Source organism: Streptomyces toyocaensis (genome assembly GCF_000725125.1).
GTDB classification, from domain to species: domain Bacteria; phylum Actinomycetota; class Actinomycetes; order Streptomycetales; family Streptomycetaceae; genus Streptomyces; species Streptomyces toyocaensis.
On record NZ_JFCB01000010.1, the window covers coordinates 1 to 57,671 of the forward strand.

51 protein-coding genes and 1 pseudogene (1 of these 52 running past the window's edge) are annotated in these 57,671 nt (G+C 72.1%); 42 read left to right on the forward strand and 10 right to left on the reverse strand.

What is annotated here, in order from left to right:
* Positions 1 to 247 (forward strand): annotated as a pseudogene (locus BU52_RS13230) (thioesterase family protein); the annotation flags it as partial.
* A 39-nt stretch (positions 248 to 286) separates the two neighbouring features.
* Here the strand turns inward: BU52_RS13230 and BU52_RS13235 are convergent.
* On the reverse strand, positions 287 to 925 hold the full coding sequence (locus BU52_RS13235; RefSeq protein ID WP_037933060.1) for a TetR family transcriptional regulator: 639 nt from the start codon (positions 923 to 925) through the stop codon (positions 287 to 289).
* A gap of 113 nt (positions 926 to 1,038) precedes the next feature.
* Here BU52_RS13235 and BU52_RS34725 point away from each other — a divergent pair, with 113 nt between their 5' ends.
* The 7 genes from BU52_RS34725 (at position 1,039) to BU52_RS13270 (ending at position 6,221) form a co-directional block, all read left to right on the forward strand.
* Positions 1,039 to 1,206, forward strand: a complete 168-nt coding sequence (locus tag BU52_RS34725) for a hypothetical protein (protein WP_037933061.1) — start codon at positions 1,039 to 1,041, stop codon at positions 1,204 to 1,206.
* Between the two features lie 60 nt (positions 1,207 to 1,266).
* Positions 1,267 to 1,533, forward strand: coding sequence for a hypothetical protein (locus tag BU52_RS13245; protein WP_037933062.1), 267 nt, complete (start codon positions 1,267 to 1,269; stop codon positions 1,531 to 1,533).
* A gap of 69 nt (positions 1,534 to 1,602) precedes the next feature.
* Positions 1,603 to 2,772, forward strand: a complete 1,170-nt coding sequence (locus tag BU52_RS13250) for a cysteine desulfurase family protein (protein ID WP_037933065.1) — start codon at positions 1,603 to 1,605, stop codon at positions 2,770 to 2,772.
* Between the two features lie 60 nt (positions 2,773 to 2,832).
* Positions 2,833 to 3,408, forward strand: coding sequence for a hypothetical protein (locus tag BU52_RS13255; protein WP_037933068.1), 576 nt, complete (start codon positions 2,833 to 2,835; stop codon positions 3,406 to 3,408).
* Between the two features lie 90 nt (positions 3,409 to 3,498).
* Entirely contained in the window at positions 3,499 to 4,674 is a 1,176-nt protein-coding gene (locus tag BU52_RS13260; protein ID WP_037933073.1) for a hypothetical protein, read from the forward strand.
* Positions 4,675 to 4,721: 47 nt separating this feature from the next.
* A complete protein-coding gene (locus BU52_RS13265; RefSeq protein ID WP_037933076.1) occupies positions 4,722 to 5,300 on the forward strand; it encodes a hypothetical protein in 579 nt (192 codons plus the stop codon).
* A gap of 78 nt (positions 5,301 to 5,378) precedes the next feature.
* Positions 5,379 to 6,221, forward strand: a complete 843-nt coding sequence (locus BU52_RS13270; protein ID WP_037933083.1) for a hypothetical protein — start codon at positions 5,379 to 5,381, stop codon at positions 6,219 to 6,221.
* Between the two features lie 27 nt (positions 6,222 to 6,248).
* Here the strand turns inward: BU52_RS13270 and BU52_RS13275 are convergent, their stop codons facing one another.
* Entirely contained in the window at positions 6,249 to 6,938 is a 690-nt protein-coding gene (locus BU52_RS13275; RefSeq protein WP_037933086.1) for an N-acetylmuramoyl-L-alanine amidase, read from the reverse strand.
* 60 nt (positions 6,939 to 6,998) lie between these two features.
* Between BU52_RS13275 and mnmA the strand changes: the two genes are divergently transcribed.
* A complete protein-coding gene (gene mnmA / locus BU52_RS13280) occupies positions 6,999 to 8,135 on the forward strand; it encodes a tRNA 2-thiouridine(34) synthase MnmA (protein WP_037933089.1) in 1,137 nt (378 codons plus the stop codon).
* A 209-nt stretch (positions 8,136 to 8,344) separates the two neighbouring features.
* On the opposite strand, the gene BU52_RS13285 is transcribed toward mnmA, so the two are convergent.
* Positions 8,345 to 9,124 (reverse strand): alpha/beta fold hydrolase, encoded by a 780-nt coding sequence (locus BU52_RS13285; protein ID WP_037933093.1) that lies wholly within the window; start codon positions 9,122 to 9,124, stop codon positions 8,345 to 8,347.
* 80 nt (positions 9,125 to 9,204) lie between these two features.
* Positions 9,205 to 9,528, reverse strand: coding sequence for a DUF427 domain-containing protein (locus BU52_RS13290; protein ID WP_037933095.1), 324 nt, complete (start codon positions 9,526 to 9,528; stop codon positions 9,205 to 9,207).
* Between the two features lie 73 nt (positions 9,529 to 9,601).
* Between BU52_RS13290 and BU52_RS13295 the strand changes: the two genes are divergently transcribed.
* The 10 genes from BU52_RS13295 (at position 9,602) to gatB (ending at position 21,338) form a co-directional block, all read left to right on the forward strand.
* Complete coding sequence (locus BU52_RS13295; RefSeq protein ID WP_037933097.1) at positions 9,602 to 10,405, forward strand: class I SAM-dependent methyltransferase; 804 nt, start codon at positions 9,602 to 9,604, stop codon at positions 10,403 to 10,405.
* Entirely contained in the window at positions 10,402 to 10,941 is a 540-nt protein-coding gene (locus BU52_RS13300) for an LOG family protein (RefSeq protein ID WP_037933100.1), read from the forward strand. Before BU52_RS13295 ends, BU52_RS13300 begins: the two co-directional genes overlap by 4 nt.
* 18 nt (positions 10,942 to 10,959) lie before the next feature.
* The gene (locus BU52_RS13305; RefSeq protein WP_037933103.1) at positions 10,960 to 11,658 is read left to right on the forward strand and encodes an SDR family oxidoreductase; all 699 of its coding nucleotides are present in this window, start codon (positions 10,960 to 10,962) and stop codon (positions 11,656 to 11,658) included.
* 151 nt (positions 11,659 to 11,809) lie between these two features.
* Complete coding sequence (locus BU52_RS13310) at positions 11,810 to 12,817, forward strand: methionine synthase (protein ID WP_037933106.1); 1,008 nt, start codon at positions 11,810 to 11,812, stop codon at positions 12,815 to 12,817.
* Between the two features lie 13 nt (positions 12,818 to 12,830).
* A complete protein-coding gene (gene ligA / locus BU52_RS13315) occupies positions 12,831 to 15,026 on the forward strand; it encodes an NAD-dependent DNA ligase LigA (protein WP_037933109.1) in 2,196 nt (731 codons plus the stop codon).
* Positions 15,027 to 15,285: 259 nt separating this feature from the next.
* A complete protein-coding gene (locus tag BU52_RS13320) occupies positions 15,286 to 17,607 on the forward strand; it encodes a putative bifunctional diguanylate cyclase/phosphodiesterase (RefSeq protein WP_037933112.1) in 2,322 nt (773 codons plus the stop codon).
* Positions 17,608 to 17,772: 165 nt separating this feature from the next.
* A complete protein-coding gene (gene gatC, locus BU52_RS13325) occupies positions 17,773 to 18,069 on the forward strand; it encodes an Asp-tRNA(Asn)/Glu-tRNA(Gln) amidotransferase subunit GatC (RefSeq protein WP_004925108.1) in 297 nt (98 codons plus the stop codon).
* 6 nt (positions 18,070 to 18,075) lie between these two features.
* On the forward strand, positions 18,076 to 19,572 hold the full coding sequence (gene gatA / locus BU52_RS13330) for an Asp-tRNA(Asn)/Glu-tRNA(Gln) amidotransferase subunit GatA (RefSeq protein ID WP_037933115.1): 1,497 nt from the start codon (positions 18,076 to 18,078) through the stop codon (positions 19,570 to 19,572).
* Positions 19,569 to 19,808, forward strand: a complete 240-nt coding sequence (locus BU52_RS13335; protein ID WP_004983148.1) for a hypothetical protein — start codon at positions 19,569 to 19,571, stop codon at positions 19,806 to 19,808. The genes gatA and BU52_RS13335 overlap by 4 nt, the downstream gene beginning before the upstream one ends.
* 15 nt (positions 19,809 to 19,823) lie before the next feature.
* On the forward strand, positions 19,824 to 21,338 hold the full coding sequence (gatB, locus tag BU52_RS13340; protein ID WP_037933118.1) for an Asp-tRNA(Asn)/Glu-tRNA(Gln) amidotransferase subunit GatB: 1,515 nt from the start codon (positions 19,824 to 19,826) through the stop codon (positions 21,336 to 21,338).
* 83 nt (positions 21,339 to 21,421) lie between these two features.
* On the opposite strand, the gene BU52_RS13345 is transcribed toward gatB, so the two are convergent.
* Positions 21,422 to 22,225: an SAM-dependent methyltransferase gene (locus BU52_RS13345; RefSeq protein WP_037933121.1), complete on the reverse strand. Its 804-nt coding sequence runs from the start codon at positions 22,223 to 22,225 to the stop codon at positions 21,422 to 21,424.
* A gap of 187 nt (positions 22,226 to 22,412) precedes the next feature.
* Between BU52_RS13345 and BU52_RS13350 the strand changes: the two genes are divergently transcribed.
* The 7 genes from BU52_RS13350 (at position 22,413) to BU52_RS13380 (ending at position 30,103) form a co-directional block, all read left to right on the forward strand.
* The gene (locus BU52_RS13350) at positions 22,413 to 22,757 is read left to right on the forward strand and encodes a hypothetical protein (protein ID WP_037933461.1); all 345 of its coding nucleotides are present in this window, start codon (positions 22,413 to 22,415) and stop codon (positions 22,755 to 22,757) included.
* 160 nt (positions 22,758 to 22,917) lie between these two features.
* A complete protein-coding gene (locus BU52_RS13355; protein ID WP_037933124.1) occupies positions 22,918 to 25,164 on the forward strand; it encodes an MMPL family transporter in 2,247 nt (748 codons plus the stop codon).
* Positions 25,142 to 25,714 (forward strand): GNAT family N-acetyltransferase, encoded by a 573-nt coding sequence (locus tag BU52_RS13360; RefSeq protein ID WP_037933126.1) that lies wholly within the window; start codon positions 25,142 to 25,144, stop codon positions 25,712 to 25,714. The genes BU52_RS13355 and BU52_RS13360 overlap by 23 nt, the downstream gene beginning before the upstream one ends.
* A 34-nt stretch (positions 25,715 to 25,748) precedes the next feature.
* Complete coding sequence (locus BU52_RS13365) at positions 25,749 to 26,273, forward strand: hypothetical protein (RefSeq protein ID WP_037933128.1); 525 nt, start codon at positions 25,749 to 25,751, stop codon at positions 26,271 to 26,273.
* A 245-nt stretch (positions 26,274 to 26,518) separates the two neighbouring features.
* Positions 26,519 to 26,704: a hypothetical protein gene (locus BU52_RS13370; RefSeq protein ID WP_037933130.1), complete on the forward strand. Its 186-nt coding sequence runs from the start codon at positions 26,519 to 26,521 to the stop codon at positions 26,702 to 26,704.
* Positions 26,705 to 26,814: 110 nt separating this feature from the next.
* Positions 26,815 to 29,877: a helix-turn-helix transcriptional regulator gene (locus BU52_RS13375; RefSeq protein ID WP_037933133.1), complete on the forward strand. Its 3,063-nt coding sequence runs from the start codon at positions 26,815 to 26,817 to the stop codon at positions 29,875 to 29,877.
* 37 nt (positions 29,878 to 29,914) lie between these two features.
* The gene (locus BU52_RS13380; protein WP_037933137.1) at positions 29,915 to 30,103 is read left to right on the forward strand and encodes a DUF6191 domain-containing protein; all 189 of its coding nucleotides are present in this window, start codon (positions 29,915 to 29,917) and stop codon (positions 30,101 to 30,103) included.
* 7 nt (positions 30,104 to 30,110) lie between these two features.
* On the opposite strand, the gene BU52_RS13385 is transcribed toward BU52_RS13380, so the two are convergent.
* Entirely contained in the window at positions 30,111 to 31,274 is a 1,164-nt protein-coding gene (locus tag BU52_RS13385) for a PQQ-dependent sugar dehydrogenase (RefSeq protein WP_235216326.1), read from the reverse strand.
* Positions 31,275 to 31,477: 203 nt separating this feature from the next.
* Positions 31,478 to 32,476, reverse strand: a complete 999-nt coding sequence (locus BU52_RS13390; protein WP_037933142.1) for an aldo/keto reductase — start codon at positions 32,474 to 32,476, stop codon at positions 31,478 to 31,480.
* A gap of 75 nt (positions 32,477 to 32,551) precedes the next feature.
* Here BU52_RS13390 and BU52_RS13395 point away from each other — a divergent pair, with 75 nt between their 5' ends.
* From BU52_RS13395 to BU52_RS13425, 7 genes are all read left to right on the forward strand, one after another.
* Positions 32,552 to 33,505 (forward strand): 2-hydroxyacid dehydrogenase, encoded by a 954-nt coding sequence (locus BU52_RS13395; RefSeq protein WP_037933144.1) that lies wholly within the window; start codon positions 32,552 to 32,554, stop codon positions 33,503 to 33,505.
* A gap of 412 nt (positions 33,506 to 33,917) precedes the next feature.
* Positions 33,918 to 36,911: a putative bifunctional diguanylate cyclase/phosphodiesterase gene (locus BU52_RS13400; RefSeq protein ID WP_037933146.1), complete on the forward strand. Its 2,994-nt coding sequence runs from the start codon at positions 33,918 to 33,920 to the stop codon at positions 36,909 to 36,911.
* A 230-nt stretch (positions 36,912 to 37,141) separates the two neighbouring features.
* The gene (locus BU52_RS13405) at positions 37,142 to 38,995 is read left to right on the forward strand and encodes an acetolactate synthase large subunit (protein WP_037933150.1); all 1,854 of its coding nucleotides are present in this window, start codon (positions 37,142 to 37,144) and stop codon (positions 38,993 to 38,995) included.
* Positions 38,996 to 39,017: 22 nt separating this feature from the next.
* Positions 39,018 to 39,542: an acetolactate synthase small subunit gene (gene ilvN / locus BU52_RS13410; protein WP_030216544.1), complete on the forward strand. Its 525-nt coding sequence runs from the start codon at positions 39,018 to 39,020 to the stop codon at positions 39,540 to 39,542.
* 118 nt (positions 39,543 to 39,660) lie between these two features.
* Positions 39,661 to 40,659 (forward strand): ketol-acid reductoisomerase, encoded by a 999-nt coding sequence (ilvC, locus tag BU52_RS13415; protein ID WP_037933153.1) that lies wholly within the window; start codon positions 39,661 to 39,663, stop codon positions 40,657 to 40,659.
* A 267-nt stretch (positions 40,660 to 40,926) separates the two neighbouring features.
* Positions 40,927 to 42,516, forward strand: coding sequence for a phosphoglycerate dehydrogenase (gene serA / locus BU52_RS13420; protein ID WP_037933156.1), 1,590 nt, complete (start codon positions 40,927 to 40,929; stop codon positions 42,514 to 42,516).
* Between the two features lie 121 nt (positions 42,517 to 42,637).
* Positions 42,638 to 43,165 carry a TetR/AcrR family transcriptional regulator gene (locus BU52_RS13425; protein WP_235216327.1) on the forward strand — a complete coding sequence of 176 codons (528 nt, stop codon included), beginning with the start codon at positions 42,638 to 42,640 and terminating at the stop codon, positions 43,163 to 43,165.
* On the opposite strand, the gene BU52_RS13430 is transcribed toward BU52_RS13425, so the two are convergent.
* Positions 43,110 to 44,384: a PucR family transcriptional regulator gene (locus tag BU52_RS13430; protein WP_051858164.1), complete on the reverse strand. Its 1,275-nt coding sequence runs from the start codon at positions 44,382 to 44,384 to the stop codon at positions 43,110 to 43,112. The genes BU52_RS13425 and BU52_RS13430 overlap by 56 nt on opposite strands.
* A 175-nt stretch (positions 44,385 to 44,559) precedes the next feature.
* Here BU52_RS13430 and BU52_RS13435 point away from each other — a divergent pair, with 175 nt between their 5' ends.
* Positions 44,560 to 45,486: a proline dehydrogenase family protein gene (locus tag BU52_RS13435; protein ID WP_037933159.1), complete on the forward strand. Its 927-nt coding sequence runs from the start codon at positions 44,560 to 44,562 to the stop codon at positions 45,484 to 45,486.
* Between the two features lie 35 nt (positions 45,487 to 45,521).
* Complete coding sequence (gene pruA, locus BU52_RS13440; protein WP_037933161.1) at positions 45,522 to 47,153, forward strand: L-glutamate gamma-semialdehyde dehydrogenase; 1,632 nt, start codon at positions 45,522 to 45,524, stop codon at positions 47,151 to 47,153.
* Between the two features lie 58 nt (positions 47,154 to 47,211).
* Here pruA and BU52_RS13445 read toward each other — a convergent pair whose 3' ends face one another.
* Positions 47,212 to 48,078, reverse strand: a complete 867-nt coding sequence (locus tag BU52_RS13445; RefSeq protein WP_037933163.1) for an alpha/beta fold hydrolase — start codon at positions 48,076 to 48,078, stop codon at positions 47,212 to 47,214.
* Between the two features lie 323 nt (positions 48,079 to 48,401).
* On the opposite strand from BU52_RS13445, the gene BU52_RS36820 reads away from it, so the two are divergent.
* The 6 genes from BU52_RS36820 to BU52_RS13470 all read left to right on the forward strand — a co-directional run bounded on the left by BU52_RS36820 (position 48,402) and on the right by BU52_RS13470 (position 55,704).
* On the forward strand, positions 48,402 to 48,533 hold the full coding sequence (locus tag BU52_RS36820; RefSeq protein ID WP_106979167.1) for a hypothetical protein: 132 nt from the start codon (positions 48,402 to 48,404) through the stop codon (positions 48,531 to 48,533).
* Between the two features lie 66 nt (positions 48,534 to 48,599).
* On the forward strand, positions 48,600 to 49,643 hold the full coding sequence (locus BU52_RS13450) for a 3-isopropylmalate dehydrogenase (protein WP_037933166.1): 1,044 nt from the start codon (positions 48,600 to 48,602) through the stop codon (positions 49,641 to 49,643).
* Between the two features lie 299 nt (positions 49,644 to 49,942).
* Positions 49,943 to 51,031 carry a branched-chain amino acid aminotransferase gene (locus BU52_RS13455; protein ID WP_037933168.1) on the forward strand — a complete coding sequence of 363 codons (1,089 nt, stop codon included), beginning with the start codon at positions 49,943 to 49,945 and terminating at the stop codon, positions 51,029 to 51,031.
* 154 nt (positions 51,032 to 51,185) lie between these two features.
* Positions 51,186 to 52,151, forward strand: a complete 966-nt coding sequence (locus BU52_RS13460) for a ferritin family protein (protein WP_235216328.1) — start codon at positions 51,186 to 51,188, stop codon at positions 52,149 to 52,151.
* A gap of 522 nt (positions 52,152 to 52,673) precedes the next feature.
* Positions 52,674 to 54,278, forward strand: a complete 1,605-nt coding sequence (gene cimA / locus BU52_RS13465; protein ID WP_037933172.1) for a citramalate synthase — start codon at positions 52,674 to 52,676, stop codon at positions 54,276 to 54,278.
* Positions 54,279 to 54,369: 91 nt separating this feature from the next.
* On the forward strand, positions 54,370 to 55,704 hold the full coding sequence (locus tag BU52_RS13470; protein ID WP_037933175.1) for a hypothetical protein: 1,335 nt from the start codon (positions 54,370 to 54,372) through the stop codon (positions 55,702 to 55,704).
* A 129-nt stretch (positions 55,705 to 55,833) separates the two neighbouring features.
* On the opposite strand, the gene BU52_RS13475 is transcribed toward BU52_RS13470, so the two are convergent.
* On the reverse strand, positions 55,834 to 56,442 hold the full coding sequence (locus tag BU52_RS13475) for a YceI family protein (protein ID WP_037933178.1): 609 nt from the start codon (positions 56,440 to 56,442) through the stop codon (positions 55,834 to 55,836).
* A gap of 136 nt (positions 56,443 to 56,578) precedes the next feature.
* Between BU52_RS13475 and BU52_RS13480 the strand changes: the two genes are divergently transcribed.
* Positions 56,579 to 57,671: the 5' portion of a glycosyltransferase gene (locus BU52_RS13480; protein WP_078903227.1), read on the forward strand. Its footprint extends 233 nt past the window's final position; only the first 1,093 of its 1,326 coding nucleotides appear in the window; the start codon lies at positions 56,579 to 56,581; its stop codon lies beyond the right edge, outside the window.

The window sequence follows — 57,671 nt, forward strand, 5'->3', positions numbered from 1 at the left end:
GTTCGCGCTGCTGCTCGCGGTGGACGCCCTTCCGCCGACCGCCTTCGAGATGGGCATCTCCGGCTGGGTGCCCACGGTGGAGCTGACCGTCCACGTCCGCTCCCGCCCGGCCCCGGGCCCCCTGCGCGTCTCGATCACCACCCGGAACCTCGCCGGCGGTTTCCTGGAGGAGGACGCCGAGGTCTGGGACGCGCAGGACCGCCTCGTCGCCCAGTCCCGCCAGCTGGCCCGCGTGCGCCGGGCCTGACGCGGGAGCGGGGGCGGGGCACCCGGCCCGCTCCCGCCCTCACGGGCTTCCGTCCGGCCGGTCGAGCCAGTGCGTCCGCCCGATGCCGATCAGCCGCATCTGCCGCGCCGCCGTCCGCGACACCCGCTCCCGCGCCCCGGGCCCCTCCGCCTCCAGGAGGAGCGACGCCGTGCCCAGCATCAGGTCCACGTAGAGCTGCGCCAGCATCAGTACGTCCTCCTCGCTCCACCCCGCGGACGCCGGATCCCCGGCCAGCGCCTCCCCGACCTCCGCCGTGAACAGTCCCAGCTGGCTGTGGATCGCCTCCCGCACCGGGCGGACCCCGCCGTGCCGCTCCCGGGCGATGAAACGCACGTGCGCGGGGTACGCGTCCACATGACGTGCTATCAACTCCAGAGCACGCGCGACGCGTTCCTCGCCGTCGCCGGCCGTGGACACCGTCGTCCGGATCATCGGGTGCAGACTGCCCAGCGCCTGCTCGACCAGTGCCACGCCCAGGTCCGCGATGGAGCGGAAGTGCCGGTAGAAGGCGGTCGGGGCGATGCCCACCGCACGGGTGACCTCACGCAGGCCCAGGCTGCTCAGGCTCTGCCCCTCGAGCAGCTCCAGCGCCGCGTCGAGCAGGGCCTGCCGGGTCTTCTGCTTCTGGGCCTGCCGGACCCCGGGAATGTGACTCATACCATGCAGTTAACAACTGTTCTCCGTAAGGGGGAAGTCATGAGTCGCGTTAGACTGGAAAGTCAGTGAACAACTGTAACCGTCCATGTTCACCGCACCTGGGGGATCCACTCATGCTGTTCCTCGTCGCCGCGCTTCTGCTGCTGGGCGTCGTGCTGGGGACCGTGGCCCATGCGCCGCTGTCCTTCTCGGTCGCCGCCGGTGCCGTCATCGCCCTCTGGCTCGGCGGGTTCGCCCTGCGCGAGCGCCACGGACGCCGACGCGGCACCTCGGCGCACTGACCTCGACACGACAGCAGTTCCGTCCGCACCGCACGCCCCCGACCGTGGGAGCCGATCACCATGCATCTCACCGCACCGGCCGGCCGCCGCACCGGAATCCGCGACACCGACGGGATGGCCGTCGCGTCCTTCGTCCTCGGCCTGCTCGGCCTGCTCGTCCTCAACGTCTTCCTCGGCCCGACCGCCATCGTGCTGGCGGCGGTGGCGCTGTGGCGGGGCACGCCCCGGCGCGGCCGCGCCCTCCTGGGCCTCGGGCTCGGCGTCGCCGACCTCCTTGTCCTCGTGGCGTTCATGCAGGCGGACGGCACGATCTCGTGGAACTTCTGAGCCGGCGCCGTCTCCCGGCCGACCGCGACCCGGGGCCGGTGCGCGGGGCCCCGTAGAATCGGCCCCACCATGGCTTACCTCGACCACGCCGCGACCACCCCGATGCTCCCGGAGGCAGTCGAGGCACTCACCGCGCACCTGGGCGTCACCGGCAACGCCTCCTCGCTGCACGCCGCCGGACGCCGCGCCCGGCGCACCGTCGAGGAGGCCCGGGAAACCCTCGCCGAAGCGCTCGGGGCCCGTCCCAGTGAGATCGTCCTCACCTCCGGCGGTACGGAGGCCGACAACCTCGCCGTGAAGGGCCTGTACTGGTCCCGCCGCGACGCCGACCCGGCCCGCACGCGGGTGCTCGCCAGCCCCGTCGAGCACCACGCCGTGCTCGACGCCGTCGACTGGCTCGGCGAGCACGAGGGCGCCACCGTCGAGTACCTGCCGGTCGACTCCCACGGCCGGGTCCACCCGGACGCCCTGCGCGAGGCCGTCGCCCGCAACCCCGACGACGTCGCCCTCGCCACGGTCATGTGGGCCAACAACGAGATCGGGACCATCCTGCCGGTCCGGGAACTCGCCGAGGTGGCCGCGGAGTTCGGCGTACCCCTGCACTCCGACGCGGTCCAGGCGTTCGGTCAGCTCCCGGTGGACTTCGCCGCGTCCGGGCTCGCCGCGATGACCGTGTCCGGCCACAAGATCGGCGGCCCGTACGGCATCGGCGCGCTGGTCCTGGGCCGCGAGCACACCCCCGTGCCCGTGCTGCACGGCGGGGGCCAGGAGCGCCACGTCCGCTCCGGCACCCTCGACGTCCCCGCCATCGCCTCCTTCGCGGTCGCCGGACGGCTCGCCGCCGAGCAGCAGGAGTGGTTCGCCCGCGAGATCGGGCAGTTGCGCGACGACCTGGTCGCCGCGGTCCGCGAGGCCGTCCCGGACGCCCTCCTCGGCGGCGACCCCGCCACGGGGGGGCGGCTTCCGGCCAACGCGCACTTCACGTTCCCCGGGTGCGAGGGCGACTCCCTGCTGCTGCTCCTCGACGCCCAGGGCATCGAGTGCTCCACCGGCTCCGCCTGCACCGCCGGCGTCGCCCAGCCCAGCCACGTCCTCCTGGCCACCGGCACGGACCCCGAGCTGGCCCGCGGCACCCTCCGCTTCTCCCTGGGACACACCTCCACGGAGGCCGACGTCGAGGCCCTGGCCAAGGCCATCGGCCCGGCGGTGGAACGGGCGAGGGCGGCGGGACTGACCTGAGCCGCCCGGTACGACCCGGGATCATGAAATCCTGACCGGTACGAGCTGAGGGGAGCGGGCGTGGAGGGTGCGAAGGGGTCCGGGGCGGCTGCGGAGACGGCCTCGTACGGGCGGGACGTGGTGTACCGGGAGAAGCTGCCGAGGCGCTGGACGGTCGCCACCGTCGCGGTGCTCGCCGCCTGGGTCGCCTACCAGGGCAGCATCCTGCTTCCCGAGGACAGCACGGTCTTCTTCGTCCTCCTCGGCGGCGCGGCGTTCTTCGCCCTCGTGCTCAACGCGGTGCCCCTCTCCAAGCGTGTCTACCACCGGATCCGCATCCGGGACGGACAGCTCACCGTGGGCCGGGAGACGATCCCGGTGGACTCGTTGACCGTCGCGTCGCTCCGGGAGGCGGCCCGGCAGCCCACGGACGCGGAGTTCGCCGCGGCTCTGGCCGCGCGCTCGCGTGAGGAACTCGCGGAGATGCGACGGAGGAGCGGTGTGGCCGAACCGCCCCGCATGGTGGGCGGGGGATGGTCGGTACCGCTGGGGATGGACGAGATCGTGGTCGAGAACGTGCGGGGCGAGCCGCTGCTGATCGCCACCCACGACCGCGCCGCCCTGCTCGACGCGCTGACGCGCGCCCGCACGGTCTAGGGGACCCCGCAGCGGCCTCGGTACCGTGTCCGCGCCAGCGGGGCTCCCTGTCGTGGCGGAGCCGACACACCGACCAGCCGGAGGAGCTTTGTGACAGGCAAGCCGAACAGAGTGGTGAACCCCCAGGACCTCGAGCAGCTGGCCAAGCTGCTCGACGGCCGGGGAGGGATGGGGGACAGACTCGGCGAGGCCTTCACCCGGGCCTCCGCGCTCGGGGTGTCGGACAAGCTGAGCACGCTGCGGCCCATGCGTCCCTGGATATCGGAGACCGCGCCCGTACTCCGCAAGAAGGCGGCCTACGCCCGCCTGGAGGACGGCGATCCGCTGGCCGGGCTGCTGCTGGCCGGGTTCACCCCCGAGCAGCTCAAGAACAAGGACCTGCCCCCGGACATCCTGCTGGTCGCCAACGCGGCCGCGGCCGACGACGGAGTCGACGACGGCTGGCTCAAGAAGAAGGACGGCGAGACCCTCGACGACTGGCTCGTACGGATCCAGGGTGACGCCGTCACCCAGCTCACCGGCAACGAGAAGCTGGGCAAGGCGGTCTCGACGTACATCGAGGGCGCGGCCAACCTGTCGGCGTTCTTCACCTCGTCGACCACGGCACTGCTGGGCGGCAAGTCGCTCATCTCGTACTTCAGGTCCTCCAAGGTGCTCAACGCGCCGGGCACCTTCACCGCCCGCATGATCAACGGCCACTGGGACAAGCTGTCCAGGATCCCCAAGGCCGGAAGCTGGCTGACCCGGGTGCCGACCGCCGCGCTCGCCGGCTCCGACGAGGCGGCGATGCTCGCCGGATACATGCGCAAGGGCGCCTTCTACCTGCCCACCTCCACCGAGGCCAACCTGCTCCGCGTCGCCCAGCGCGGTGGTCTCGCCAACGCGGCCAAGGCCGCCGGATGGATGCGCGGCCTCGGCATCGTGGGCTCCGCCGGCGCCACCGCCTGGGGCGTCGCCAACCTGGCGACCATGGACCACGGCAAGGCGTGGAAGGAGGACAAGGCCAAGTACCTCTCCAACTGGACCGGTACGGCCTTCAACGCCTCGCTCACCGCCGCCATGATCGCCCCCAACCCGGTCACCGTCGGCCTGGCCGTCGGCACCGGGCTCGCCTACGCCGGAACCCTGGTCTGGGACAACTGGGACAGCATCAGCAAGGGCGCGGAGGAGGCCGCCGACTGGGTCGGCGACAAGGCCGAGAAGGCCGGCGAGGCCATCTCCGACGGCGCCAAGGCGCTCGGCAGCGCACTCAACCCGTTCGACTGATGCGGGCCACGGCAGATCCGCGCCGCGCGGCGCGAGGGGAAGGAACGATGCAGCGACACACGTACACCCTCGACCACTGGGAGGACCGTTCGGGTCATCGGACGACCTGGAAGTTCGGGTACCGGGGCTCCCTGGGGGAGTTCGGGCGGGTCGAGGTGGTCTACCCGGTGAGCCGGCACGGCGACCGCCATGTCACCGCGGTCAGCGGGGACACCCTCCCCGCGACCTCCTTCAGCGGCTGGGCCTACGGACGCAAGCCCTCGCTGCACCTGGGACAGCTCAGCGTCGGCGGGGCCGGGATCCGCCTCCAGCGCAACCGCTGGGCGCAGACCAGAGCCGGACGTGCCCTGCGGATGCGGGTCGCCGGCCGGGAGTACCGCTACCTGGCGACCGGCTCCAGGCACCGCGACCGCGCCCTCGTCCGGGACGGCGTGGAGATCCGGACCGGCCGGCACGGCAGGGGCGCCCGGAAGAAGGCCACGCTGACCGTCCTGGGCCCGGCCGACGCCACCGATCTCGCCCTGGCCTCCGTGATGTGCGGCGTCAACACCCGCAACCTCACCCGGGGCGGGGCCGTCCGCGCCTTCTTCAACAGGTCGCTGAACTGGCTGGAGGTCTTCCAGTGAGCCCCACGGACCGCCCGAGCCCCCGCCCGGCCTCCCCGGGCCCCCGCCCGATCCTTCCGCCGACGAAAGCGACACACCATGCCCTCGTATGACAGCACGCGGGGCCGGTTCCGGCTCGCCGAGAGCCACCTGGCCGTCCTCGGTCACCGCACCGGAGGGGAGGAGGTGCCCCCCGAGCTGGCCGAGGCCGACCGCGAGCTGCGCGAGGCCGGCCTCATCGGCCCGGAGGGCGACCTCGACCTCCTGCTGAGCCCGCTGGTCAGCACCCTGCGGGCGCCCGCCGTCGTCCTCCACGTCGAGGCGCTCGGCGAGCACGGCACCCTTCACCACGGCGTCACCATCGGCGACGGCTACGTCTACTCCCACGAGTCCTGGCCGGGCTCGGCGGAGTCGGAGTACGTCCGTCTGGAGCCGGCCATGCTCGTCTGGGCGCTGGCGCGGATGGTCAACCTCCAGGCGGAGGACACCGTGGATGTGCCCACACCCGTGGTCGAGACGACCATGGCCGTCCTCGACGCGGGACTCGACACCCTGGACGGTCTGCCCGGACTGACCGCCGAGGAGGGCATCGAGCGGGTGACCGAGGCGCTGAGGGGCGCCGGGCTCACCCGGAAGTCGCAGCTCGGCACCCTCGCCCGGCTGATCGCCGGGATGCGGTCGAGCTGGCGGATGACCGCCGCGTGGCAGGGCCACGACGAGGGCGCCCCCGCGGCCCGGGTGCGCGGGTTCGCGGTGTGGGACTGCGGTCCCCTCGGCTACTGGCACCGCGAGCTGCCCGCCGAACCGGTGCTGCCCGGTCAGGTGGACGACACCAGCGCGCTCAAGCTCGTCCGGGTCGACGCCAAGGAGGTCTGGCAGATGATCACCGGTCTGCTGCCGTCCTTGGAGGAGTTCGCGAGGGCCCCGCGGCAGCCGGCATGAGCCCGCGGGCGGGTGCCCCGCCCGGCCCTACGCGCCGGGCGGGGCACCCGCCTTCGTCCGCGACGTGCGAGCGCGGCGGACCAGCTTCAGATAGCGGTCCCAGTCCCAGTGGGGGCCCGGGTCGGTGTGGTCCGTGCCCGGCACCTCGACGTGGCCGATGATGTGCTCCCGGTCGACCGGGATGCCGTAGCGCGCGCATATGCGCGCCGTGAGACGGGCCGAGGCCTCGTACATCTCGTCCGTGAAGTCCTCGGGCCGGTCCACGAACCCCTCGTGCTCGATGCCGACACTGCGCTCGTTGTAGTCGCGGTTGCCCGCGTGGTACGCCACGTCCAGCTCGCGGATCATCTGCGTGACACGGCCGTCCTGGCCGACGATGTAGTGCGTCGACGCCCTGTGCCCCGGGTCCTGGAACGCCTTCACCGCGCTGTCGAAGCTGCCCTGGGTGACATGGACGATCACCATGTCGACGCCGAAGTCGTCCGGCCGGTCCGCACGCCGCCAGTTGGCGTCCGAGGCCGCCACCCAGCGGGCGCCCGCGTAGTCGACCGCGCCCTGCTCGCGCGGCTTCTCGACGCCGGGCACGCGCCACCACAGCCGCGCCAGCTCGTCCCGCGCCAGCACCGCGGTGCCCGCGGCGGCCGCCGCACCGCCCACGATCAGGGCCCGCCGCCCGATGCGCCGGTCCCCGTCCTCGGATGCTCGGTTCTCCCCCATGTGAGCGTGAACGGACACCCGGCGGCCGTGGTTCCCGCGCCCCCGTACCCTGGAAGCGTTATGACTGACACCCCGCAGCCCCTCCGCCCCCTCCGCGTCCTGGCCGCCATGTCCGGCGGAGTCGACTCCGCCGTCGCCGCCGCCCGCGCGGCCGAAGCGGGCCACGACGTGACCGGCGTCCACCTCGCGCTCTCCGCGAACCCGCAGTCGTTCCGTACCGGCGCGCGGGGCTGCTGCACCATCGAGGACTCGCGCGACGCCCGCCGCGCCGCCGACGTCATCGGCATCCCGTTCTACGTGTGGGACCTCGCCGACCGCTTCCGCGAGGACGTCGTCGAGGACTTCGTCGCCGAGTACGAGGCCGGCCGCACCCCCAATCCCTGCCTGCGCTGCAACGAGAAGATCAAGTTCGCCGCGCTGCTGGACAAGGCGCTCGCGCTCGGCTTCGACGCGGTCTGCACCGGCCACTACGCGAAGGTGGTCCTGCGCGAGGACGGCACCCGCGAGCTGCACCGCGCCTCCGACATGGCCAAGGACCAGAGCTACGTCCTCGGCGTGCTCGACGACCGCCAGCTCGCCCACGCCATGTTCCCGCTGGGCGACACGGTCACCACCAAGGAGGAGATCCGCGCGGAGGCCGAGCGGCGCGGACTCGCCGTCGCCAAGAAGCCCGACTCGCACGACATCTGCTTCATCGCCGACGGCGACACCCAGGGCTTCCTCGCGGGCCGGCTGGGCCGCGCCGAGGGCGACATCGTCGACGAGTCCGGCACCAAGGTCGGCACGCACGAGGGCGCGTACGGCTTCACCATCGGCCAGCGCAAGGGCCTGCGGATCGGCACCCCCGCCCCCGACGGCAAGCCCCGCTACGTCCTCGACATCTCCCCGGTGGACAACACCGTCACGGTCGGTCCCGCGGCGGCCCTGGACGTCTCGGCCCTGTCCGCGATCAAACCCCGCTGGTGCGGCGCCGCCCCCACCGGCCCCGGCACCTACACCGCCCAGCTGCGCGCCCACGGCGGCGAGACCGAGGTGACCGCGGAACTGGTCGACGGAACCCTGGAGGTGTCCTTCACCGAGCCCGTCCGCGGCGTCGCCCCCGGCCAGGCGATCGTGCTGTACGACGGCACGCGCGTGGTCGGCTCGGCGACGATCGCCTCCACCGTGCGGGCCGGGCAGACGGCCCCGGCGGTCTGACGGTACGGCCCGGCTCTCCGGAGCGGGGGAGAGCCGCCGTCCGCCGCAGGGACGTGCGGCCCGGCCGAAGGGGAACTCCGGCGGCGCCCTCCGCCTGTGTCAGCCGCCCGCCCGCCAGGGTCACTCGGTGACCCGGCACCCCGGCCGCCCCCGGGCTGCCCGCCGACCGGATCCGGCACGGCCCGGTCCCCGACGGGCCCTGGCCGGCCTCACGCCCTGAAGAACTCCGCCAGCACCGGAGCCAGAACGTCCGGTTCGACCATATGGGTCTGGCCCCCCAGGGTGCGGTACGTGCCCCGGGGGACCGACTCGGCGATCGCCCGCGCGGCCTCACGCATCCACGCCGGGCTCGCGTCCCCGGCGATCGACAGCACCGGCACGCCGATCGACGACAGCAGCTCGCGCGGCACGCCCCCGTCGCCCATCACGGCGTCGTCGTGGGCGAGACTCTGCGCCATCGACTCCATCCCGGCCCACATCGAGGACTGCCGCGCGCCCTGGATGACCGCCTCGCCCAGCCCGGTCAGCCGCAGGAAGAGCTCCACCGCGTCACCGCGCCGCCCCTCGGCGAGCGCCGCCGTCAGCCGCTCCGTGTACCGGGCGCGCTCCTCGAGGTGTTCTCCGGACATCGCGTACGGCGTCTCGTACACGGCGACCTGGCGCACCGGCAGCCCGCCGGCCGCCGCCCGCAGCGCCAGCGCACCGCCCGAGGAGACGCCGTACAGCGCCGCCTCGCCGCCCACCGCCTCGATCAGCGCCGCCAGGTCCTCGACCTCGCGCTCCACCGCGTACGGAGGGGTGTCGCCGCTCGCACCCCGGCCCCGGCGGTCGTACACCACCACCCGGAAACGCTCCGACAGGGGAGCCGCCAGCGGCGCCACCGTGGCGCCCGTCGACATCGCCCCGCTGACGAGGACGATCGTGGAACCCCGACCGGCGCTCTCGTACGCCAGGGGGGTGCCGTCGCGCGAAGTGATGTTCTTGTCCATGTCTCACCAGACTGCCGCACGGCGCGAAATTCGTCGGGGAGGCGGGCGGCGCGTCCGCCGATCGCAACACTTCTACGCGATCAGCCGACTTCCACGTCGTAGAAGCAGAGGTGGTCCTTGATCTCCGCGACGTCCGCCCTCGGCTCCGGGTACGCCCAGACCAGGTCCGCGGCGCCCGGCCGCGACCAGTAGGAGGCGTCGCCCTTGAACGGGCAGTGCGTGCGTGTCTCCGAGGGCGTCAGCAGATCGAGCCGTACGTCCTCCGGCGGGATGTAGTAGCGCGCGGGACAGCCCGTCTCGCGCAGCACCAGTGCCCGGTCGCTCTCCGCCAGCACCTGCCCGCCGTGCACCACGCGGACATGCCGGTCACTGGGTTCCACGGTGATGCGGTGGCCCTTGGTCACGATCGCTCCTTCCGGGTAGCCGACTCGCCGGTTACAGCGCACGCTGTAGCGGAGTTCTTCCCGAGGAGGCCCCATGGGAGCCGAGGACACCCGCAGGAACCGGGGAACACTCGCCCACCGCGCCCGCTACGCCCTGGGCCATCCGCGCCGCGTCCCCGCCCACGCGCGGCGCGCCCTGCGCGACGCCTGGCTGCGGCTCCGGCACCGCGACCACATCGCGTACTACCGCGCGGTCATGGCCTCCGACGCCGCCCGCGGCGCCGAGGCCGCCGTGGGCCACAACCCCTCACGCGAGCAGTGGGCACGCATCGGCCGCATGCAGTTCGACTACCTGGTGCGGCACGGTCTCCGGCCGCACCACCGCATGCTGGAGATCGGCTGCGGCAACCTCCGCGCCGGGCGCCTGTTCATCGACCATCTGGAACCGGGCCACTACTACGGCATCGACATCTCGCCGCACATCCTGCTCGCCGCCCAGGACACCCTCGTGCGCGAGAAACTCCAGGCCAAGCTGCCGCACCTGACCCTCGCCGACGACCTCACCTTCGCCTTCCTGCCGGACGGCCACTTCGACGTCGTCCACGCCCACAGCGTCTTCTCGCACTCGCCCCGGCACGTCATCGAGGAGTGTTTCGCGCACGTCGGGAGGGTGCTGGCGCCCGGCGGCTTCTTCGACTTCACCTTCGACCGCACGGAGGGTGAGGAGCACCAGGTGCTGCACGAGGACTTCTACTACCGGACTCGGACGCTGGTGGACCTGGCCGCCGGGTACGGTCTGTCGGCCCGGTTCATGGACGACTGGGAGGAGCTGCCGCACCGGCAGTCGAAGATACGGCTGACGGCGATGTCCGACCGGGCCCGTACTGTGGGTCCGTGAACATCTGCGTCTTCCTCTCCGCCGCCGACCTCGACGACCGCTACACGGGCCCCGCGCGGGACTTCGCGCGACTGCTGGGCAAGGGCGGGCACACGCTGGTGTGGGGCGGTTCGGACGTCGGCCTGATGAAGGTCGTCGCCGACGGGGTGGAGGAGGCCGGCGGGCGGCTCCTCGGCGTCTCGGTGGAGTTCCTCGCGGCGAAGGCCCGTGACGGAGTCGACGAGATGATCGTCGCCAAGGACCTCGCCGAGCGGAAGAGGCTGCTGCTGGAGAGGGCCGACGCGGTCGTCATCATGGTGGGCGGCACCGGCACCCTCGACGAGGCGACGGAGATCCTGGAACTGAAGAAGCACGGGCACACCGAGAAGCCGGTGGTCCTGCTCAACACCGCCGGCTTCTACGACGGGCTCAAGCAGCAGTTCCGCCGCATGGAGGACGAGGGCTTCCTGCCCCGGCCGCTCACCGACCTGGTGTTCTTCGCCGAGGAACCGGTGGGCGCCCTGGCGTACCTGGAGGAGAGCCTGGGCGTGGAGTGACCGCCCGGTGATGCGAGCATGGCGGGCATGGCTACACATGTGATCACCGGAGCGGGCTCCGGCATCGGCGCGGCCGTCGCCCGCCGCCTGCACGCGCGCGGGGACGAGCTCGTGCTGCACGCGCGCGACGCGGGCCGGGCGAAGGAACTGGCGGCCGGGTTCCCCGGTGCCCGCACCCTCGTCGGCGACCTCGCGGACCCCGACAGGCTCAGCTGGGCCTTCTCCCACCAGTCCCTGCCGGAGCGGGTGGACTCCCTCCTCCACATCGCCGGCGTCGTCGAGCTCGGTCCGGTCGGTGAGCTGACTCCGAAGACCTGGCGGCACCAGCTCAACGTCAACCTCGTAGCCCCCGCCGAGCTGACCCGCCACTTCCTGCCCCAGCTCCGGGCGAGCCGCGGCCATGTGATCTTCGTCAACTCCGGTGCCGGTCTGAGCGCCCACGCCGACTGGTCCGCCTACGCGGCCTCCAAGCACGGCCTGAAGGCCCTCGCCGACTCCCTGCGCCACGAGGAGCACGCGGGCGGCGTCAGGGTGACCTCGGTCTACCCCGGCCGCACGGCCAGCCCCATGCAGGCCAAGGTCCACCAGCAGGAGGGCAAGGAGTACGACCCCGCCCGGTGGATTGACCCGGAGTCGGTCGCCACGACGATCGTGACGGCCCTGGACCTCCCGGCCGACGCGGAGATCAACGACCTGACGGTGAGACCGGGACGTTAGTCACACTCCGTCCGCACCCTCCCACCCGTCCGGCGCCCTCCAGCCCCATTCAGCCCCTCCGGCGTGTGAGGAGCGGGGGTCCGGGGGCAGCGCCCCCGGGTACGGGAAGGGTAGGGGCGGCGGGGGCGGAAAACCTCCGTACGCTCTACGGGTGAGCGAAAACAGCCAGCCCCTCTTCGGTCCCGCCACCGGCGTCGGCTCCCTCCCGGGCGGGGACGCCCGCGAGGCCGCCAAAACGGTCACCGGCAGTTTCGAGACCTTCCCCCACCTGCCCGAACTCCCGGCCCGCGGCCCCGGCGCCGACATGATCGGCCGCACCGCCGGCATGCTCGTGGAGCTGTACGCGCGCGTCGAGCCCAGCGGCTGGCGCCTCGGCGACCGCCCGGGCCGCGACACCAGGCGGGCCCGCTCCTGGCTGGTCGAGGACCTCGACGCACTGGAGGAGTTCACCCAGGACTACCGGGGCCCGCTGAAGATCCAGGCGGTCGGCCCGTGGACGCTCGCCGCCGCCCTGGAGCTGCGAGGCGGCGAGGCCGCCCTTTCCGACCCCGGCGCCTGCCGCGACCTCGCCGCCTCCCTCGCCGAGGGACTCCGCATCCACCTCGCGGAGGTGGGGCGGCGCGTACCCGGCGCTCAGCTCGTCCTGCAGCTCGACGAACCGTCCCTCACCGCCGTACTGCGCGGGCAGGTGAGGACCGCGAGCGGTTACCGCACCCACCGCGCGGTCGACCGGCAGGTCGTGGAGGCCACGCTGCGGGACGTCGTCGGCGTGCACGACGGCGGGCCGGTCGTGGTCCACTCGTGCGCACCGGACGTCCCCTTCGCCCTGCTGCGCCGGGCGGGCGCGGCGGGCGTCTCCTTCGACTTCTCCCTCCTCACCGAGCGTGACGAGGAGGCCGTCGGGGAAGCGGTGGAGGGCGGGACCCGGCTGCTGGCCGGTGTCGTCCCGGGCACGGACGGCCCGTTGTCGGACCCGGGCGGTAGCGTCATGGGTGTCAGGACGCTCTGGCGCAGGCTGGGGCTGCGGCCGGGACTCCTCCCGGAAGCGGTCACGATCACCCCTGCGTGCGGACTCGCGGGGGCTTCCCCCGCGTACGCGCGCAAGGCCTACGCACACTGCGCCCGGGCGGCGAGATCCCTCGCGGACAACCCAGAGTAACGGGAGGACACCGGTGGCCGGCGACAAGCAAGCGGAGACGACGAGCGTGCCCGCCGAGGCGCGGGAGAAGCACGCCAGGCTCGCTGAGCAGATCGAGGAGCACCGCTTCCGGTACTACGTGAACGACGCCCCCGTCATCAGCGACGCCGACTTCGACCGGCTGCTGCGCGCACTGGAGGAGCTGGAGGAGGAGCACCCGGAGCTGCGCACCCCGGACTCGCCGACCCAGAAGGTCGCCGGGGCCTACGAGACGGAGTTCACCTCCGTGCGGCACGTCTCGCGGATGCTCTCCCTCGACAACACCTTCAACGACGACGACCTCGCCGCCTGGGCCGAGCGCATCCACAGGGAGCTGGGCGAGCAGAGGTTCCACTTCCTGTGCGAGCTGAAGGTCGACGGCCTCGCCGTCAACCTCACCTACGAGCGCGGGCGGCTGGTCCGCGCGGCCACCCGCGGCGACGGCCGCACCGGCGAGGACATCACGCCCAACGTCCGCACCATCGCCGAGATCCCGGACCGGCTGAAGGGCGACGAGGTTCCCGACCTCGTGGAGGTCCGCGGCGAGGTCTACTTCCCGATGGAGAAGTTCCAGGAGCTGAACGCCCGGCTGGTCGCCGCCGGCGACAAGCCCTTCGCCAACCCGCGCAACGCGGCGGCCGGTTCGCTGCGCCAGAAGGACCCCCGGGTCACCGCCACCCGCCCGTTGCACATGGTGGTCCACGGCATCGGCGTCCTGGAGGGCTTCAAGGGCATGACCCGTCTGTCCCAGGGCTACGACCTGCTCAGGACCTGGGGCCTGCCCACCTCCGAGCACAACAGGGTGGTCGACGACCTCGGCGGCGTAAGGGAGTTCATCGCCTACTACGGCGAGAACCGGCACTCCGTGGCGCACGAGATCGACGGGGTCGTCGTCAAGCTCGACGAGATCCCGCTCCAGGGCCGTCTCGGCACCACCTCGCGCGCCCCGCGCTGGGCCATCGCGTACAAGTACGCGCCCGAGGAGGTCAACACCAAGCTGGTGAACATCCGGGTGGGCGTGGGCCGTACGGGCAGGGTCACGCCGTACGCGCAGGTCGAGCCGGTGACGGTGGCCGGGTCCGAGGTCGAGTTCGCCACCCTGCACAACCAGGACGTGGTGAAGGCCAAGGGCGTGCTCATCGGCGACACGGTGGTGCTGCGCAAGGCCGGTGACGTGATCCCCGAGATCCTCGGCCCGGTCGCCGACCTGCGGGACGGCAGCGAGCGCGAGTTCGTGATGCCGGCCGAGTGCCCCGAGTGCGGCACGCCGCTCAGGCCCATGAAGGAGGGCGACGTCGACCTGCGCTGCCCCAACGCCCGTGCCTGCCCGGCCCAGTTGCGGGAGCGGCTGTTCTATCTCGCCGGGCGCAGGGCGCTGGACATCGAGCACTTCGGCTATGTCGCGGCGGCGGCGCTGACCGGGCCGCTGGAGCCGGAGGACCCGCCGCTGAAGGACGAGGGTGACCTCTTCGACCTCACCGTCGAGCAGCTGCTGCCCATCAAGGCGTACGTCCTGGACCAGGACAGCGGGCTGCCGAAGCGTGACCCGAAGACGGGCGAGGAGAAGATCGCCACCGTCTTCGCCAACCAGGAGGGCGAGCCGAGGAAGAACGCGGTCGCGATGCTGGCGAACATCGCGGCGGCCAAGGAGCGTCCGCTGGCCCGCGTGCTCACGAGCCTGTCGATCCGTCATGTCGGTCCGGTCGCGGCGGAGGCGCTGGCCCGGGAGTTCCGTTCCATCGACCGCATCGAGCAGGCCACCGAGGAGGAACTGGCGGGCACCGAGGGGGTCGGGCCGACCATCGCCGCCTCGCTCAAGCAGTGGTTCGCCGAGGACTGGCACCGCGAGATCATCCGCAAGTGGAAAGCGGCCGGCGTCCGCATGGAGGACGAGAGGGCCGGCGAGGACGAGGGCCCTCGTCCGCTCGAAGGGCTCACCGTCGTCGTGACCGGAACTCTGGAGAACTTCACCCGGGATGGCGCGAAAGAGGCGCTCCAGAACCAGGGCGCGAAGGTGACCGGATCGGTGTCGAAGAAGACGTCGTTCGTCGTGGTGGGTGACAATCCCGGGTCAAAGTATGACAAGGCGATGCAGCTGAAGGTTCCGGTTCTGAACGAGGAGGGCTTCGGCGTCCTTCTGAGACAAGGGCCGGAGGCCGCGGCCGAGGTCGCTCTTTCGGCCGAGGAGTAGCGGTTGAAGCCCACCTGATCGGCGCATACCAGATGCATACGGGTGGCTGGGGCGCATTCGGGCAACCGTCGGAGACCGGTGCCCGTGGAAGCCCTGGGCGGCCTACTGTTGAGAGGTGCGCCTGCCGTGCCCAGCTGCGGTCGGGGCAACCCCGGACTCGTGAAGGGGCCGGGGAAGGGCTTTCCACCGCGGAGCCGTTGAGGGTTGTCGGGCATCGGGCCGCGAGGCGTGGGCACCGCCGGTTGTGAGAGGGACGGGAATGGAACCGACCGAGAGCGCCGCCCCGGGCTCACGGCTGCGCCTGCGCCGCGTGGCCGTCGCCTTGCGGCGCGGCCGCGGGGACGGGCGGTCCGCGGAGCAGCCGGGCGCGCAGGGGCGCACCGGAGCGGGCGCCGCGGGCGTCGGTGACCCGCGTGCCGTCGGTGACCCGCGTGCCGTCGGTGACCCGCGTGGCGTCGGGCAGGCGCGTGGCGTCGGGCAGGCGGCTGCCGGGGCCGGCCCCGGGATGTCCGACCCGCTGTCCGGGACGGACACGGAACGGCACCCGTCCTGGCCCGCGTTGCCCGCGGCCGTCGTCGCGGCGGCGGGGTTCGTGCTGGGCGCCGGCTTCCTGCGGGCCTTCACCGGAGGGCACGCGCTCTTCCCGTCCGGGACCGTCGGCTGGTCGCTGGCGGTGCTGACCGGAATCATCGTCGGGCACCTGGTGATGCTGGGGCGGTCCCGGTGGTGGGGCGGTACGGGCTCCGGTGCCGCTCTCACGCTGGCCGTGCTGCTGCTGTACGGCTGGATCGCGGCCGGCCTGGTGAGCCTCACCGTCGTCGTCCTGGTCGGCGTCGCCCGGCGGGGCCGCTGGCGGCAGGGCGTGCTGCACGGCGCGGTGGACCTGCTCGGCATCGGCGCCGGGGCGTTGGTGCTGGCCGCGTTCGGCTCCGTGCCGTCCGTCGAGTCGCCGTCGACCCCCGACACGTGGACTCTGTACACCGCTCCCGGAGTGGTGCTGGTCGCCGCCGTCCATCTCACGGTCACCCGCGGTCTGTTGTGGTACCTGCACACCCCGCGCGAGGGGCTGCCCACCGTGGCCAGGACCGCCCTGGTCCGGCAGGGACTCGTGGCGGTCGCCCTGCTCGGCATAGCGCCTCTGGTGTGTGTGGTCGCCGTCGCCAAGCCCGTGCTGCTGCCGCTCTTCTCCATTCCCCTGATCGCTCTCGACTCCACCCTGTGGATAGCCCGCGCGCGGGCCGAGGAGCAGTTGCGCGACCCACTCACCGGGCTGCCCAACCGGCAGTGGCTGCTGGAGCGGATCTGGACCGCGCTGGACGACGCGGAGCGGATCGGGGCCCGCGCCGCCCTCATGCTGATCGACCTGGACCGGTTCCGGTCCGTCAACGACACGCTCGGTCATCTCGCCGGTGACCGGCTGCTGCTGCAGATCGCCGACCGGCTGAGAGCCGCACTGCCGCGCGGGGCGGAGGCCGCGCGGCTGGGCGGCGACGAGTTCGCCGTCTTACTGCCCGTCGCCGACTCCACGACCTCAGCGACCCGCGTCGCCCGCGGCCTCGTCGCCGCCCTCAGCTCCCCGCTCGACCTCGACGGGCTCACCCTCGTCCTGGAGGCGAGTGCGGGAGTCGCCGTTTTCCCGGACCACGCGGTCGACGCGGAGGGGCTGCTGCGGCGGGCCGACGTGGCGATGTACCAGGCGAAGCGGGACCGCACGGGAGTCGAGGCGTACGAGTCCAAGCGCGACTCCAACACCCCGGACCGGCTCGGGCTGCTGGGAGATCTGCGCCGTGCGCTGGACGCTCGTGAGGTGGAGCTGCACTACCAGCCCAAGGTCCGCTTCGACGGGCAGGTCGCGGGGCTCGAGGCGCTGGTGCGGTGGGTGCATCCCGAGCGGGGCAGGGTGCCGCCGGACGAGTTCATCGCGATCGCGGAATCGTCGGGGCTGATGCCGCATCTCACCGAGTACGTGCTGGAGACCGCGCTCGGGCAGGTCGCGGAGTGGCGGTCACAGGGGTTGTTCGTACCGGTCGCCGTCAACGTCTCGCCGCGCGATGTGCACACGCCCGGATTCGCCGGGTCGGTCGCGGCGCGGCTGGCCCGGCACGGGGTGCCGGCGGGAGCGCTCCAACTGGAGATCACCGAGCACGTGCTGCTGGAGGACCCGCAGCGTGCGGCCGACACGCTGAACGCGCTGACCGGGCACGGAGTGAAGATGTCCCTGGACGACTTCGGGACGGGGTACTCCTCGCTGGTGCATCTGCGGCGGCTGCCGGTGAGCGAGCTGAAGATCGACCGGTCGTTCGTGGCGCGGCTGGCGGTCGACACCGAGGACGCGGAGATCGTGCGGTGCACGGTGGACCTGGCCCACTCGCTCGGGCTGCTGGTCGTCGCGGAGGGTGTGGAGGACGACGAGACCTGGGAGCGGCTGCGGGACCTGCGGTGTGATGCGGTGCAGGGGTGGCTGGTGGCCGCGGCGATGCCGCCGGACGAGACCACGGCCTGGCTCCTGGCGCGCGGTGCCCGGGGCTGGCAGCGCCCGGCGGCGGCCCTTCCGGCGGCGACGACGACGGCCGACGACTAGCCCCACCCGGCCCGGGTCCGCGCGGAGACCCCCGGGTGGGCATCCCGATCGCCACACACACGCACCCCCCCGGAACCGGCCCCGCGGAAAGGGTTTCACGGGCACGGCTCCCCGCCCCATAGGATTGGGCCCAAACCACACACACTCACCCCAGAGGATCGCTGCATGCCTGGCATCACGCGCGAGGAGGTCGCCCACCTCGCCCGGCTGGCGCGTCTGGAGCTGAAGCCCGAAGAGCTTGACCACTTCGCAGGCCAGCTTGACGACATCATCGGCGCGGTCGCCCGCGTCAGCGAGGTCGCCGACCAAGACGTACCGCCGACCTCGCACCCGCTCCCGCTGACCAACGTCATGCGGCCGGACGAGGTCCGTCCCTCGCTCACCCCCGAGCAGGCGCTCTCCGGCGCCCCGGCCCAGGAGCAGCAGCGTTTCAAGGTGCCGCAGATCCTGGGGGAGGAGTAACCCGCCATGAGCGATCACATCATCAAGCTCACCGCCGCCGAGACCGCCGCGAAGATCGCCTCGGGCGAGCTCACCGCCGTCGAGGTCACCGAGGCGCACCTGGCCCGTATCGAGGCCGTCGACGAGAAGGTGCACGCCTTCCTGCACGTCGACCGCGAGGGCGCCCTGGCGCAGGCGCGTGCCGTCGACGAGAAGCGGGCGCGTGGCGAGGAGCTCGGCCCGCTGGCCGGCGTCCCGCTCGCGCTCAAGGACATCTTCACCACCGAGGGCATCCCGACCACCGTCGGTTCCAAGATCCTCGAGGGCTGGATCCCGCCGTACGACGCGACGCTCACCCAGCGGCTCAAGGCCGCCGACGTGGTCATCCTCGGCAAGACCAACATGGACGAGTTCGCCATGGGGTCCAGCACCGAGAACAGCGCCTACGGCCCGACCGGGAACCCCTGGGACCTGACCCGGATCCCCGGCGGGTCGGGCGGCGGGTCGTCCGCCGCCCTCGCCTCCTTCCAGGCCCCCCTCGCCATCGGCACCGACACCGGCGGTTCCATCCGCCAGCCGGCCGCCGTCACCGGCACCGTCGGCGTCAAGCCGACGTACGGCGCGGTCTCCCGGTACGGCATGGTCGCCTTCTCCAGCTCCCTGGACCAGGGCGGCCCCTGTGCCCGTACGGTCCTGGACGCCGCCCTGCTGCACGAGGTGATCGCCGGGCACGACCCGCTCGACTCCACCTCCATCGACGAGCCGGTCCCGCCGGTCGTCGAGGCCGCCCGCAACGGGTCCGTCGCCGGTATGCGCGTCGGCGTCGTCAAGCAGTTCCGCGGCGAGGGGTACCAGGCCGGCGTCGTCCAGCGGTTCGACGAGTCCGTCGAGCTGCTGAAGGGGCTGGGCGCCGAGATCGTCGAGCTGGACTGCCCCTCGTTCGATCTCGCGCTGTCGGCCTACTACCTGATCGCGCCCTCCGAGTGCTCGTCCAACCTCGCCCGCTTCGACGGCCTGCGCTACGGCCTGCGGACCGGCGACGACGGCTCGCACTCCGCCGAGGAGGTCACCTCGCTGACCCGCGAGGCCGGCTTCGGTGACGAGGTCAAGCGCCGCATCATGCTCGGCACCTACGCGCTCAGCTCCGGCTACTACGACGCGTACTACGGCAGCGCCCAGAAGGTCCGCACGCTGATCAAGCAGGACTTCGACAAGGCGTTCGAGCAGGTCGACGTGATCGTCTCCCCGACGACCCCCACCACCGCCTTCGCGATCGGCGAGCGCGCCGACGACCCGATGGCGATGTACCTCGCCGACCTGTGCACCATCCCGACCAACCTGGCCGGCAACGCCGCCATGTCGCTGCCCTGCGGCCTCGCGCCCGAGGACGGCCTGCCGGTCGGACTGCAGATCATCGCCCCGGTCATGAAGGACGACCGCCTGTACAAGGTGGGTGCCGCCGTCGAGGCCGCCTTCGTGGAAAAGTGGGGCCACCCGTTGCTCGAGGAGGCTCCGTCGCTGTGAGTGCACTGACCAAGGCCAAGGGCTTCAAGAAGTCCAAGTCCGGCACGTACCTGTCCATGGCCGCCACCGCCTTCGGCGCGATCGGCGTCGCCAAGCGCGTCAAGAAGGCCCGGCTGGAGAAGGACACCCTGGTCCTGATCGACGCCACCGTGTCCGCCGCCGCCATCGTCACCGGCCTCGCCATCCTCTACCGCGAGCTGAAGCGGCTGGGCGACGACGACGTCCTGCTGGGCTGAGAGGGAAGTTTCACCGTGACCACCACGACCGACCTGGTGTCGTACGAGGACGCTCTCGCGTCGTACGACCCCGTCATGGGCCTCGAGGTCCATGTCGAACTCGGCACCAAGACCAAGATGTTCTGCGGGTGCTCGACCGAGCTGGGCGCCGACGCCAACTCGCAGACCTGTCCCGTCTGCCTCGGCCTGCCCGGCGCTCTCCCGGTCGTCAACGCGATCGGCGTCGAGTCCGCCGTCAAGATCGGTCTCGCGCTGAACTGTGAGATCGCCGAATGGTGCCGCTTCGCCCGGAAGAACTACTTCTATCCGGACATGCCGAAGAACTTCCAGACCTCCCAGTACGACGAGCCGATCGCCTTCCACGGCTACCTCGACGTGCAGCTGGAGGACGGCGAGACCTTCCGCGTGGAGATCGAGCGCGCCCACATGGAGGAGGACACCGGGAAGTCCACGCACGTGGGCGGCGCCACCGGGCGCATTCACGGCGCGTCCCACTCGCTGCTCGACTACAACCGCGCGGGCATCCCGCTCATCGAGATCGTCACCAAGCCGATCGTCGGCGCGGGGGAGCGCGCTCCCGAGGTCGCGCGGGCCTACGTCCGTGAGCTGCGCGAGCTCATCCGGGCGCTCGGCGTCTCGGAGGCCCGCATGGAGATGGGCCAGATGCGCTGCGACGTGAACCTGTCGCTGCGTCCGCACGGCACCGAGAAGTTCGGCACCCGCTCCGAGACGAAGAACGTCAACTCGCTGCGGTCCGTCGAGCGGGCCGCCCGGTTCGAGATCCAGCGGCACGCGGCCGTGCTCTCCTCCGGCGGCACGATCGTCCAGGAGACCCGGCACTTCCACGAGGACACGGGCTCCACGACCTCCGGCCGGGTGAAGGAGGAGGCCGAGGACTACCGGTACTTCCCGGAGCCCGACCTGGTGCCCGTGGCGCCCGCGCGCGCGTGGGTCGAGGAGCTCCGCGCGGGTCTGCCCGAGCTGCCGCTGGTGCGCCGCAACCGGCTCCGCGAGGAGTGGGGGATCTCCGGCACCGACATGCAGGCGATCCTCAACGCCGGTGCGCTGGACCCGATCGTCGCCACGATCGACGCCGGTGCCGACGCCGCCTCCGCACGCAAGTGGTGGATGGGTGAGCTCGCCCGTGCCGCCAACGAGTCGGGCAAGGCGCTCGACGAGCTGGCGATCACCCCGGCCGAGGTGGCCCGGGTGACGGAGCTGGTGTCCGAGGGTTCCCTCAACGACAAGCTGGCCCGCCAGGTCATCGAGGGCGTGCTCGCCGGCGAGGGCACTCCGGACGAGGTCGTCGACAAGCGCGGTCTGAAGGTCGTCTCGGACGAGGGCGCGCTCACCGCGGCCGTGGACGAGGCCATCGCCGGCAGCCCGGCCGTCGCGGACAAGATCCGCGGTGGCAAGGTCGCCGCGGCCGGTGCGCTGGTCGGCGCCGTCATGAAGGCCACGCGCGGCCAGGCGGACGCGGCCCGCGTGAAGGAGCTGATCCTGCAGAAGCTGGGCGTCGGCGAGGGCTGACGTCTCACGGACATGACAGGGGGGACGCGCCCGGGCCGGGCGCGTCCCCCCTGTCGTGCGATCAGCGGCGGTCCGTCACGAGGTCAGGGCCGGCGTCCCACGACGCGCGCGAAGCCCAGGGTGCGGCCCTGGTCCGCGCGCAGCAGGTCTCCGTTCTCCCGGCTCATCCGCACGTGCAACTCCTCCGTGCTCTCCTCCGTGACGACGTCGCACCAGAGCAGCCACTCCCGCCAGCCGTCCGGCAGCCAGTCGGCCGTCTCGACCTCCACGGCCCCGCTGCGGGTCCAGTGGCGGCGCCACCAGGCGGGACTGTGGAAGCACCAGAACGCGGGGTCCCAGAAGGGCTTCAGGTGCTCCGGCGGCTCGGTTCCCCCGATCTCCTCGGGGATCGCCGGGACGACGACGCCGATCCGCCCGCCGGGCCTGAGCAGCCGGGCCAGTGTCGGGAGGTAGAGGTCGTCGGTGCCGAAGTACTGGTACGCGTCGATCGACACGATCGCGTCGAAGCTCTCCTCACCGAACGGCAGGTCGTGCGCCTCGGCGAGCACCGGCAGCACCCGGTCGGCGACGCCGGCTTCGGCGATCCGGCGGGCGTTGTCGTCCGGCCTGATCCACAGGTCGGCCGCGGTGACCTGGAGGTCGTACTCCTTGGCCAGGAAGACCGAGGTCATGGCGCGGCCACAGCCCAGGTCGAGCACACGTGCGCCGGGGCGCAGCGTGTCGAGGCCGAGGGCCGGGGCGAGCCACTCCAGCAGCCACAGCGCGTGCGGGCCCATCGCGTTGTCGACGGTCCAGCGGGCGTCGTAGGCGCTGCTGCGTGGGTAGCGGGGGAGGGTGAGGCGGCTAGCGAGGTCGTCTTGCGGGGTGTTCGATGTGATGTCCGACATCGGTGAACGGGCTCCTTGGGGCCGTGAAGCGGGAAGGGGTCGCGTCGGAGATCGGACGGACAAGCATCGAAGCACCTGCTTCGGCCGGCGGCGTTCTGCCGCGGAACGTCGGACCGGCGGACGTTAACAGGTGCCCACCGGGACCCGCATCCGGATTTCCGGGTCCGACGCGCTACGCTCCCGCGCCATGAGCGGACGCGCTGATTCCGACCCGCCCCCGGACACTCGGGCCGATGACGTCGCCGGCCTCGACGAGGAGCGGGCCGGGCGGGCCGGTGACGGGGAGGGCGAGGCACGGCGGGCGAGGTGGGCCGCGGCCGGTGCCGGAGGTGTGCTGGCCCTCGCGGGGGTGGCCGCGGCGCTGCTCCGGGTCACCGGCTCCGCGCCGGCCCTCGTCCCGGCCGCGTACGCCGGCGGGGCCGTCGTGTGTGGCCTGGCGGGTGTTCTGGGGCTGCGGGGGCGTACGCGCAGGGCGTTGTGGCTGCTGGTCGCGGGACTCCTGGTGATGGCGCTCGGGGACCACTTCGACTGACCGGTCCCGGAAATGTGAGTTAGTGCACGAAAGCGACAAACGATCATTTTTACCTGTAACAGTGGCAGTGCATTGCTCATGCGTTCTTTGCGGGCTGTTCGGTATTCGTTCGACTGTTCCCGGCCAAAGATCCACACCGAGTCACCCTGGGAGCACGTCCGTGGCAGCCCTTGCACGCTGGTGTGTCCAACGCCGTCTCGTCGTCGTCCTGCTCTGGCTCCTCGCCCTCGGCGGGGTCGCCGCGGGCGCCTTCGCCGCCGGTTCCGCCTACTCCAACGACTACGAGGTGCCCGCCACCGAGTCCGGCCGGGCGACCGAGCTGCTCGCGGAGGGCTTCCCCGACCTCGGGGGCGACAGCGACAACGTGGTCTGGCACACGTCGTCCGGCAGTGTCCGGGACACCGGCGTCGAGCAGGCCATGACCCGCACCCTGGACCGGATCGAGGACCTGCCGGGCGTCGCCGCCGTGAGCGGTCCGTACGACGAGGGGGGCGCCGGACGGGTCAGCCAGGACGGCCGCACCGCCTACGCCACGGTCACCTTCCAGGACCAGGCCAACGAGATCGAGGCCGGTGAGGCCGCGGACGTGGTGGAGACGGCCAAGGCCGCCGAGACCGACGGACTGCGCGTCGAGCTGAGCGGCAGCGCCGTCGAGCTCAGCGAGTCCTCCGGCGGGCACACGGCCGAGATCGTCGGCGTGCTGGTCGCCGCCGTCGTCCTCTTCCTCGCCTTCGGCTCGCTCGCCGCCTCCCTGCTGCCCATCGCCACCGCCCTGGTCGGCGTCGGTACCGCCTACGCGGGGATCGTGCTGCTCGGGCACGTGATGACCGTCGCCGACTTCGCGCCCATGCTCGGCATGCTGATCGGGCTCGGCGTGGGCATCGACTACGCGCTGTTCATCGTCACCCGGCACCGACGCGGACTCAAGCGCGGCCTCAGCGTGACCGAGGCCGCCACCAACGCCGTCGCCACCACCGGACGGGCCGTCGTCTTCGCGGGTGCGACCGTGTGCATAGCCCTGCTGGGCATGCTGATCCTGCGGCTGAACTTCCTCAACGGCGTCGCCATCGCCGCCTCGCTCACCGTGGTGCTGACCGTCGCCGCGTCGGTCACCCTGCTGCCCGCCCTGCTGTCGTCGATCGGCATGCGCGCGCTCAGCCGCCGCGAGCGGCGGCGGCTCGCCGAGCACGGGCCCGAGCCGGAGGTGCCGACCGGGTTCGCGGCCCGCTGGTCGGCGTTCGTGGAACGCCACCCGAAGCTGCTCGGCGCCGTCGCGGTCGTCGTCATGGCCGTCCTCGCGCTGCCCACCCTCTCGCTGCACCTGGGCACCTCCGACCAGGGCAACGACCCCAAGACCTCCACCACACGCCAGGCCTACGACCTCCTCGCCGACGGCTTCGGCCCCGGCGTGAACGGTCCGCTCACCCTCGTCACCGAGGTCGACGGCGCCGAGGACCGGCTCGCCCTGGACAACCTCGGCGGCACCCTGCGCGCCACCGACGGCGTCGCCTCGGCGTCGCCGGTGACCTACGGCCAGGGCGGCGACACCGCCTACCTCACCGTCGTACCGGAGTCGTCGCCGCAGTCGAAGGCGACCAGCGACCTGGTCGACCGGCTGCGCTCCGACGTGCTGCCCCGCGCCGAGTCGGGCACCTCGCTCGACGTGCACGTGGGTGGCGTGACGGCCGGCTACGACGACTTCGCCGACGTCATCGTCGACAAGCTGCCCCTCTTCGTCGGCGTCGTGATCGGCCTCGGCTGTCTGCTGCTCCTGCTGGCCTTCCGCTCGATCGGCATACCGCTCAAGGCCGCCGCGATGAACGTGGCCGCCGTCGCCGCCGCGTTCGGCGTGGTCGTCGCGATATTCCAGTGGGGCTGGGGCAGCGAACTGCTCGGCCTGGGCCGGGCCGGCCCCATCGAACCCTTCCTGCCCGTGATCATGGTGTCCGTCCTCTTCGGGCTCTCCATGGACTACCAGGTCTTCCTGGTGAGCCGGATGTACGAGGAGTGGCTGGAGACACGAGACAACCGGCGCGCCGTCCGCGTCGGCCTCGCGGAGACCAGCCGGGTCATCAACTCGGCCGCCGTGATCATGATTTCCGTCTTCCTCGCCTTCGTGCTCAGCGGAGACCGCGTGATCGCCATGTTCGGCATCGCGCTCGCCGCGGCCGTCGCCCTCGACGCCTTCGTGCTGCGCACCCTGCTCGTCCCCGCGCTGATGCATCTGCTCGGCGGCGCCAACTGGTGGCTGCCGCGCTCGCTGGACCGCGTCCTGCCCCGGATCAGCATCGAACCGCCCGAGGCCCGTGCCACCCATGAGAGGCTGGCCGCCGCCACGGACGCCGAGGTGGCGGACGTGCTGGCCGAGGAGGATCGACAGCGGGATGTACGCGATACGACTGGGTGACGACGGAGCGGAACTGCGCCCGCTGGAACCCTGGCACGCCGAGGAGTTCCTCGCCCACCTGGACCGGGGCCGGGAGTTCATCAACCAGTACGTCCCCTTCGGGTCCCGGGCCACGGACCTGACCGGCGCGCGGGAGGCGCTCCAGCGGTACGCCGACTGGCGCGCCGCCGACACGGCCTCGCTGCACGGGCTGTGGCTGGACGGCACGCTCGTGGGCGGAGTGCTCACCCTGAACTTCGACGCCGGGAACGGCACCTGCGAGGTCGGCTGCTGGCTGGAGCCCGCCGCCACGGGACGCGGCCTCGTCACCCGCGCGATGCGGGTGCTCATCGACTGGGCGGTCGAGGAGCGCGGTATCCACCGCGTCGAATGGGTCGCCGCGGCGGGCAACGTTCCGAGCATCGACGTCGCCCGCCGGCTCGGCATGACCCGCGACGGCGTGCGCCGTGAGGCCCATCTCCACCACGGCGTACGCCACGACCTGGAGGTGTGGTCCGTCCTCGCCCCGGAATGGCGCGCACGGGGAAGCCACCGGCACGGCGGTCGTTGAGCGGATTCTCAGAGAGCGTCCGTACGGTGCGTGCATGGGAACCAGGACAGAGGACGAGACCGAAGCCGGCACCGGTGCCGACACCGAGCGCGACGCGACGGCGGTGGAGGCCGCCGGGCAGGACGGAACTGAGGCCGGCGAGCAGGCCGGGAAGCAGGGCCCGTCCGGCGTCGGACAGGGTGCCGCGGCCGTCGTCTCGGCGGCGCTCGGCCTCGTCTCGCTCACCGGCGGCTGGCCGGGCACGGTCGCCGCAGCGCGCGAGACGCTCCTTGGGCAGTTGGAGACGGCCGCGGACGCCGGTGTCGCCACCCAGGTCAAGGAGGTGTACGGCGACGCCTGGAGCACCACCGCGCTGTGGGGCGGCCTCTTCGCCCTGACCGCACTGATCGTGGGCGTCGTGGTGCTCGCCAGGCCCGCCTTCGGCACGCCGGGCCGTACGGTCAGGGCGCCGTGGATCATGTCGGTCGCCTGGGCGGGTGTCTCGCTCGGCGTGATCGGACTGCTCCTCGCGGTCCTCACGTACACCGGCGTGCTCCTGGGTCTGCCCGCCACCGGCTGAGCCGGCGGGGCTCACCAGGAGGCTCCGGGCAACCACGAGGCGCCCGGCGCGGATCCGGGGCAGCGAGCCGGCCGAGGCATCTAAGGAGGCCCCGATCCGCCGGGGCATCACTCTAAGTGCCTTCTAAGGCCCCGCGCCCATTGAAGATACGGAACTCTCCCGATGTGGCAGGTCCGCCTTGGAGACGAAGGTGGAGGCATCGAAAACAAGTGATGCCGACACCGACTCCGCCAGGGGGACACACCATGTTCGAGTACGCACTCCACCAGCTCCGCCACGACGAGCTCGTCCGCGTCGCCGAGCACGAGCGCCAGGTCCGTGAGGTCCTCCGTCTCCGCCGTGCCGCGCGCCGCGAAGCCGCCGTACGCGGCGCCGAGACCGAGAGCCATACGCGCCGCCACCGGCGCTCCCCGTTCGCCCGGGCCGCATGAGCCCGCCGCGGGTGACGGCGACCGCACGGGGGTCGGCCGCCGTCCCCGCGAAGGACCGGGCGGCTCGTCCGGGGAGGAAAACCGGTCCCCCGTTGTCGGAGGTGCGTGCGATGCTCGGGGGCGTGGAGACCAAGTCCGTCAGTCCGGTGTTCGTCGGCCGCACCTCAGAACTCGGCACCCTCAACAGCGCGCTCGCCCGCGCCGAGCTCGGTGCCGGTGAGCCGCAGGCACTGCTGGTCGGTGGCGAGGCCGGCGTCGGGAAGACCCGCCTCGTCGAGGAATTCGCCGCGGCGGCCCGCCGCAGAGGCGCGATCGTCGCGCTCGGCGGATGCGTGGAGATCGGCGCCGACGGACTGCCGTTCGCCCCCTTCTCCACCGCCCTGCGCCAACTGCGCCGAGAGCTGCCGGAACAGCTCGCCGCGGCAGCGGCCGGGCAGGAGGAGGAACTGGCCCGCCTGCTGCCCGAACTCGGCGCCGCCGCCGCCCGCGAGGCCCGCCGCGACGAGCAGGGCATGGCCCGCCTCTTCGAACTCACCGCCCGCCTGCTGGAACGGGTCGCCGCCGACCACACCGTCGTCCTCGCCCTGGAGGACCTGCACTGGGCCGACGCCTCCACCCGCCATCTGCTCGCCTATCTCTTCCGCACCCTGCGCACCGGCCGCCTCGTCGTCCTCGCGACCTACCGCTCCGACGACATCCACCGCCGGCACCCGCTGCGCCCCCTCCTCGCCGAACTCGACCGGGTCCGCACGGTCCAGCGCGTCGAACTCGGCCGGTTCAACCGCGAGGAGGTCCACCGTCAGATCGCCGGCATCCTCGCCCGCGAACCCGAACCCGACCGTGTCGACGACATCTTCGAGCGCTCCGACGGCAACGCCTTCTTCGTCGAGGAGCTCGCCGTCGCCGCCGACGAGGGATGCTGCACCGGCCTCACCGACTCCCTGCGCGACCTGCTCCTGGTCCGCGTCGAGGGCCTGCCGGAGAGTGCCCAGCGGGTCGCCCGGATCGTCGCCGAGGGCGGCTCCACCGTCGAGGACCGGCTGCTGGCCGCCGTGGCCCGGCTCACCGAGGACGACCTCATCGAGGCCCTGCGCGCCGCCGTCAACGCCAGCATCCTCGCGCCCGCACCCGAGCGCGACGGCTACCGCTTCCGCCACTCCCTGGTCCGCGAGGCAGTCAGCGACGACCTCCTGCCCGGCGAACGGTCCCGCCTCAACCGCCGCTACGCCGAGGCGCTGGAAGCCGACCCCACGCTCGTCCCCGCCGATGAGCGGGTGACCCGCCTGGCCAGCTACTGGTACCACGCCCATGACGCCGCCAAGGCCCTGCCCGTCGTCCTCGACGCCTCCGTCGAGGCCCGCCGGCGCCATGCCCACTCCGAGCAACTGCGCCTGCTGGAGCGGGCCATGGAGCTGTGGGAGGCCGTCCCCGACGCCGTACGCGCCACCCTGCGCCCCCTCGACTACGCCGAGGCCTACCCTCCCTGTGGCTGCGACCCCGCGACCACACCGCTGCGCTACCTCGACCTGATGGCCGAAGCCGCCGTCGCCGGCCGTCTGTGCGGGGAGCGGGAACGCTCGTTGAAGATCACCAAGAGGGCGCTGCGCCTCCTCGACGAGGAGCCCGACCCCCTGCGTGCCGCCTGGTTCTGGGTGCAGCGCTCGCGGCTCACCCAGGCCCTCGCCCGCGGTGACGGCTGGGCCGAACTCGGCACCGCGCAGGACCTGGTGCGCGGACTGCCCCCCTCCGAGGTGCACGCCGAGGTCCTCGCCTCCGCGGCGAGCTGGTCGATGCTGCACGAACCCGGACCGGAGGCCATGGCCGCCGCCGAGAGCGCCGTCGAGTACGCGCGCATGGTCGGCGCGCACGACATCGAGCTCAACGCCCGGCTCACCCTCGGCGGTCTCATGGTCGACGCCGGTGACATCCGGGCCGGGCTCGCCGAGATGTACGAGGTCAAGGACCGGGCGACCGAACTGGGCGTGGACATGGTGGTCGCCCGCGCCCATGTGAACCTCCCGTCCGTCCTCGAGGGCGTCGGCCGCTCCGAGGAGGCCGCACGCCTCCTCCAGGAGGGCGTCCACGTCACCCGCAGACTCGGGCTGCTGGACTCCCAGGGCTGGGTGTGGGGCAACCTCGCCGAGTCCCTCCACTCCCTCGGCCGCTGGGAGGAGGCGGCGCAGGCCGCGGCCAACGCGCAGCGTCTCGAGCAGAGCGCCAAGCCGCGCGCCGGAGGCTCGATGCGCCTGGCCCACCTCGCGTACGACCGGGGCGACCTGGCCGAGGCCGCCCGCCGGCTCGCCGACGCCCGCACGTTCTTCGGCACCCACGACCCGATGCCGCAGTACGCCCTCCCCATGAAGTGGGTCGCCGTCGGCATCGCCGCCGCCGAGGGCCGCCTCCCCGACGCCCGTGCCGAACTGCTCGACGCCCTGGGCACGGGGCTCCCGCCCGGCACCCAGCGCTACGGCTGGCCCCTGCTGCTCGCCGCCACGACCGTGGAGGCGGACGCCCACGGCGACCCGGCGGCCGCTCCCGGCCGCGCGGAGATCCTGGAGCGGATCCGCGAGGCGGCCAGGACCCTGGCGACCGGGGTGCCCGTGTGGCGGGCCTACGACCTCTGGCTGCGGGCCGAGTTGCTGCGCGCCGAGGGCAGGCTCGAACCGGACGAGTGGTCCGCGGCCGTCGAGGCGGTGGAGCCGCTGGGCCGGCCCTACGACCTGGCACGCGTCCGGTTCCGGCTCGCCGAGGCGCTGCTCGCCTCCGGAGCGGGCGATGACGAGCGGGCCCGCGCCACGGAACTGCTGCGGCTGGTCGACGCCGTCGCCGGCCACCTCGGCGCCCGGCCGCTGGCCCGCTCCGCGGCCCGGCTGGCGCGGCGGGCACGGCTCGCGCCGGCCCCCGTCGTCCGCCAGGCGGCTCCCGGCCCCGCCGATCCGGCCGACGCCCTCGGCCTCACCATCCGGGAGCGCGACGTCCTGCGCCTGGTGGCGGCCGGCCACACCAACCGCCGTATCGCCGAGGAACTGTTCATCTCCCCGAAGACGGCCAGCGTCCATGTCTCCAACATCCTCGCCAAGCTGGGTGTCTCCGGCCGCGGCGAGGCGGCGGCGGTGGCCCATCGGCTCGGCCTGTTCCCGGTGGAGTCCGGGGAACGGCTGGCTGCGCGATGATGGAGGGACGAAGCATGCCGCCCTGGGAAGGGGAGCGATGTTCAACGCCTTCGAGGAACTGTTCGCCCCCGGCCGTAAACACACCCATGACGAGCAGAAACGCCTGGAACTGACCCGGGAGGACGTCGGCGACGCCGACCCCGGGCGCGGGCCGATAGACCTCGCCTCCGGCAAGGTCACGGTGCGCCCGCCGACGCCCCCTGAGGACGAGGCCGAGGAGGACTGACGGGCGGCTAGCTCACCCGGAGTTCCAGGATGCGGTCGTCGCCGTCCTTGGGGTCGCCCCGGCCGTCCGTGTTGCTGGTGACCAGCCACAGCTTGTCGCCGCCCGCCGGGACGACCGTGCGCAGCCGGCCGTACTCGCCCTCCAGGAAGGCCTGCGGATCCGCCGACGCCTCCGTGCCCTTCAGGGGTGTGCGCCACAGTCGCTGCCCGCGCAGGCCCGCCATCCAGATCGACCCCTCCGCGAAGGCGATGCCGCTCGGTGAGGCCTCGTCCGTGCTCCACTGTGCGACCGGGTCGTGGAAGCCGCCGTCGTCGGACCTGCCCTCCGCCTCCGGCCAGCCGTAGTTGTCGCCCGGCTCGATCGCGTTCAGCTCGTCCCAGGTGTTCTGGCCGAACTCCGAGGCGAACAGCCGCTGCTTGCCGTCCCAGGCCAGACCCTGCACGTTGCGGTGCCCGTACGAGTACACGGGGGAGCCGGGGAACGGGTTGCCCGGGGCCGGCTCGCCCTCCGGGGTCAGCCGGAGGATCTTGCCGCCCAGGGACTCCTTGTCCTGGGACAGGCCCGTGTCCCCGCTCTCACCCGTGCCCACGTACAGCATCCTGTCGGGGCCGAAGGCGATCCGGCCGCCGTTGTGGATCACGCCCTTCGGGATGCCCCTGAAGACCGTGTCGGGCTCGCCCAGCTGTTGCCCCGCGGGCTTGTCCTCGTCGTGGATCAGGCGCACGACGCGGTTGTCCGAGGCGGAGGTGAAGTAGGCGTAGATCATGCGGTCCGAGGCGTACTCGGGGGAGAGGGCGATGCCGAGCAGGCCGCCCTCGCCGGACGGCGACACCCCCGGCACCTCGCCCAGCTCCGTCTTCTTCCCGGTCCTGCCGTCGACCCGGGTGATCGTCGCCTCGTCCCGGGAGGAGACCAGGAGGTCGCCGCCGGGGATCGGGGCCAGGCCCCAGGGGCTCTCCAGGCCCGTCGCGACCGTGCGTGCCACCGTCACCGAGCCCTTCGCGGGTGGTGTCGGCTCCGCGGGCCGCTCGGGGGCGGACGACCGGGCCGCCGTGTCCCCCGGGGTGGCGCTGCCGTCTCCGCCCGGTGATCCCCCGTCGTCGGAGGAGCAGCCGGCCGTCAGCAGGAGCGCGGCGGCGGCCAGTACGGCCGTCACGGCTCGATGTCGCACGATCTTGTCCCTTCGACGCGGCGGGTTCTACCTGTCATACACCGCTCGCGCCTCCCAGGTTCCCGAACGCCCGACCTCGAACCACGCGCCCGGGCGGCGCCACCGTCCGCCGCCCGCAGTCCGTGTGGCCCCGCCGTCCGGTGCCGCCCGCCGGAGTCGGCTCTGGTCCCGTCCCGCGGCCCCGGCACCACCGTGGGCCCCGCTCAGTCCCACGACCCCTGCGCGGGAGGCAGTTCCGCGATCTCCGCGAGGTCCTGTTCCGTCAGGCGCAGATCCGCCGCCGCCGCGTTCTCCGTCACCCACCGTTCGCGCTTGGTGCCGGGGACCGGGATCACCTGGCGGCCCCGGCTGAGCACCCAGGCCAGGGCCACCTGCGCCGGGGTGACGTGCTCGCCGTGCCGACGGGCGACGCGGCGCAGTCCGACCACGATGGGCTGGTTCGCGGCCATCATCTCGGCCGTGAAGCGTGGGTGCCGGGCGCGCAGGTCGTCCGCCTCGAAGCCCACGCCGGGCGTCAGCGTGCCGGTCAGGAAGCCGTTGCCCAGCGGCATCGCGGCCAGAAAACCGATCCCCCGGGTCTCGCACCACGGCAGCAGCGTCTCCAGCGCCTCCGGCGACCACACGGACAGCTCCGCCTCCACCGCGCTCACCGGGAAGACCTGCTGCACCCGCTCCAGCTGCCGCACGGTCGCGTCGTGCAGCCGCGCCCCCGGCCGCCGGGACGAGCGCGCGCCCACCGCGCACAGTCCCAACGCCCGCACCTTCCCGGCCTGTACGAGCTCCGCCATGGCGCCCCAGGTCTCCTCGACCGGGACCTCCGGGTCGGCGCGGTGCAGCTGGTAGAGGTCGATGACATCGGTCTGGAGCCGGCGCAGGGACGCGTCGCAGGCCCGTCTCACGTACCCGGGCCGGCCGTTGGCCACGATGTGCTGGTCGCCCACCAGCAGACCGACCTTCGTCGACACGAAGGCGTCGGAGCGCCGCTCCCTCAGCACCCGTCCCAAGAGCAGCTCGTTGGTGAACGGGCCGTACATGTCGGCGGTGTCGAGGAGGGTCGAGCCCGAGTCCAGGGCCCGGTGCACCGCCCTGAGCGACTCCTCGCCGCGCTGCCGGGACGTGCTGTAGGCCCAGTTCATCGGCATGCACCCGAGCCCTACGGCCCCCACCGCGAGCGCCGCCGCGCCGATCGTCCTGCGCTCCACCTGCTCGTGACCCTCCCTCTCCGGTCCCCCAACCTAACCTCTGCCGTGGACCGCCCCTGAACTAGCCTCCCGACCATGACTGCTGCTGACGTATGGCTCCCCATCCCGCCGGACGAGATCGACGGCCTGCCCGAGGGTCCCCGCTACCGCTTCTGGGACGGCGGTGAGGAGTTCCCCGCAGACCCGGCCGACTGCGCCTTCTACGTCGTGCCGTACATGAAGCCCGCCGGGGTCGGTGTGCGGCCGATGGCGCTGATGCGCTCCGTGCGGGTCGTGCAGACCCTGTCGGCAGGCACCGATCACGTGGAACCGGGGCTGAAGCACCTGCCGCCGGGCGTGCGCCTGTGCAATGCGCGCGGGGTCCACGAGGCCAGCACCGCCGAGCTCACGCTCGCGCTGATCCTGGCCTCCCTGCGGGGCATCCCGGGTTTCGTGCGGGCCCAGGACAAGGGGGAGTGGCGCGGCGGGTTCCGGCCGGCGCTCGCCGACAAGAACGTGCTCATCGTGGGGTACGGCTCGATCGGCGCGGCCATCGAGGACCGGCTCGTTCCGTTCGAACTCGCGCGGGTGGCGCGCGTCGCGCGCTCCGCGCGCACCACGGAGCGCGGCCCGGTGCATCCGCTCACCGAACTGCCCTCTCTGCTCCCGGAGGCCGACGTCGTCGTCCTCTCCACCCCGTTGACCGAGACCACCCGGCATCTCGTGGACGCCGGTTTCCTGGCCCGCATGAAGGACGGCGCCCTGCTCGTGAACGTGGCCCGCGGAGGCGTCGTCGACACCAAGGCGCTGCTCACCGAGCTGGAGACCGGGCGCATCACCGCGGCGCTCGACGTCACGGACCCCGAACCGCTTCCCGCGGACCACCCCTTGTGGCGGGCGCCGGGCGTGCTCGTCACCCCGCACGTGGGCGGACCGACGTCCGCCTTCCTGCCGCGCGCCGAGCGGTTGCTGCGTGAACAGTTGAGCCGTTTCGTGAACCAGGAGGAACTCGGCAACGTGGTCCTGGTGACGGGAGCGGGAGACCTGTAATCCGCTTCGAGTACCGTCCGCGTTGTTCCGGGCGCGGTGGGTACTCATACATCTGTTGATGGTCACGCAGCGTAGAGAACCTATGTCCCTGAGTGACGAGACTGGTGTATCGTCCCGACAGGGGCTGCGCCGCCGACCAACGGCGCGGGGGATGGACACGGAGACTGCGAGGGGGGCGACAGGCGATGCACGGCCCATGGACGAGCGATCCGACGCGCCACAGCCGTCGGAAGCGACACGGGCGCGCGGACGCGCGCGGCCGCGGTCACCACAGAGACCATCAGGGCCGGCCCGGGGGCCGGCCGGACGGTCCCGGTCCGCACCGGCACCGGCAGGCCGGCCGCAGGAGGCACGCCCACCCGGTGCTCCGGCGGCCGAGGGATCCGGGAGCCGCGCGTACCGGGAGGGACCGGTGAGCGCGCCCACCCCCACCTCGACCCTCGAAGGGGCGCTGCGCCCGCGGTCCGCCGCGCGGACGCCGCTCCCCGGTGCGCCGGCCGTCGACCCCCGGCCCGGCCCGGTGGCGCAGCTCGTCCTGGCGCTCGTCTGCGCGGCCTACGCCCTCGGTGCCGCGTTCGGCTGGGGCTCGGAGAAACTCGCGCTGATCATGGGTGACTTCGGGCTGAGCGCCGCGGCCGCTGCCGCCGCCGTGTCGTGCTTCGTGTACGCCCGCAACCCCAGGACCCGGTTCCGGCCCGCCTGGCTGCTGTTCGGCCTCTCCTCGGCCATGGCCTCCCTGGGCAACCTGGTCTGGGGCTGGTACGAGGTCGTGCTGGGCGTCGCCGTGCCCGACCCGAGCTACGCCGACCTGTTCTTCCTGTGCTTCGCGCCACCGGCCATCGTGGGACTGCTGGTGCTCGCCAAACGGCCGGTGACCAAGGCCGGCTGGGTCTGTCTCGCCCTCGACGCCTGGCTGATCGGAGGCTCCCTGCTCACCCTCGCGTGGAGCCTGGCCCTCGCCCAGGCCGCCCAGGCCGAGGGACCGGGCGTCGCGCACACCGCGCTGTCACTGGCGTACCCGCTGCTGGACATCGCCCTGGTCAGCATGGTGCTCGCGCTGCACTTCCGGCGCTCGGCGGTGAACCGGTCCGCGGTCAACACCGCGATCGGCGCGCTCGCGCTGACCGTGATGTGCGACGCCCTGTTCACCTCCCCTCTGCTCCACGCCGGCTACCGCTCCGGCCAGCTGCTCGACGCGGGCTGGTTCGCCGGGTCGCTGCTCCTGGCGTACGCCCCGTGGACCGCGCCGCGCGGGGGCCCGCCGGAGCGTGAGGGGCACACACGCGTGGTCCGCGAGCACCTGCCGGGGCGGCGCGGCGTGCCGGACCACCCGCGCCCGCCCGCGCCGAGCGCTGAGCACGCCAGGCATCCGCTCTCCCGGCCGATCGCCGGCTCGCTCGCCGCGCTCACGCCGTACCTCGCCGCGGCCGTGTGCACGCTGGGCATCCTCTACAACGTCCTCAACGGCCGCAGCGTCGACCGCGTCGTGCTGATCACCGGGGGCACCGTGGTGCTCGCTCTCGTCGTGCGCCAGGGCATCATGCTGCTCGACAACATCACCCTCACCCAGGAACTGGCGCAGAAGGAGAACCACTTCCGCTCCCTGGTGCAGGGCTCGAGCGACGTCATCATGATCGCCGCGCCCAGCGGCATCCTCCGCTACGTCTCCCCGGCCGCCGCCGGGGTGTACGGCCGCCCCGCGGAGGACCTGGTGGGGACCGAACTGGCAGGGCTCATCCACCCGGAGGACCTGAGCTGCGTCGTGCACGAGGTGCGCCGCTTCCTCGCCGCGAGCCCGGTCGAGGAACCCACCACCCGGATCGAGTGCCGCTTCCGCTCCGGCGACGGCGGCTGGCTGAACGTCGAGTCGACCGTCAACCGGCACCACGGCGGCCTCATCTTCAACAGCCGTGACGTGACCGAGAGAGTGCGGCTCCAGGCGCAGCTCCAGCACAACGCGGAGCACGACCCGCTCACCGACCTGCCCAACCGCGCCCTGTTCACCCGGCGCGTCCAGCAGGCGCTGTCCGGCCGCCGCGCCTCGGACCGCGGGGCCGCCCTCCGGGGCACCGCCGTGCTCTTCATCGACCTCGACGGCTTCAAGGGCGTCAACGACACCATCGGGCACCAGGCCGGGGACGAGCTGCTCGTCCAGGCCGCCCGCAGGCTCCAGGACGCGGTGCGCAAGGGCGACACCGCCGCCCGGCTGGGCGGCGACGAGTTCGCGGCCCTGATCGCCGGGGACGGCGTCCGCGACCGGGACGCCCGGGAGCGGCACATGCTGGAGCTCGCCGACCGGCTCAGAGGAACCCTGTCCCAGCCCTACCTCATCGACGGCAACGATGTCCGGGTCAACGCCTCCATCGGCGTCGCCTTCGCCGAACCAGGCATTGGGGCAGGCGAGTTGCTGCGCAACGCCGACCTCGCGATGTACCGGGCGAAGGCGGGGGGCAAGGGCCGGGTGGAGCTGTACAGGCCGCAGATGCAGCAGGACGTCGTCCGCAAGGCGGAGCTGGCCACACGGCTGCGCGCGGCGCTGCACCACGGTGAGTTCGCCCTGCTGCACCAGCCGGTGGTGTGTCTGGCGGACGGCCGGATCACCTCGGTCTGCGCGCAGGCGCGCTGGCGCTCCTCGCAGGGGGTGCTCTTCACGCCCGCGGAGTTCCTGCGGGTGGCCGAGGACAGTGAGAAGGCCGCCGAGCTGGGCCGGTGGGTGCTGGAGGAGGCCGTCGAGCAGGCCGCCGAGCGGCACGCGACGGGACTGCCCGTGCCGGTGGCCGTCCGGCTGAGCGCGCGCCGCCTGCTGGACCGGTCCTTGCCGCTCGGCTCGATCGAGGCCCTGCTCACCCGGCACGGCCTGCCGTCCGGTGCCCTGGTCGTCGAGCTGGCCGACACCGACCCCCGGGTACCGCTCGACGAGCTGGAGCGCCGGCTGGCCGTGCTCAAGCGGCTCGGGGTCCGGGTCGCACTCGACGGCTTCGGCGGCGGCGTCGCGGCGATCACGGCCCTGCGGCGGCTCCCCGTCGACGTACTCAAGCTCGACCGCAGCCTGGTCGACGGCGTCGTGGAGTCCGCGCGGCTGCACAAGATCACCAGCGGGCTGCTGCGGATCGCCTCCGACCTCGGGATGCAGTCGGTAGCCGTCGGCGTGGACCTGCCCGAGCAGGCGGCGGCACTGCGCGCGATGGGCTGCACCCACGGGCAGGGCATGGCCTTCTCCGGGCCGCTGGACGAGTACCGGCTGCGCAGAGCGCTGGCCGCCGGGCACTACCCGGTGCCGTACGGGACGGCCGAGCCCGTCCTCACGGGCGGCGGGCCGGGGGTGTACTCCACGGGAGTGACCGCCGTCCTCGAAGCGGGTACGGTGCTCCGCTCACATAATGAGACTCCCGTCCCACCCACTTGACAGTGGGTGTGCGGCGGGGGGAGGGTCAGTGCCATGCGCACCCGAATTCTCGTACTTGGACAGCGCGTCGGCTGACGCTGAGCCAGATCGCTCAGCGGCCACCACCCGACGCGCTTCCCCTCGCTTGCCTTTCGGCACGAGGGGTTTTTTGTTGCACAGGCACCTGCCGAGCAGCACGCGTAACCCGCACGAACTTCGCAGAACACCCTCAGCATCGAGAAGAGAAGCCGATGACCGAGCAGGCCACCGGGGCCCATCACCCGCAGCCGCGGCCCCGATCCGGAGGACATCAGTCCGCCCCCGTCGAGCACGTCACGGGTGCGCAGTCCCTCATTCGCTCTCTCGAGGAGGTCGGCGCCGACACCGTATTCGGCATTCCCGGCGGTGCGATCCTTCCCGCCTACGACCCGCTGATGGACTCGACCCGGGTGCGCCACGTCCTGGTCCGGCACGAGCAGGGCGCCGGCCACGCGGCCACGGGCTACGCGCAGGCCACCGGCAGGGTGGGCGTCTGCATGGCGACCTCGGGACCCGGTGCCACCAACCTGGTCACGCCGATCGCGGACGCGCACATGGACTCCGTGCCCATGGTCGCGATCACCGGCCAGGTCGCTTCCAAGGCGATCGGCACGGACGCCTTCCAGGAGGCGGACATCGTCGGCATCACCATGCCGATCACCAAGCACAACTTCCTCGTCACCAAGGCCGAGGACATCCCGCGGGTGATCGCGCAGGCGTTCCACATCGCCTCCACCGGCCGCCCCGGCCCGGTGCTGGTCGACATCGCCAAGGACGCCCTCCAGGCGAGGACCACCTTCTCCTGGCCGCCCACCATGGACCTGCCCGGCTACCGGCCCGTCACCAAGCCGCACGCCAAGCAGATCCGCGAGGCCGCCAAGCTGATCACCGCCGCCAGGCGCCCGGTCCTCTACGTCGGCGGCGGGGTCCTCAAGGCCCGCGCCACCGCCGAACTGAAGGTCCTCGCCGAACTCACCGGAGCTCCCGTCACCACCACCCTGATGGGACTCGGCGCATTCCCCGACAGCCACGAGCTGCACGTGGGGATGCCGGGCATGCACGGAGCGGTCACCGCCGTCACCGCGCTGCAGAAGGCCGACCTGATCGTCGCCCTCGGAGCCCGCTTCGACGACCGCGTCACCGGCAAGCTGGACAGCTTCGCCCCGTACGCCAAGATCGTCCACGCCGACATCGACCCGGCGGAGATCGGCAAGAACCGCGCCGCCGACGTGCCGATCGTCGGTGACGCCCGCGAAGTCCTCGCCGACCTCATCCAGGCCGTCCAGAAGGAGCACGCCGAGGGCAACCGCGGCGACTACACCGCCTGGTGGAAGGACCTCAACCGCTGGCGCGAGACCTACCCGCTCGGTTACGACCAGCCCGAGGACGGCTCGCTCTCCCCGCAGCAGGTCATCGAGCGCATCGGGCAGCTGGCGCCGGAGGGCACGATCTTCGCGGCCGGCGTCGGCCAGCACCAGATGTGGGCCGCGCACTTCATCGAGTACGACAGGCCCGCCACCTGGCTGAACTCCGGCGGCGCCGGAACGATGGGCTACGCGGTCCCGGCCGCCATGGGCGCCAAGGCGGGTGCCCCCGACCGTGCCGTGTGGGCGATCGACGGCGACGGCTGCTTCCAGATGACCAACCAGGAGCTCACCACCTGCGCCCTGAACAACATCCCGATCAAGGTCGCCATCATCAACAACGGCGCCCTCGGGATGGTCCGCCAGTGGCAGACCCTCTTCTACAACCAGCGGTACTCCAACACGGTGCTGCACTCCGGCCCCGGCGCGGACACCACCGAGAAGAGCGCCGGCACCCGCGTCCCCGACTTCGTGAAGCTGTCGGAGGCCATGGGCTGCCACGCGATCCGCTGCGAGGACCCGGCCGATCTCGACAAGGTCATCGAGGAGGCGAACTCGATCAACGACCGCCCGGTCGTCGTGGACTTCATCGTCCACGAGGACGCGATGGTGTGGCCGATGGTCGCCGCCGGCACCTCCAACGACGAGATCATGGCCGCCCGGGACGTCCGCCCCGACTTCGGCGACAACGAAGACGACTGAGAGCCGTAAAGGAAGCAGATCCATGTCCAAGCACACGCTCTCCGTCCTGGTGGAGAACACTCCCGGCATCCTGGCCCGGATCGCCGCCCTGTTCTCCCGCCGCGGCTTCAACATCGACTCCCTCGCCGTCGGAGTGACCGAGCACCCCGACATCTCCCGCATCACCATCGTGGTGAGCGTCGAGGAGTTCCCCCTGGAGCAGGTCACCAAGCAGCTCAACAAGCTCGTCAACGTGCTGAAGATCGTCGAGCTCGAACCCGGGCAGGCCGTCCAGCGCGAACTCGTTCTGGTGAAGGTGCGCGCGGACAACGAGACGCGCTCCCAGATCGTCGAGATCGTCCAGCTGTTCCGCGCCAAGACGGTGGACGTCTCCCCGGAGGCCGTGACCATCGAGGCCACCGGCAGCAGCGACAAGCTGTCCGCGATGCTCAAGATGCTGGAGCCGTTCGGCATCAAGGAGCTCGTCCAGTCCGGCACGATCGCGATCGGACGCGGCGCCCGTTCCATCACGGACCGGTCGCTGCGCGCTCTGGACCGGTCGGCGTAGGACCCGAACGGGCGGCCGGCCGCGACCCGGCCGCCCGTATTCCGAGACTCCGAACCTTCCCCTTCCCCCGCCGTCATACGGTGGGACGCAACACCTGCACTCAAGGAGAGAACCCAAAGTGGCCGAGCTGTTCTACGACGCCGACGCCGACCTGTCCATCATCCAGGGCCGCAAGGTCGCGGTCATCGGTTACGGCAGCCAGGGCCACGCCCACGCCCTGTCGCTGCGCGACTCCGGCGTCGACGTGCGCGTCGGTCTGCACGAGGGCTCCAAGTCCAGGGCCAAGGCCGAGGAGCAGGGCCTGCGCGTGGTGAGCCCGTCCGAGGCCGCCGCCGAGGCCGACGTCATCATGATCCTCGTGCCGGACCCGATCCAGGCCGAGGTCTACGAGAAGCACATCAAGGACAACCTGAAGGACGGCGACGCCCTGTTCTTCGGCCACGGCCTGAACATCCGCTACGGCTTCATCAAGCCCCCGGCCGGCGTGGACGTCTGCATGGTCGCCCCCAAGGGCCCCGGCCACCTGGTGCGCCGTCAGTACGAGGAGGGCCGCGGCGTTCCCTGCATCGCCGCCGTCGAGCAGGACGCCACGGGCAACGCCTTCGCGCTGGCCCTGTCGTACGCCAAGGGCATCGGCGGTACCCGCGCGGGCGTCATCAAGACGACGTTCACCGAGGAGACCGAGACCGACCTGTTCGGCGAGCAGGCCGTCCTCTGCGGTGGCACCGCCGCGCTGGTCAAGGCGGGCTTCGAGACCCTGACCGAGGCCGGTTACCAGCCGGAGATCGCCTACTTCGAGTGCCTGCACGAGCTGAAGCTGATCGTGGACCTCATGTACGAGGGCGGCCTGGAGAAGATGCGCTGGTCGATCTCCGAGACCGCCGAGTGGGGCGACTACGTCACCGGCCCGCGGATCATCACCGACGCCACCAAGGCCGAGATGAAGAAGGTCCTCGCCGAGATCCAGGACGGCACCTTCGCCAGGAACTGGATGGACGAGTACCACGGCGGTCTGAAGAAGTACAACGAGTACAAGAAGCAGGACTCCGAGCACCTGCTGGAGACCACCGGCAAGGAGCTGCGCAAGCTCATGAGCTGGGTCGACGAGGAGGCCTGAGCCTCACGCCCCGAAGGGCCGGAGCGGCATGCTCCGGCCCTTCGGGCGAACCCGGGGTAACGTCGGTGGTACGGCGTTGTCCCTCCCGTCCCCCCACGGACGGGTGATCCTTCCGCAGCGGCGTAAGACGACGCCCTCGGCGCCACTAGACTGCTGCACTACATACGCGTCAGGCCCACAGCGTCGTGCGTCTTCCACGCGGCTAGCACTTCTTCACCGCCTGCGGCCGTCGGGACGGCCGTCCGCATTGGACTTGTGAGGACTCACGTGAGCTCGAAACCCGTCGTACTCATCGCTGAAGAGCTGTCGCCCGCCACCGTCGACGCCCTCGGCCCGGACTTCGAGATCCGCCACTGCAACGGCGCGGACCGTGCCGAGCTGCTCCCGGCCATCGCCGAGGTGGACGCGATTCTGGTCCGCTCGGCCACCAAGGTCGACGCCGAGGCGATCGCCGCCGCCCGCCGGCTCAAGGTCGTCGCCCGCGCCGGCGTCGGTCTCGACAACGTGGACGTCTCCGCCGCCACCAAGGCCGGCGTGATGGTCGTCAACGCCCCCACCTCGAACATCGTCACCGCCGCCGAGCTGGCCTGTGGTCTGATCGTCGCCACCGCGCGCAACATCCCGCAGGCCAACGCCGCGCTGAAGAACGGCGAGTGGAAGCGGAGCAAGTACACGGGCGTCGAGCTCGCCGAGAAGACCCTCGGCGTCGTGGGTCTGGGGCGGATCGGCGCCCTCGTCGCCCAGCGCATGTCCGCGTTCGGCATGAAGGTCGTCGCCTACGACCCCTACGTGCAGCCCGCGCGGGCCGCGCAGATGGGCGTCAAGGTGCTGTCGCTGGACGAGCTGCTCGAGGTCTCCGACTTCATCACCGTCCACCTGCCCAAGACCCCCGAGACCCTCGGTCTGATCGGCGACGAGGCGCTGCGCAAGGTCAAGCCGGGCGTGCGTGTCATCAACGCCGCGCGCGGCGGCATCGTCGACGAGGAGGCGCTGTACTCGGCGCTGAAGGAGGGCCGGGTCGCCGGCGCGGGCCTGGACGTGTACGCCAAGGAGCCGTGCACGGACTCCCCGCTGTTCGAGTTCGACCAGGTCGTCTGCACCCCGCACCTCGGCGCCTCGACCGACGAGGCCCAGGAGAAGGCCGGTGTCGCCGTCGCCCGCTCGGTGCGTCTCGCGCTCGCCGGCGAGCTGGTCCCCGACGCGGTGAACGTACAGGGCGGCGTCATCGCCGAGGACGTCAAGCCGGGCCTGCCGCTCGCCGAGCGCCTCGGCCGGATCTTCACCGCGCTCGCCGGTGAGGTCGCGGTCCGCCTCGACGTCGAGGTGTACGGCGAGATCACCCAGCACGACGTGAAGGTGCTGGAGCTGTCCGCGCTCAAGGGCGTCTTCGAGGACGTCGTCGACGAGACGGTCTCCTACGTCAACGCCCCGCTGTTCGCCCAGGAGCGCGGTGTCGAGGTCCGGCTGACCACCAGCTCGGAGTCGGCCGACCACCGCAACGTCGTCACCGTGCGCGGCACCCTCTCCGGCGGCGAGGAGATCTCGGTCTCCGGCACGCTGGCCGGTCCCAAGCACGTCCAGAAGATCGTCGCGGTCGGCGAGTACGACGTCGACCTCGCGCTCGCCGACCACATGGTCGTCCTGCGCTACGAGGACCGTCCGGGTGTCGTCGGCACCGTGGGCCGCATCCTCGGTGAGGCGGGCATCAACATCGCGGGCATGCAGGTCGCCCGGGCGACGGTCGGCGGCGAGGCGCTCGCCGTGCTGACGGTCGACGACACGGTGTCCCCCGGGGTGCTGGGCGAGCTGGCGGCCGAGATCGGCGCTACGTCGGCCCGCTCGGTCAACCTGGTCTGAGAGTCCCGGGGGTTCCGCCCCCGAACCCCGTTCACCCCGAACGGGCCGTCCTCACACGCCGGACGGGCTGAGTGTCTCAGCCTGTCCGGCGTTTTCCGTGGGCGCCTGCGGACGCACCCGGATGTGCCGCAGGCCGGCGGCCGCCGGCACCGCCGCCCCGAGGAGCAGCACCGCACCCGCGATCGCGGCGCCCCGCATCCCGCTGGTGAACGCCTCCCGCGCGGCCGTCGCCAGGGGGATGGGCGACGCCTTCGACGGGGACGGGACGGTCGACGGTGCCGAGCCGGGCTCCCTGGAGCGGTTCGAGCGGGTGGGGGCGAACATCATCGGGACCATGAAGGACCCGGGCTCGGTGTGGCGGCTCAGCATGGAGGTCCTGGCCCTCGGCTACCGGCTCCCGGAGGTGCGCGACCGTCTCGCTGCGGCGCAGCGCGAGGCCGGGCGCGGACTGGTTCCGCTGCTGATGGGCGGCCGGGAGGAGGACGTGTCCGACGAGACCGCGGACACCCTCGGCATGTTCTACGTGACGCTGATGACGGGCCTCATCGCCCAGTGGACCTTCGACCCGGGCACCGCCCCCGACGCCGCACAGCTCACCGCCGGCCTTCGCCGGGTGATCGGGGCGGCCGCCGCAGACGGTGCGCCTTGAGCGCCATGTGCAGCAGCAGGCGGTCCTCCCCGTCGTCCAGGTCCAGGCCCGTGAGCTGCTCGATCCGGGACAGGCGGTAGTAGAGGGTCTGCCGGTGGATGCCCAGCTCGGCCGCCGCGCGACCGGCCTGGCCCGCGCGGTCGAGGTAGACCTCGGCGGTGCGGGCCAGTTCCGTCTGCGCGGGGGAGAGCAGCGGGCTGACGGCGGGATCGCGGGCGGCCGCGGGGGGCAGCGCGGTCAGCAGCCGGAAGGGGCCGATCGACGCCCACTGGGCGACCGGACCGAGCCGGGGTTCGGCCAGTGCCGCCCGCGCCGACGCCGAGGCCTCCTCCCAGGCCCTGCCCAGGTCGGCGAGGCCCGCGCGGGGCGCGGCGATCCCGGCCGCCCGCGGGGGGCCGCCGTCCCCGGCGCGCTCCAGCAGCCGGGAGGCCGCCGACGTCGCCGGGGCCGGCGCGTCCGTCGAGCGCAGTCGCAGCAGCAGGGCCAGGGACAGGCCACCCCCCACTGCCTCAGGGGCGTGGGAGGCACCCCCGGCCCCACCGGCACCCCCGGAACCCCCGGCACCCCACGGCAGGGTGCACAGCGCCGTCGCGCCCGGCACGGTACGGACCGACGGGGCGTCGTCGGGGCCGGCGGAGGGCCAGGGCGCGACGCACACCACCGTGTGCGGACCGTCGGCGCGGTCGCCGAGTGCGGTGCGCAGCTCGGCGACCGCCATCTCCCTCTGCCAGTCCCGCTCCGCGGTCAGCACCGCCCGCAGTTCGCGGGTGAGGTCGGCGCCGTGCTGGGCCTCGTCCGCGAGCAGGGCCCCGATCCGCGCCGTCACCCGCATGGCCGCGTCCAGTTGCTGCGGTGAGGGGCCCGGGTCGTAGTCGAGCAGCCAGACGTAACCGAGGACGACTCCCCTGTGGCGTACCGGCAGACAGACGCGTCCGCGGTGCACGCCCGCCTCCGGGGTGCGCGGAATGCGTACCGGGCCCGTCGCGCGCGTGATGCCGAAGCCCTCGAACCAGGCGCGGACGGCGGCGGTCGAACGGCGGGTCAGGATCGAGCGGGTGCGCACGGGGTCCAGCGCCGACGGATCGAGGTCGCCCTCGCTGTCGTACGCCCCGAACGCGATCAGCTCGAAATCCCGGTTCTCCAGGGTCGCCGGAGCGCCCAGCAGCTCGGAGATCTCGTCCACCAGCTCCTGGTAGTCGTCCCGGTGTTCCGACGTCACCCGGGCATTGTGTCGCACATCCGGCAGCCTTCATACATCTGTCTGAGATCTCCGGCACGGATGCGTGACAGGTGTCGATGGCCCAGGATCGGGGTCATCCTTAGGTTTCACGGTGGTTCTCCGTGCCGTACCCGGGACGTCGGGTGACGGCCTCATGCACTCGTGGAGGTGCCCCGTGCTGGGTCCCGTGATTCTCGCCGCGTCGCGCAGCGACCGGATGCGACGCCTGATCTCGGCGGCCCCGGTGACCAAGCAGGTCGTCGACCGCTTCATCCCCGGCGAGACCGTCGACGAGATCCTGCCGATCATCCAGGAGCTCACCGGCAAGGGCCTGGAACTCACCATGGACGTCGTCGGCGAGGACATCACCACTCCCGGGCAGGCCGCCGCCGCGCGCGACGCGTACCTGGAGCTGATCGACCGGCTGAAGCCGCTGGAGCTCGGCACCCGCGCCGAGATGTCGGTGAAGCTGTCGATGTTCGGCCAGGCCCTCCCCGGCGGCCACGAGCTGGCGCTCGCCAACGTCCGCCCGGTCGTCGAGGCCGCGGCCGAGATCGGCACCACCGTCACGCTGGACGCCGAGGACCACACCACCCTCGACTCGATGTTCGCCATCCACGAGGAGCTGCGCAAGGACGCCCCGCAGACGGGCTGCGTCATCCAGGCCTACCTCTTCCGCACCGAGGAGGACGCGCGCCGCCTCGCCGCGGCCGGCAGTCGCGTACGGTTGGTGAAGGGCGCCTACAAGGAGCCCGCCGAAGTCGCCCACCAGCAGAAGCACGAGATCGACAAGGCGTACGTGCGCATCCTGCGGACGCTGATGGAGGGCGAGGGGTACCCGATGATCGGTTCCCACGACCCGCGTCTGATCTCCATCACCCAGGAACTGGCCCGCACCGCCGGGCGCAAGCCCGACGAGTACGAGTTCCAGATGCTCTACGGCATCCGCGGCGACGAGCACCTGCGGCTGGCCGCCGAGGGCCACCGCATGCGCGTCTACACGGCCTACGGCACCGACTGGTACGGCTACTTCATGAGGCGTCTGGCGGAGAAGCCGGCGAACCTGAGCTTCTTCCTGCGCAGCATGATCACCAAGGGCTGAGACCACACCGCTCACGACAAGGAGTTACGCCACCCATGGACGCTGTGACCCAGGTCCCCACCCCCGTCAACGAGCCGGTGCACGGCTACGCTCCCGGGACGCCCGAGCGTGCCCGGCTGGAGGCCAAGCTCAAGGAGCTGGCCGACAACCCCATCGACCTGCCCTGCACCATCGGCGGCGAGAAGCGGATGGGCGGCGGCGAGCGCTTCGACGTCGTGCAGCCGCACCACCACAAGGCCCGCCTGGGCACGTACGCCAACGCCACCCAGCAGGACGCCCGGGACGCCATCGACGCGGCCCTCGCCGCCGCGCCCGCCTGGCGCGCGATGTCCTTCGACGACCGCGCGGCGATCATCCTGCGGGCTGCCGAGCTGCTGGCCGGCCCGTGGCGCGAGACCATCGCCGCCTCCACCATGCTGGGCCAGTCCAAGACGGCTCAGCAGGCCGAGATCGACAGCCCCTGCGAGCTGGTCGACTTCTGGCGCTTCAACGTCCACTACGCGCGCGGCATCCTCGCCGAGCAGCCCCCGGCCAACTCCCCGGGCGTGTGGAACCGCCTCGACCACCGCCCGCTCGAGGGCTTCGTGTACGCGATCACGCCGTTCAACTTCAGCGCCATCGCGGCCAACCTGCCCACCGCTCCCGCGCTGATGGGCAACGTGGTGGTCTGGAAGCCGTCCCCGACCCAGACCCACGCCGCCGTGCTGCTGATGCAGCTGCTTGAGGAGGCCGGTCTGCCCAAGGGCGTCATCAACCTCGTCACCGGCGACGGCCTCGAGGTCTCCGAGGTCGCACTGGAGCACCGGGACCTGGCCGGCATCCACTTCACCGGCTCGACCAAGACCTTCCAGCACCTGTGGAAGACGGTCGGCAACAACATCGAGAAGTACCGCACCTACCCGCGCCTGGTCGGCGAGACCGGCGGCAAGGACTTCGTCGTCGCCCACCCCAGTGCCGACCGCGCGATCCTCAAGACCGCCCTGACCCGCGGTGCCTTCGAGTACCAGGGCCAGAAGTGCTCGGCGACCTCCCGCGCCTACGTCCCGGCGTCGATCTGGAACTCCGGCTTCAAGGAGGAGTTCGCCGCCGAGGTCGACGGCATCAGGATGGGTGACGTCACCGACCTGTCCAACTTCATCGGCGCCGTCATCGACGAGCGGTCCTTCGCCAAGAACAAGGCCGCCATCGACCGTGCCAAGGAGGACGCGTCCTGCACGATCGTCGCGGGCGGCTCCTACGACGACTCCGAGGGCTGGTTCGTCCGCCCGACCGTCATCGAGTGCGACGACCCGGAGAACGAGGTGTTCCGCACCGAGTACTTCGGCCCGATCCTCGCCGTGCACGTCTACGACGACGAGAAGTACGACGAGATGCTGACCCAGATGGAGTCGGTGTCGGACTACGCGCTGACCGGCTCGGTCATCGCAGGCGACCGTGCGGCGGCGGCGTACACGATGGACAAGCTGCGCTACGCGGCCGGCAACTTCTACATCAACGACAAGTCGACCGGGGCTGTCGTCGGCCAGCAGCCCTTCGGCGGCGGCCGTGCCTCCGGCACCAACGACAAGGCCGGTGCCCCGCAGAACCTGATGCGCTGGACGCTGACCCGCGCCATCAAGGAGACGCTGGTCCCGCCGACCGACTACACGTACCCGCACATGGGCTGACCTCCCGCGCGTACCACCGGGGCCGGGCCGTCCTCGACGGGCCCGGCCCCGGTGTCTGTCAGGGGGTGAGGCGGCGGGCGAGGAAGTCCCGCATGAGGGCGGCGATCCGGTCCGCGTGGGTCTCCAGGGCGAAGTGGCCGGTGGGCAGGAGGTGGACCTCAGCTTCCGGCAGGTCGCGCTGGAAGGCGAGGGCGCCGGCCGGCACGAAGATCTCGTCGTGGGCACCCCAGGTGGCCAGCAGCGGGACCCGGCTCTCGCGGAAGTACGCCTGGAAGGCCGGGTAGAGGGCGATGTTGGACCCGTAGTCGGAGATCAGGTCGAGCTGGATCTCCGCCTGGCCGGGGCGGGCGATGAGCGCCGCGTCGTGCTCGTAGGCGTCCGGGCTGACCAGACTCGGGTCCGGAACGCCGTGCAGGTACTGCCACTTGATCCCGTCGAGCGTGTAGATCTCACGCACCGGGGCCTCGGTCTCGGGCGTGCGGTGCGCGACGAGGTCGAGCACGGGTGCCCAGGCCTCCTTGCCGAGGCCCTCCTCGTAGGCGTTGCCGTTCTGGGTGACGACCGCGGTGACGCGGTCGGGGTGGGCCAGGGCGAGGCGCAGCCCGATGGGGGCGCCGTAGTCCTGCACGTAGAGCGCGAACCGGTCGAGTCCCAGCGTCTCGGTGAACTCCCCGGTGAGCGCGGCCAGCGTCTCGAAGGTGTACGCGAAGTCGGTGGGCGGGGGTGTGGCCGACCGGCCGAACCCGACGTGGTCGGGGGCGACGACCCGGTACCGGTCGGCGAGGAGCGGGATCAGGTCCCGGAACATGTGCGAACTGCTGGGAAAGCCGTGCAGCAGCAGGAGCACCGGGGCGTCGGCGGGGCCGGCCTCGCGGTAGGCGATCTCGTGGCCCTGGACGGTGACGGTGCGATGGGCTGTGGGCATATCGGCGACCCTAACCTCTGAATGTTGCATGAGTGGTTACGGAGCTAGTCCATCACGGACTGCTCTAACCGGTCAACCGATTAATGGTGGTTAGTTTCAGGGTTGCCGTCTCAGATAGTAGGAAGTCCGAGTACTTGTGCAGACAGGCGCTGCCGGCTCCCCTAACTTTGTAGAAGCCGAACGACTCGCTCGATCAAGCGAATGGCGGTCGTGAGCAAGGCCCCGTGCAGGCAACCCCTGCGGCCGGTGCTCCCCGCCCCACCCGGCGTCTCGTAACCCCCTCCCCGTCCGTACTCCAGGCATGTCGAAGGAGTCGATGCACCATGGCCGAGACGACCGTCCGCCGCCGCGTCCGCCACACCCCCCGCACCAGCGAATCCGACCGCAAGAACGCCGCGGCCGCCCTCCAGCGCGCGCTCGACCGCAGGGACAACGGCGGCTCGACCGGCCACTGACACGCCCACGCGTCCGCATGCCGGACGCCGTATGTCATCCCGTGGGACGAGGAGTAGGGTGCCCGCATGTCTCGCAGCATCAATCTCGCAGTGATCCCCGGTGACGGCATCGGCCAGGAGGTCGTGGCCGAAGGCCTGAAGGTCCTCTCCGCCGTCCTTCCGCAGGATGTGAAGCTGGAGACCAAGGACTACGACTTCGGCGCCAAGCGCTACCACGCCACCGGTGAGACCCTCACCGACACCGACCTCGCCGAGCTGAAGCGGCACGACGCCATCCTGCTCGGCGCCATCGGCGACCCGTCGGTCCCCTCCGGTGTCCTCGAGCGCGGCTTCCTGCTCAAGCTCCGCTTCGCCTTCGACCACCACGTCAACCTGCGTCCGTCGAAGCTCCTCCCGGGTGTCGCCACCCCGCTCGCCGGCCAGCCCGCGATCGACTTCGTCGTCGTCCGCGAGGGAACCGAGGGGCCGTACACGGGCAACGGCGGCACCATCCGCAAGGGCACGCCGCACGAGGTGGCCACCGAGGTCTCCGTCAACACGGCCTTCGGTGTCGAGCGCGTGGTCCGCGACGCCTTCGCCCGCGCCCAGGCCCGGCCCCGCAAGAAGCTCACGCTGGTCCACAAGAACAACGTGCTGACGTTCGCCGGCCACCTGTGGACGAACGTCTTCACCAAGGTGGCCGAGGAGTACCCCGAGGTCACCACCGACTACATCCACGTCGACGCCGCGACGATCTACCTCGTCACCGACCCGGCCCGCTTCGACGTCATCGTCACCGACAACCTCTTCGGTGACATCATCACCGACCTCGCCGCGGCCGTCTCCGGCGGCATCGGTGTCGCCGCGAGCGGGAACATCAACCCCTCCGGCGAGTTCCCGTCCATGTTCGAGCCCGTGCACGGCTCGGCCCCGGACATCGCCGGCCAGGGCAAGGCCGACCCCAGCGCCACGGTCCTGTCCGTCGCCCTCCTCCTGCGCCACCTCGGTCACGACGCCGAGGCCGCCCGGATCGAGGAGGCCGTCTCCGCCGACCTCGCGCAGCGCGGCGCCCTGCCCGCCCGCAGCACCTCGGAGATCGGCGACGCGCTCGCCGCGCGAGTAGCCGGCTGACCCGGCGCCCCTCGACACCCGGGGCCTGCCGCCGAACTCCCGCCTGCTCGGCGGTGTCCGGCGCGCACGCCCCCCCCGCCGCCGGGTCGCATCCGCGCCCGGCGGCTTCCCCCTGTCCCCGCCGGGTGCCACCATCGACCACCGGGCCGCATTCACCCTGTTTCTTCCGCGACAGCCTCCGGGCGATAATCGAACGCGGAGCCGCGGAATGAGGGAATGCTCGGACGACCTGGTACTGGCCACCGGCCGTACGGGCGTGAGCGCGGCCCGTCACTACAACCGGTGAAGGACAACCACTCATGACGACGCCCACGATCGAGCTCAAGCCCTCGGCCCACCCGCTCTCGGACGCAGAGCGCGAGGCGATCCTGACCAGCCCCGGATTCGGCCGCCACTTCACCGACCACATGGTGACGATCAAGTGGACCGAGGGCCGCGGCTGGCACGACGGCCAGCTCGTCCCGTACGCGCCGATCTCCCTCGACCCGGCGACCACCGTGCTGCACTACGCGCAGGAGATCTTCGAGGGCCTCAAGGCCTACCGCCAGCCCGACGGCTCCGTGGCCACCTTCCGCCCCGAGAAGAACGCCGAGCGTTTCCAGCGCTCCGCCAAGCGGCTCGCGATGCCCGAACTGCCGGTCGAGACCTTCATCGAGGCGTGTGACGCGCTCGTCGCCCAGGACAAGGCGTGGGTGCCGGCGCACGGCGGCGAGGAGTCCCTCTACCTGCGTCCGTTCATGATCGCGACCGAGGTCGGGCTCGGAGTGAAGCCGGCCAACGAATACCTGTTCCTGGTCATCGCCTCGCCGGCCGGCGCGTACTTCCCCGGCGGGGTGAAGCCGGTCTCCATCTGGGTCTCCGAGGACCGGGTCCGCGCCGTCCCCGGCGGCATGGGTGACGCCAAGACCGGCGGCAACTACGCGGCCTCCCTGCTCGCCCAGGCCGAGGCCGCGGCCAAGGGGTGCGACCAGGTCTGCTACCTCGACGCCGTGGAGCACAAGTGGGTCGAGGAACTGGGCGGCATGAACCTGTACTTCGTGTACGGCGACAGGATCGTGACGCCCACCCTGACCGGCTCGATCCTGGAGGGCGTCACCCGTGACTCCCTGCTGGGCGTCGCCCGCGACCTCGGGTACGAGGCGGTCGAGGAGCGGGTCTCCGCCGAGCAGTGGCAGCGCGACTCGGAGAACGGCAGCCTCACCGAGGTCTTCGCCTGCGGTACGGCGGCCGTCATCACCCCGGTCGGAACCGTGAAGCGGGACGGCACCCAGTGGCAGCAGAGCGGGGGCGAGCCCGGTGAGGTCACCCTCCGGCTGCGTCAGGCGCTCCTCGACATCCAGCGGGGCACGGCCGAGGACCGGCACGGCTGGATGCACAAGCTGGGCTAGGCCCCGACACGTCGGGTCACCGGGATCCGGCCCCCGGTGACGCTGCGTGTTCACCCGGGTGGGTGACGTGAAGGGGCGGGGGTGTGCGCGAGCGGGTGACATGAGGAGCGTCCGCGCCCAGAAGGGTGCGCGTCGCCCCGGAAGGAGCCTTCTCGTGTCCCATCGTCCGATACGTACGCTCGCAGTGGGTCTGTGTGCGCTGGCCGCCGTCGTTCCGGCGGCGCCGGCCCTTGCTGCCCCGGCCGGCGGAGCGCCTCCGGCTCCGCACACCTCCGGTCGGGCCCTGCACGCGCAGACGCTCGCCGACCTGGCCACGGCCATGCAGGGCGAGGCGTACGCCTACGCCTCCTACGGCCTCTTCGCCGCCGAGGCCCGCCGCCAGGGCCTGCCGGCCGTCGCCCGGCTCTTCCGCTCCACCGCACGGACCGAGCTGAACGAGCACCTGCGCGAGGCGGCCGGCCTGGCCGGAACCGTCGGATCCAACGCGGCCAACCTGCGTCAGGCCATCGACGGCGAGACCTACGAGCACCAGGTCATGTACCGCCGTTTCGCCGACCAGGCCCGGCAGGACGGCGACCTCGAGGCCGCGGAGCTCTTCAGCGAGATCGCCGCGGACGAGGGCCGCCACCGCGACGCCTTCCGCGCGGCCCTGGAGGCCGTGACCACGGGCGGCGGAACCGTCCCGGCACCGCCGGTGGCCGACACGGTCGAGGTCCCCGCGGGGCCGCCGAAGGTGAAGGCCGCCCGCACCAGGGCCAACCTGGACACCGCCATGCACGGTGAGGCGCTCGCCCACGCCAAGTACAGGATCTTCGCCGCCCACGCCCGGCAGACCGGGCGTCCGGCGCTGGCCCGCCTGTGGGAGGGCACGGCCGAGGTCGAACTGCGGGAGCACTTCGCAGGCGAGGCGGTCCTGGCCGGTCTGGTGCGCGGCGCCAAGGACGACCTGAGCAAGGCCATCGCCGGTGAACGCCACGAGGCGACCGTGGTGTACCCGGAGTTCGCCGAGCGGGCCACCGCCGTCGGTGACACCGCCGCCGCCCGCTTCTTCCGCGACACCGCGGGGGACGAGGCCCGGCACGCCGCCGCATTCCAGAGGGCGCTCGACCGGCTGGCCTGACCGCCCCGGGCCGCACCCGGGGGCCGTACGCGTCACGCGGGACCGGTCCGGCCGGCCTACGCCTCCCGCGGGCCGGCCTGACTGCCGCGGGCGCGTCACGCCCGGCACCGGACCGGTCGTGCGGGGGACGCGGAGCCGGCGTCGCCCGGGCACGACCCCCGCCTCGTGCCGGACGACGCCGGCGGCCCCCACGCCGGCTTCGTCCGCCGCCGGTGCTGAACACCCACCGCCCGCATCCTGAGACGGATCGTGAGCACGGGGGCTGCTTGTGCCACACTTCCCCCGTGCTCTCGTTCGCCACGATTATTGGCAGCAGGCGCGCCGGTCCGCAGTGACCGCACGTACGACACGGTACGGGCGGACACCGTCGTCCTCGACCCGCGCGCAGACCTCTCGCACCCGCGAGAGGTTTTTCTGTTTCCAGGCCCCACCCGCGGCCGGGAACCGGGCGCGCGGGACCATGGGGGAACGGTGGAACCGGTCATTCCGGTAGACCGAGATCAACTCAGGAGCCTTCAGACCATGACCGCAACCAGCGAGCCCGACGACTCGTTCCACGTCTTCGACACCACCCTGCGTGACGGCGCCCAGCGTGAGGGCATCAACCTCACCGTCGCCGACAAGCTGGCCATCGCACGGCACCTGGACGAGTTCGGCGTGGGCTTCATCGAGGGCGGCTGGCCCGGCGCGAACCCCCGGGACACCGAGTTCTTCGCCCGCGCCCAGCAGGAGATCGAGTTCCGGCACGCGGTGCTGGTCGCCTTCGGCGCCACCCGCCGCGCCGGTACCACTGCCGAGCAGGACCCGCAGGTCAGGGCGCTGCTCGACTCCGGCGCGCAGGTGATCACGCTGGTCGCGAAGTCCCACGACCGCCATGTGCAACTCGCGCTGCGCACCACCCTCGACGAGAACCTGGCGATGATCCGCGACACGGTGTCCTTCCTCAAGGGGCAGGGCCGCCGCGTGTTCGTCGACTGCGAGCACTTCTTCGACGGCTTCCGCGCCAACCCCGACTACGCGACGTCGGTGGTGCGCGCCGCCGCCGAGTCCGGCGCCGACGTCGTCGTCCTGTGCGACACCAACGGCGGCATGCTCCCGGCGCAGATCCAGGCCGTGGTCTCCACCGTGCTCGCCGACACCGGCGCCCGGCTCGGCATCCACGCCCAGGACGACACCGGCTGCGCGGTCGCCAACACCCTCGCCGCCGTCGACGCGGGCGCCACCCATGTGCAGTGCACCGCCAACGGGTACGGCGAGCGGGTCGGCAACGCCAACCTGTTCCCGGTCGTCGCGGCCCTGGAGCTGAAGTACGGCAAGAAGGTCCTCCCGGAGGGCCGGCTGCGCGAGATGACCCGCATCTCGCACGCCATCGCCGAGGTCGTCAACCTCACCCCGTCCACGCACCAGCCGTACGTCGGTGTCTCCGCGTTCGCCCACAAGGCGGGCCTGCACGCCTCCGCGATCAAGGTCGACCCGGACCTGTACCAGCACATCGACCCCGAGCAGGTCGGCAACACCATGCGCATGCTGGTCTCCGACATGGCCGGGCGCGCCTCCGTCGAGCTCAAGGGCAAGGAACTCGGCATCGACCTCGGTGGCGACCGGGAGCTGGTCGGCCGGGTCGTGGAGCGGGTCAAGGAGCGTGAGCTCAAGGGCTACACCTACGAGGCCGCCGATGCCTCCTTCGAGCTGCTGCTGCGCACGGAGGCCGAGGGCAGGCCGCTGACGTACTTCGAGGTCGAGTCCTGGCGCGCGATCGTCGAGGACCGCCCCGACGGCAGCCACGCCAACGAGGCCACCGTCAAGCTGTGGGCCAAGAGCGAGCGCATCGTCGCCACGGCGGAGGGCAACGGCCCGGTCAACGCCCTGGACCGCGCCCTGCGCGTCGCCCTGGAGAAGATCTACCCCCAGCTGGCCAAGCTGGAGCTGGTCGACTACAAGGTCCGCATCCTGGAGGGCAAGCACGGCACGCAGTCGACGACCAGGGTCCTGATCTCCACGTCCGACGGGGCGGGGGAGTGGTCCACGGTGGGCGTCGCGGACAACGTCATCGCCGCGTCCTGGCAGGCCCTGGAGGACGCGTACACGTACGGACTGCTGCGGGCCGGCGTGGAGCCCGCGGCCTAGTTACCCCCCATGCGGTCCCGGCAGAGGGACAACGGAATCCTCTGCCGGCCCGGATGTCCGTTTCCGGCCCGCTTCGGGTAGCTTCGAAGATATGAAGGCCGCGCTGACGCGTACTTTCGTACGCCTCCTGATCGTGCCGGTGGCCGCCGCTCTGGCGGTCCTGATGGCCGGTGCGCCGGGGGCGCAGGCGGCCACGGACGTCTCGGTCATCGCCGAGAAGCTCCGCGAGAGCCCCGTCTACGTCGATCCCGAGGCCCGGGACATCCTCGCGCAGTCCGACGCCGAGGCCCTCGCCGCCAAGATCGAGGACGCGGACAAACCCGTCTTCGTCGCCGTCCTCCCGGCGGGCTACCCGACGCAGGACCTCTTCCGGAACCTGCGCACCGAGACCGGCGTCACCGGTCTGTACGGCATCCGGCTCGGCGACGAGTTCGACGCCCGGGCCGACAGCAGCGTGCTGAGCGCCCAGGGCGTACGGAACCTGGTGGCGTCCGTGCAGGGCACCGGGGACGCCAAGGCCCAGCTCAACGACTTCGTCGACAACGCGCTGCGCAACACCGGCGGCGGGGCCCCGGGCTCCTGGAGCGACGGGTCCGGTGACGTCCCCGTCGGCGGGCTGATCACCGTCGGCGCGCTGGTGGCGGCCGGCGGCGCGGGCGTGTACGCCGTCTCCCGCCGCAACCGGCGGCGCCACGAGGAGGAGCAGCGGGCCGCGCTGGAGAAGCTGCGGGTCGTGGTCGACGAGGACATCACCGCTTTCGGCGAGGAGCTCGACCGCCTCGACTTCCACCCGGGCGAACCCGGCGCGGACGACGCGATGCGCGCGGACTACGAGCACGCGCTGGACGCCTACGAGCAGTCCAAGTCGTACATGGCCGCGGCCAGCAAACCGGAGGACGTCCGGGCCGTCACCCAGGCGGTGGAGGACGGCCGCTTCGCCCTGGCCCGGCTCGACGCCCGCCGCGCGGGACGGCCGCTTCCGGAGCGCCGCCCGCCGTGCTTCTTCGACCCGCGGCACGGCCCCTCGGTCGCCGACGCGACCTGGACGCCCCCGGGCGGGGCCGAGCGCGAGGTCCCGGTGTGCGCGGCCGACCGGGCCCGCCTCGCCGACGGCGTCGAACCCGCCGTCCGCGAGGTCGACACCGACTACGGCCGCCGCCCCTACTGGGAGGCCGGCCCCGCCTACGGCCCCTGGGCCGGCGGCTACTTCGGAGGAGGCCTCCTGCCCGGCCTGCTCGTCGGCACCATGCTCGGCGGCATGATGGCCGGTCCCGGTTACGCCTCCGACTACGGAGCCGGCTACGGCGACTTCGGCGGTTACGGGGGCGGCGACGTATCGGGCGCGGACTTCGACCCCGGAGACTTCGGCGGCGGCTTCGGCGGCGGCGACTTCGGAGGCGGGGGCGACTTCGGCGGAGGCTTCTGAGCGGCCGCCGGCCGCCCGGGCCGGTGGTGACGCCCGCGGACGCGTGGACGCACGCCGAGCGCCCGCCCCTCCCGTGCGGGATGGGGGCGGGCGCGCTCAGGGAGGCGCCGGGTGGGCGCCGGGTGGCGGTCAGGCCTTGCGGATCGCCGAGATGTCGAAGTTCAGCTTGATCTTGTCGGAGACCAGGACGCCGCCCGTCTCCAGCGCCGCGTTCCAGGTCAGGCCCCACTCGGAGCGCAGGATCTCCGCCTTGCCCTCGAAGCCGACGCGCTGGTTGCCGAAGGGGTCGGTCGCGGCGCCGTTGAACTTGAGGTCGATGGTGAGCGGCTTGGTGGTGCCGAGGATCGTCAGGTCACCGGTGATGCGGTAGTCGTCGCCGCCGAGGGCCTCCGCCTCGGTGGTGCGGAAGGTCATCGTCGGGAACTCGTCCGTCTTGAAGAAGTCCGAGCTCTTGAGGTGGCCGTCGCGGTCGGCGTTGCCCGTCTCGATGCTGTCCATCACCACGTCGATGGTGGCCGTGGACCTGGACGGGTCGGAACCGTCGAGGTGCAGCGTGCCGGTGAAGTCCTGGAAGCTGCCCTTGACGTTCGTCACCATCGCGTGGCGGGCGACGAAGCCGATCGTGGTGTGCGCCGGGTCGATCGTGTACTCGCCGGTGAGCGCGGCGAGGTCGGGGCTCACCGCCGTGGCGGTGGTCGCGGTGGCGCTCTCGTCGTGCTTGCGGCCGAAGATGCCCATGGTTTCCTCCTGGGAGATCAAATTGAATGTTCAACTAACTGAACAAGCCCCACCGTAGACCCATTCCCTTCAATGTTCAACATCTTTTGGAAGAGTGTCGCGATTGGGCCGGCGGAACGCGTGGTACTCGCCGCTCGTGCCTTCGGTGGCGGTCCTGGTGGAGCTGCTGCGGCGCGACACGTCCGGCGGCCAGGTGAAGTGCTGGGAGCACTTCGCGCAGAGTGCGACCCACCTCCCTGAACGCGTTCCCACCTGCCCCGGAGGCACACCGCTCGACCTCACCGTCTACTTCCTCGGCGAGCGGGAGCGGGTCGAGCACCTGGCGCCGCACGTCCGCCTCGTCATGCTCCGGCCGGTGCTCAGCTCGGCGGCGATGCGGTCGGCCGAGGGCGCCGAGGACGTCTGCGACCTCGCGCCCTGGCACCCGCGCCTCGCGGTCCTGCTGCCGCGCCACGACGTCTGGCACCTCACCCACAGTTTCGCGTTCGCCGCCACGGCCGTACGGCTCGACCGCCGAGCCGCCCGCCGGTCCGCCGCCCGGCCACGGCTGATCGCCTCGGTGCACACCGACGTGCCGTTGCTGTCCTCCGTCTACGCCCGCTACCTCGCCCGGCGGTGGCTGCCCGGAACCCATCCGGCCGTGGACGACCTGTTCGCGGACCGGGTGGAGAACCGGCTGCGCCGGCGCCGCGACCGCCTCCTGGACCACTGCGAACGCGTGCTGGTCCCCACCCCGGAAGGGCGCGCGGAACTCGGCCGCGCCCTCGGCCCCGACCGGGTCGTCCTGCTGCGGCGCGGCATCGACCACGCCCTCTTCCGGCCCGACCCCGCCGCACGTGCCCGTCTGGTGCGCGAGTACGGCGTGCCGGCCGACCGCCCGCTGGTGCTGTTCGCCGGCCGGCTGGACGCCACCAAGGGCGTGCCCCTGCTGACCGAGAGCCTCCGGCTGCTGCGCGCACGCGGCGGCGCCGCACACCTGGTCACGGCGGGGACGGGTGCGGAGGAGAACGCCGTGCGCCGTACCCTCGGCCCGGACGTCACCCTGCTCGGGCCGCTGCCGCAGGACCGGCTGGCGCGGGTGTACGCGGGCTGCGACATCTTCGCCTTTCCGTCCCGCACGGAGACCAGCGGCAACGTCGTCGCCGAGGCGATGGCGAGCGGACTGGCGGTCGTCCTGCCCGAGGGCGCGCACACCACCCGCTGGCTGGCCGCCCCCGGCAGGGACGGCA

Coding starts and splice junctions, on each gene's coding strand:
- BU52_RS13235 (WP_037933060.1), bottom strand. CDS start 925: ATGAGTCACATTCCCGGGGTCCGGCAGGCCCAGAAGCAGAAGACCCGG.
- BU52_RS34725 (WP_037933061.1), top strand. CDS start 1,039: ATGCTGTTCCTCGTCGCCGCGCTTCTGCTGCTGGGCGTCGTGCTGGGG.
- BU52_RS13245 (WP_037933062.1), top strand. CDS start 1,267: ATGCATCTCACCGCACCGGCCGGCCGCCGCACCGGAATCCGCGACACC.
- BU52_RS13250 (WP_037933065.1), top strand. CDS start 1,603: ATGGCTTACCTCGACCACGCCGCGACCACCCCGATGCTCCCGGAGGCA.
- BU52_RS13265 (WP_037933076.1), top strand. CDS start 4,722: ATGCAGCGACACACGTACACCCTCGACCACTGGGAGGACCGTTCGGGT.
- BU52_RS13270 (WP_037933083.1), top strand. CDS start 5,379: ATGCCCTCGTATGACAGCACGCGGGGCCGGTTCCGGCTCGCCGAGAGC.
- BU52_RS13275 (WP_037933086.1), bottom strand. CDS start 6,938: ATGGGGGAGAACCGAGCATCCGAGGACGGGGACCGGCGCATCGGGCGG.
- mnmA (WP_037933089.1), top strand. CDS start 6,999: ATGACTGACACCCCGCAGCCCCTCCGCCCCCTCCGCGTCCTGGCCGCC.
- BU52_RS13285 (WP_037933093.1), bottom strand. CDS start 9,124: ATGGACAAGAACATCACTTCGCGCGACGGCACCCCCCTGGCGTACGAG.
- BU52_RS13295 (WP_037933097.1), top strand. CDS start 9,602: ATGGGAGCCGAGGACACCCGCAGGAACCGGGGAACACTCGCCCACCGC.
- BU52_RS13305 (WP_037933103.1), top strand. CDS start 10,960: ATGGCGGGCATGGCTACACATGTGATCACCGGAGCGGGCTCCGGCATC.
- BU52_RS13320 (WP_037933112.1), top strand. CDS start 15,286: ATGGAACCGACCGAGAGCGCCGCCCCGGGCTCACGGCTGCGCCTGCGC.
- gatC (WP_004925108.1), top strand. CDS start 17,773: ATGCCTGGCATCACGCGCGAGGAGGTCGCCCACCTCGCCCGGCTGGCG.
- gatA (WP_037933115.1), top strand. CDS start 18,076: ATGAGCGATCACATCATCAAGCTCACCGCCGCCGAGACCGCCGCGAAG.
- BU52_RS13345 (WP_037933121.1), bottom strand. CDS start 22,225: ATGTCGGACATCACATCGAACACCCCGCAAGACGACCTCGCTAGCCGC.
- BU52_RS13350 (WP_037933461.1), top strand. CDS start 22,413: ATGAGCGGACGCGCTGATTCCGACCCGCCCCCGGACACTCGGGCCGAT.
- BU52_RS13360 (WP_037933126.1), top strand. CDS start 25,142: ATGTACGCGATACGACTGGGTGACGACGGAGCGGAACTGCGCCCGCTG.
- BU52_RS13365 (WP_037933128.1), top strand. CDS start 25,749: ATGGGAACCAGGACAGAGGACGAGACCGAAGCCGGCACCGGTGCCGAC.
- BU52_RS13370 (WP_037933130.1), top strand. CDS start 26,519: ATGTTCGAGTACGCACTCCACCAGCTCCGCCACGACGAGCTCGTCCGC.
- BU52_RS13375 (WP_037933133.1), top strand. CDS start 26,815: ATGCTCGGGGGCGTGGAGACCAAGTCCGTCAGTCCGGTGTTCGTCGGC.
- BU52_RS13380 (WP_037933137.1), top strand. CDS start 29,915: ATGTTCAACGCCTTCGAGGAACTGTTCGCCCCCGGCCGTAAACACACC.
- BU52_RS13395 (WP_037933144.1), top strand. CDS start 32,552: ATGACTGCTGCTGACGTATGGCTCCCCATCCCGCCGGACGAGATCGAC.
- BU52_RS13405 (WP_037933150.1), top strand. CDS start 37,142: ATGACCGAGCAGGCCACCGGGGCCCATCACCCGCAGCCGCGGCCCCGA.
- ilvN (WP_030216544.1), top strand. CDS start 39,018: ATGTCCAAGCACACGCTCTCCGTCCTGGTGGAGAACACTCCCGGCATC.
- BU52_RS13425 (WP_235216327.1), top strand. CDS start 42,638: ATGTGCCGCAGGCCGGCGGCCGCCGGCACCGCCGCCCCGAGGAGCAGC.
- pruA (WP_037933161.1), top strand. CDS start 45,522: ATGGACGCTGTGACCCAGGTCCCCACCCCCGTCAACGAGCCGGTGCAC.
- BU52_RS13445 (WP_037933163.1), bottom strand. CDS start 48,078: ATGCCCACAGCCCATCGCACCGTCACCGTCCAGGGCCACGAGATCGCC.
- BU52_RS36820 (WP_106979167.1), top strand. CDS start 48,402: ATGGCCGAGACGACCGTCCGCCGCCGCGTCCGCCACACCCCCCGCACC.
- BU52_RS13450 (WP_037933166.1), top strand. CDS start 48,600: ATGTCTCGCAGCATCAATCTCGCAGTGATCCCCGGTGACGGCATCGGC.
- BU52_RS13455 (WP_037933168.1), top strand. CDS start 49,943: ATGACGACGCCCACGATCGAGCTCAAGCCCTCGGCCCACCCGCTCTCG.
- cimA (WP_037933172.1), top strand. CDS start 52,674: ATGACCGCAACCAGCGAGCCCGACGACTCGTTCCACGTCTTCGACACC.
- BU52_RS13470 (WP_037933175.1), top strand. CDS start 54,370: ATGAAGGCCGCGCTGACGCGTACTTTCGTACGCCTCCTGATCGTGCCG.
- BU52_RS13475 (WP_037933178.1), bottom strand. CDS start 56,442: ATGGGCATCTTCGGCCGCAAGCACGACGAGAGCGCCACCGCGACCACC.